This is a genomic window from Palleronia pelagia (assembly GCF_900110115.1).
GTDB classification, from domain to species: domain Bacteria; phylum Pseudomonadota; class Alphaproteobacteria; order Rhodobacterales; family Rhodobacteraceae; genus Palleronia; species Palleronia pelagia.
This window is the reverse complement of sequence record NZ_FOCM01000008.1, coordinates 55,774-111,943: the sequence shown is the minus strand read 5'-3', so window position 1 is coordinate 111,943 and position 56,170 is coordinate 55,774. Positions and strand designations below refer to the sequence as shown.

Annotated in this window: 54 protein-coding genes (2 of these 54 running past the window's edge); 18 read left to right on the top strand and 36 right to left on the bottom strand. The window is 68.3% G+C overall.

Annotated elements, in window-relative coordinates; translation table 11 throughout:
- Positions 1-120, bottom strand: partial view of an Lrp/AsnC family transcriptional regulator gene (locus BMX96_RS15900; protein ID WP_073129188.1) — the beginning only. The gene continues 336 nt to the left of window position 1, outside the view; 120 of the gene's 456 nt are visible here — the first part of the coding sequence; the start codon lies at positions 118-120; its stop codon lies off the left edge, out of view.
- A 140-nt stretch (positions 121-260) separates the two neighbouring features.
- On the opposite strand from BMX96_RS15900, the gene ilvC reads away from it, so the two are divergent.
- Positions 261-1,283: a ketol-acid reductoisomerase gene (gene ilvC / locus BMX96_RS15895; RefSeq protein ID WP_091846381.1), complete on the top strand. Its 1,023-nt coding sequence runs from the start codon at positions 261-263 to the stop codon at positions 1,281-1,283.
- A 72-nt stretch (positions 1,284-1,355) separates the two neighbouring features.
- Entirely contained in the window at positions 1,356-2,255 is a 900-nt protein-coding gene (locus BMX96_RS15890) for a DMT family transporter (protein ID WP_091846380.1), read from the top strand.
- 10 nt (positions 2,256-2,265) lie between these two features.
- Here the strand turns inward: BMX96_RS15890 and glmM are convergent, their stop codons facing one another.
- The 8 genes from glmM to BMX96_RS15850 form a co-directional block, all read right to left on the bottom strand.
- Positions 2,266-3,609: a phosphoglucosamine mutase gene (gene glmM / locus BMX96_RS15885; protein WP_091846379.1), complete on the bottom strand. Its 1,344-nt coding sequence runs from the start codon at positions 3,607-3,609 to the stop codon at positions 2,266-2,268.
- Entirely contained in the window at positions 3,606-4,613 is a 1,008-nt protein-coding gene (gene folP / locus BMX96_RS15880; protein ID WP_091846378.1) for a dihydropteroate synthase, read from the bottom strand. The genes glmM and folP overlap by 4 nt, the downstream gene beginning before the upstream one ends.
- Entirely contained in the window at positions 4,610-5,509 is a 900-nt protein-coding gene (locus tag BMX96_RS15875) for a dihydroneopterin aldolase (protein WP_091846377.1), read from the bottom strand. Before BMX96_RS15875 ends, folP begins: the two co-directional genes overlap by 4 nt.
- A 98-nt stretch (positions 5,510-5,607) precedes the next feature.
- Complete coding sequence (locus BMX96_RS15870) at positions 5,608-6,276, bottom strand: cell wall hydrolase (protein ID WP_091846376.1); 669 nt, start codon at positions 6,274-6,276, stop codon at positions 5,608-5,610.
- 180 nt (positions 6,277-6,456) lie between these two features.
- Complete coding sequence (locus BMX96_RS15865; protein ID WP_091846375.1) at positions 6,457-9,015, bottom strand: putative PEP-binding protein; 2,559 nt, start codon at positions 9,013-9,015, stop codon at positions 6,457-6,459.
- Positions 9,016-9,129: 114 nt separating this feature from the next.
- The gene (glyS, locus tag BMX96_RS15860; RefSeq protein WP_091846374.1) at positions 9,130-11,181 is read right to left on the bottom strand and encodes a glycine--tRNA ligase subunit beta; all 2,052 of its coding nucleotides are present in this window, start codon (positions 11,179-11,181) and stop codon (positions 9,130-9,132) included.
- A 139-nt stretch (positions 11,182-11,320) separates the two neighbouring features.
- A complete protein-coding gene (locus tag BMX96_RS15855; protein ID WP_091846373.1) occupies positions 11,321-11,842 on the bottom strand; it encodes a DUF6446 family protein in 522 nt (173 codons plus the stop codon).
- Positions 11,839-12,756, bottom strand: coding sequence for a glycine--tRNA ligase subunit alpha (locus tag BMX96_RS15850; RefSeq protein WP_073129179.1), 918 nt, complete (start codon positions 12,754-12,756; stop codon positions 11,839-11,841). Before BMX96_RS15850 ends, BMX96_RS15855 begins: the two co-directional genes overlap by 4 nt.
- A gap of 175 nt (positions 12,757-12,931) precedes the next feature.
- Here BMX96_RS15850 and BMX96_RS15845 point away from each other — a divergent pair, with 175 nt between their 5' ends.
- A complete protein-coding gene (locus BMX96_RS15845; protein ID WP_091846372.1) occupies positions 12,932-14,740 on the top strand; it encodes a serine protease in 1,809 nt (602 codons plus the stop codon).
- 29 nt (positions 14,741-14,769) lie between these two features.
- Here the strand turns inward: BMX96_RS15845 and BMX96_RS15840 are convergent, their stop codons facing one another.
- The 6 genes from BMX96_RS15840 to BMX96_RS15815 form a co-directional block, all read right to left on the bottom strand.
- Positions 14,770-15,573 (bottom strand): alpha/beta hydrolase, encoded by an 804-nt coding sequence (locus BMX96_RS15840; protein WP_091846371.1) that lies wholly within the window; start codon positions 15,571-15,573, stop codon positions 14,770-14,772.
- Between the two features lie 111 nt (positions 15,574-15,684).
- Positions 15,685-16,149 (bottom strand): Hsp20 family protein, encoded by a 465-nt coding sequence (locus BMX96_RS15835; RefSeq protein ID WP_073129178.1) that lies wholly within the window; start codon positions 16,147-16,149, stop codon positions 15,685-15,687.
- Positions 16,150-16,300: 151 nt separating this feature from the next.
- Entirely contained in the window at positions 16,301-17,170 is an 870-nt protein-coding gene (locus BMX96_RS15830) for a trypsin-like serine peptidase (RefSeq protein WP_236737098.1), read from the bottom strand.
- Positions 17,171-17,226: 56 nt separating this feature from the next.
- Positions 17,227-18,639: a glycolate oxidase subunit GlcF gene (gene glcF / locus BMX96_RS15825; protein WP_091846369.1), complete on the bottom strand. Its 1,413-nt coding sequence runs from the start codon at positions 18,637-18,639 to the stop codon at positions 17,227-17,229.
- A gap of 1 nt (position 18,640) precedes the next feature.
- Positions 18,641-19,756, bottom strand: a complete 1,116-nt coding sequence (locus BMX96_RS15820; protein WP_091846445.1) for an FAD-binding protein — start codon at positions 19,754-19,756, stop codon at positions 18,641-18,643.
- 247 nt (positions 19,757-20,003) lie between these two features.
- Positions 20,004-20,546, bottom strand: coding sequence for a hypothetical protein (locus tag BMX96_RS15815; RefSeq protein WP_175481767.1), 543 nt, complete (start codon positions 20,544-20,546; stop codon positions 20,004-20,006).
- A gap of 101 nt (positions 20,547-20,647) precedes the next feature.
- Here BMX96_RS15815 and BMX96_RS15810 point away from each other — a divergent pair, with 101 nt between their 5' ends.
- The 4 genes from BMX96_RS15810 (at position 20,648) to BMX96_RS15795 (ending at position 23,860) form a co-directional block, all read left to right on the top strand.
- Positions 20,648-20,881, top strand: coding sequence for a hypothetical protein (locus BMX96_RS15810; RefSeq protein WP_091846367.1), 234 nt, complete (start codon positions 20,648-20,650; stop codon positions 20,879-20,881).
- Positions 20,882-21,014: 133 nt separating this feature from the next.
- Entirely contained in the window at positions 21,015-22,217 is a 1,203-nt protein-coding gene (locus BMX96_RS15805) for a tyrosinase family protein (protein WP_175481766.1), read from the top strand.
- Positions 22,218-22,232: 15 nt separating this feature from the next.
- Positions 22,233-22,931 (top strand): hypothetical protein, encoded by a 699-nt coding sequence (locus BMX96_RS15800; protein ID WP_091846365.1) that lies wholly within the window; start codon positions 22,233-22,235, stop codon positions 22,929-22,931.
- Positions 22,928-23,860, top strand: coding sequence for an ATP-grasp domain-containing protein (locus BMX96_RS15795; protein WP_091846364.1), 933 nt, complete (start codon positions 22,928-22,930; stop codon positions 23,858-23,860). Before BMX96_RS15800 ends, BMX96_RS15795 begins: the two co-directional genes overlap by 4 nt.
- A 75-nt stretch (positions 23,861-23,935) precedes the next feature.
- On the opposite strand, the gene BMX96_RS15790 is transcribed toward BMX96_RS15795, so the two are convergent.
- Both BMX96_RS15790 and BMX96_RS15785 read right to left on the bottom strand, forming a co-directional pair.
- Positions 23,936-24,790 (bottom strand): oxygenase MpaB family protein, encoded by an 855-nt coding sequence (locus BMX96_RS15790; protein ID WP_091846444.1) that lies wholly within the window; start codon positions 24,788-24,790, stop codon positions 23,936-23,938.
- A gap of 134 nt (positions 24,791-24,924) precedes the next feature.
- Complete coding sequence (locus tag BMX96_RS15785) at positions 24,925-26,364, bottom strand: FAD-linked oxidase C-terminal domain-containing protein (RefSeq protein ID WP_091846363.1); 1,440 nt, start codon at positions 26,362-26,364, stop codon at positions 24,925-24,927.
- Positions 26,365-26,499: 135 nt separating this feature from the next.
- Here BMX96_RS15785 and BMX96_RS15780 point away from each other — a divergent pair, with 135 nt between their 5' ends.
- The gene (locus BMX96_RS15780) at positions 26,500-26,853 is read left to right on the top strand and encodes a hypothetical protein (RefSeq protein ID WP_091846362.1); all 354 of its coding nucleotides are present in this window, start codon (positions 26,500-26,502) and stop codon (positions 26,851-26,853) included.
- Between the two features lie 27 nt (positions 26,854-26,880).
- Here the strand turns inward: BMX96_RS15780 and BMX96_RS15775 are convergent, their stop codons facing one another.
- From BMX96_RS15775 to BMX96_RS15755, 5 genes are all read right to left on the bottom strand, one after another.
- Complete coding sequence (locus tag BMX96_RS15775) at positions 26,881-27,630, bottom strand: SDR family NAD(P)-dependent oxidoreductase (protein WP_091846361.1); 750 nt, start codon at positions 27,628-27,630, stop codon at positions 26,881-26,883.
- Positions 27,631-27,710: 80 nt separating this feature from the next.
- A complete protein-coding gene (locus BMX96_RS15770; protein ID WP_091846360.1) occupies positions 27,711-29,765 on the bottom strand; it encodes a hypothetical protein in 2,055 nt (684 codons plus the stop codon).
- Between the two features lie 69 nt (positions 29,766-29,834).
- Positions 29,835-32,612: a DUF4159 domain-containing protein gene (locus BMX96_RS15765; RefSeq protein WP_091846359.1), complete on the bottom strand. Its 2,778-nt coding sequence runs from the start codon at positions 32,610-32,612 to the stop codon at positions 29,835-29,837.
- On the bottom strand, positions 32,612-33,493 hold the full coding sequence (locus BMX96_RS15760) for a DUF58 domain-containing protein (protein ID WP_073129169.1): 882 nt from the start codon (positions 33,491-33,493) through the stop codon (positions 32,612-32,614). The genes BMX96_RS15765 and BMX96_RS15760 overlap by 1 nt, the downstream gene beginning before the upstream one ends.
- The gene (locus BMX96_RS15755) at positions 33,490-34,488 is read right to left on the bottom strand and encodes an AAA family ATPase (protein ID WP_073129168.1); all 999 of its coding nucleotides are present in this window, start codon (positions 34,486-34,488) and stop codon (positions 33,490-33,492) included. Before BMX96_RS15755 ends, BMX96_RS15760 begins: the two co-directional genes overlap by 4 nt.
- 61 nt (positions 34,489-34,549) lie before the next feature.
- On the opposite strand from BMX96_RS15755, the gene BMX96_RS15750 reads away from it, so the two are divergent.
- Entirely contained in the window at positions 34,550-35,134 is a 585-nt protein-coding gene (locus BMX96_RS15750) for a DUF1285 domain-containing protein (RefSeq protein ID WP_091846358.1), read from the top strand.
- A 9-nt stretch (positions 35,135-35,143) separates the two neighbouring features.
- Here BMX96_RS15750 and BMX96_RS15745 read toward each other — a convergent pair whose 3' ends face one another.
- The 9 genes from BMX96_RS15745 to BMX96_RS15705 form a co-directional block, all read right to left on the bottom strand.
- On the bottom strand, positions 35,144-35,788 hold the full coding sequence (locus BMX96_RS15745) for a hypothetical protein (RefSeq protein ID WP_091846357.1): 645 nt from the start codon (positions 35,786-35,788) through the stop codon (positions 35,144-35,146).
- A 48-nt stretch (positions 35,789-35,836) separates the two neighbouring features.
- A complete protein-coding gene (locus tag BMX96_RS15740; protein WP_091846356.1) occupies positions 35,837-36,700 on the bottom strand; it encodes a cation diffusion facilitator family transporter in 864 nt (287 codons plus the stop codon).
- Between the two features lie 53 nt (positions 36,701-36,753).
- Entirely contained in the window at positions 36,754-37,278 is a 525-nt protein-coding gene (locus BMX96_RS15735; protein ID WP_091846355.1) for a redoxin domain-containing protein, read from the bottom strand.
- 89 nt (positions 37,279-37,367) lie between these two features.
- Positions 37,368-37,955, bottom strand: coding sequence for a pseudouridine synthase (locus tag BMX96_RS15730; protein WP_091846354.1), 588 nt, complete (start codon positions 37,953-37,955; stop codon positions 37,368-37,370).
- Positions 37,956-38,044: 89 nt separating this feature from the next.
- The gene (locus tag BMX96_RS15725; protein WP_091846353.1) at positions 38,045-38,872 is read right to left on the bottom strand and encodes a manganese catalase family protein; all 828 of its coding nucleotides are present in this window, start codon (positions 38,870-38,872) and stop codon (positions 38,045-38,047) included.
- A 77-nt stretch (positions 38,873-38,949) separates the two neighbouring features.
- Positions 38,950-41,745, bottom strand: a complete 2,796-nt coding sequence (gene polA / locus BMX96_RS15720; protein WP_091846352.1) for a DNA polymerase I — start codon at positions 41,743-41,745, stop codon at positions 38,950-38,952.
- 58 nt (positions 41,746-41,803) lie between these two features.
- Positions 41,804-42,325: a hypothetical protein gene (locus tag BMX96_RS15715; RefSeq protein WP_091846351.1), complete on the bottom strand. Its 522-nt coding sequence runs from the start codon at positions 42,323-42,325 to the stop codon at positions 41,804-41,806.
- Positions 42,326-42,356: 31 nt separating this feature from the next.
- Entirely contained in the window at positions 42,357-42,908 is a 552-nt protein-coding gene (locus BMX96_RS15710) for a hypothetical protein (RefSeq protein ID WP_091846350.1), read from the bottom strand.
- The gene (locus tag BMX96_RS15705; protein WP_373280056.1) at positions 42,905-43,087 is read right to left on the bottom strand and encodes a zinc-finger domain-containing protein; all 183 of its coding nucleotides are present in this window, start codon (positions 43,085-43,087) and stop codon (positions 42,905-42,907) included. Before BMX96_RS15705 ends, BMX96_RS15710 begins: the two co-directional genes overlap by 4 nt.
- 134 nt (positions 43,088-43,221) lie before the next feature.
- On the opposite strand from BMX96_RS15705, the gene BMX96_RS15700 reads away from it, so the two are divergent.
- Positions 43,222-44,169 (top strand): ABC transporter ATP-binding protein, encoded by a 948-nt coding sequence (locus BMX96_RS15700; RefSeq protein ID WP_091846349.1) that lies wholly within the window; start codon positions 43,222-43,224, stop codon positions 44,167-44,169.
- A gap of 94 nt (positions 44,170-44,263) precedes the next feature.
- A complete protein-coding gene (locus BMX96_RS15695; protein ID WP_091846348.1) occupies positions 44,264-44,650 on the top strand; it encodes a SpoIIAA family protein in 387 nt (128 codons plus the stop codon).
- A gap of 59 nt (positions 44,651-44,709) precedes the next feature.
- Here BMX96_RS15695 and BMX96_RS15690 read toward each other — a convergent pair whose 3' ends face one another.
- Both BMX96_RS15690 and BMX96_RS15685 read right to left on the bottom strand, forming a co-directional pair.
- Positions 44,710-45,090 carry a histidine triad nucleotide-binding protein gene (locus BMX96_RS15690; RefSeq protein WP_091846347.1) on the bottom strand — a complete coding sequence of 127 codons (381 nt, stop codon included), beginning with the start codon at positions 45,088-45,090 and terminating at the stop codon, positions 44,710-44,712.
- Between the two features lie 55 nt (positions 45,091-45,145).
- A complete protein-coding gene (locus BMX96_RS15685; protein WP_091846346.1) occupies positions 45,146-46,723 on the bottom strand; it encodes a DUF5928 domain-containing protein in 1,578 nt (525 codons plus the stop codon).
- 139 nt (positions 46,724-46,862) lie between these two features.
- Here BMX96_RS15685 and BMX96_RS15680 point away from each other — a divergent pair, with 139 nt between their 5' ends.
- On the top strand, positions 46,863-47,681 hold the full coding sequence (locus BMX96_RS15680) for a sulfotransferase family protein (RefSeq protein WP_091846345.1): 819 nt from the start codon (positions 46,863-46,865) through the stop codon (positions 47,679-47,681).
- 95 nt (positions 47,682-47,776) lie between these two features.
- On the opposite strand, the gene BMX96_RS15675 is transcribed toward BMX96_RS15680, so the two are convergent.
- From BMX96_RS15675 to hemN, 3 genes are read right to left on the bottom strand one after another with little or no spacing between them, the layout of a single operon-like run.
- Positions 47,777-48,769 carry an adenosine kinase gene (locus BMX96_RS15675; protein ID WP_091846344.1) on the bottom strand — a complete coding sequence of 331 codons (993 nt, stop codon included), beginning with the start codon at positions 48,767-48,769 and terminating at the stop codon, positions 47,777-47,779.
- Positions 48,766-49,410 (bottom strand): endonuclease III, encoded by a 645-nt coding sequence (gene nth, locus BMX96_RS15670; RefSeq protein WP_091846343.1) that lies wholly within the window; start codon positions 49,408-49,410, stop codon positions 48,766-48,768. The genes BMX96_RS15675 and nth overlap by 4 nt, the downstream gene beginning before the upstream one ends.
- A gap of 54 nt (positions 49,411-49,464) precedes the next feature.
- Positions 49,465-50,805, bottom strand: a complete 1,341-nt coding sequence (hemN, locus tag BMX96_RS15665) for an oxygen-independent coproporphyrinogen III oxidase (RefSeq protein WP_091846342.1) — start codon at positions 50,803-50,805, stop codon at positions 49,465-49,467.
- A 70-nt stretch (positions 50,806-50,875) separates the two neighbouring features.
- Between hemN and fnrL the strand changes: the two genes are divergently transcribed.
- The 6 genes from fnrL to ccoG all read left to right on the top strand — a co-directional run.
- Positions 50,876-51,616 carry a transcriptional regulator FnrL gene (fnrL, locus tag BMX96_RS15660; RefSeq protein WP_091846341.1) on the top strand — a complete coding sequence of 247 codons (741 nt, stop codon included), beginning with the start codon at positions 50,876-50,878 and terminating at the stop codon, positions 51,614-51,616.
- A 266-nt stretch (positions 51,617-51,882) separates the two neighbouring features.
- Entirely contained in the window at positions 51,883-53,478 is a 1,596-nt protein-coding gene (gene ccoN / locus BMX96_RS15655) for a cytochrome-c oxidase, cbb3-type subunit I (protein ID WP_091846340.1), read from the top strand.
- Positions 53,479-53,482: 4 nt separating this feature from the next.
- The gene (gene ccoO, locus BMX96_RS15650; RefSeq protein WP_091846339.1) at positions 53,483-54,304 is read left to right on the top strand and encodes a cytochrome-c oxidase, cbb3-type subunit II; all 822 of its coding nucleotides are present in this window, start codon (positions 53,483-53,485) and stop codon (positions 54,302-54,304) included.
- 10 nt (positions 54,305-54,314) lie between these two features.
- Positions 54,315-54,584: a cbb3-type cytochrome c oxidase subunit 3 gene (locus tag BMX96_RS15645; RefSeq protein ID WP_091846338.1), complete on the top strand. Its 270-nt coding sequence runs from the start codon at positions 54,315-54,317 to the stop codon at positions 54,582-54,584.
- Entirely contained in the window at positions 54,581-55,459 is an 879-nt protein-coding gene (gene ccoP / locus BMX96_RS15640; protein ID WP_091846337.1) for a cytochrome-c oxidase, cbb3-type subunit III, read from the top strand. Before BMX96_RS15645 ends, ccoP begins: the two co-directional genes overlap by 4 nt.
- 253 nt (positions 55,460-55,712) lie before the next feature.
- Positions 55,713-56,170 carry the 5' portion of a cytochrome c oxidase accessory protein CcoG gene (ccoG, locus tag BMX96_RS15635; RefSeq protein WP_091846336.1) on the top strand. 1,081 nt of this gene lie beyond the right edge of the window, so only the first 458 of its 1,539 coding nucleotides appear in the window; its start codon is at positions 55,713-55,715; its stop codon lies off the right edge, out of view.

Sequence of the window (56,170 nt, the reverse complement as noted above, 5' to 3'; positions counted from 1 at the left end):
GTCCAGCCGCCGCGTGGCCAGTTGCGCGCTGACCCCCGACCGCGCCGCCAGCGCGGCGGTCGACGCCGTGGGGTCGTTCTGCAACTGCCGCAGCAGCCGACGGTCGGTATCGTCTAGCATGAAAATCCCCAAATCCGGATTTTAGACGAATTGAAACCATCATCTATCCGCGATTTCCGACCAACGCCACGGGTTTCGAGCCCCGAGGTCCGCCCCTATGGTGCCGCCATCGAACGCACCACCAACCAGGGGACGAGACCATGCGCGTTTATTACGACCGCGATTGCGACATCAATCTGATCAAGGACAAGAAGGTGGCCATCCTGGGCTACGGCTCGCAGGGTCACGCCCACGCGCTGAACCTGCGCGACTCGGGCGCAAAGAACCTTGTCGTCGCGCTTCGCGACGGGTCGCCCTCGCGCCGCAAGGCCGAGGCCGAGGGGCTCGAGGTCATGGGCATCTCCGAGGCCGCGGCCTGGTGTGACCTGATCATGTTCACCATGCCCGACGAGCTGCAGGCCGAGACCTACAAGAAATACGTCCACGACCACCTGAAGGAAGGCAGCGCCATTGCCTTCGCCCACGGCCTGAACGTGCATTTCGGCCTGATCGAGCCCAAGCCCGGCATCGACGTGCTGATGATGGCCCCGAAAGGTCCCGGCCACACCGTGCGCGGCGAATTCACCAAGGGCGGCGGCGTGCCCTGCCTGGTCGCGGTCCACAACGACGCGTCGGGCAAGGCGATGGAAATCGGCCTGTCTTATTGCTCGGCCATCGGCGGCGGCCGCTCGGGCATCATCGAGACCAACTTCCGCCAGGAATGCGAAACCGACCTGTTCGGCGAGCAGGCGGTCCTGTGCGGCGGCCTGGTCGAGCTGATCCGCATGGGCTTCGAGACGCTGGTCGAGGCCGGCTACGAGCCCGAGATGGCCTATTTCGAGTGCCTGCACGAGGTGAAGCTGATCGTGGACCTGATCTACGAAGGCGGCATCGCCAACATGAACTACTCGATCTCGAACACCGCCGAGTATGGCGAGTACGTCTCGGGCCCGCGCATCCTGCCCTACGAGGAGACCAAGAAGCGCATGAAGGACGTGCTGACCGACATCCAGACCGGCAAGTTCGTGCGTGACTTCATGCAGGAAAACGCCGTGGGCCAGCCCATGTTCAAGGCCACCCGCCGCCTGAACGACGAGCACCAGATCGAGCAGGTGGGCGAGAAGCTGCGCGGCATGATGCCGTGGATCTCGGACGGCCGCATGGTCGACAAGGACAAGAACTGAGCCATATACGTGCTTGCAACGAAGGCCCCGGTGACCGCCGGGGCCTTTTTCCGTCAGACATGAAGGACCGTCATGACCGCCCGGCCCACGCTTGAGAACTGGATGTCGATCCTCGCGCTGGGGTTCATCTGGGGCGGCACCTTCATGGTCGTAAGCGTCGCGCTGCGGGGATACGGGCCCGTCACGGTGGCCGCCGCGCGGACCGGGCTGGGCGCGCTCGCCATGCTGTCGCTGATGCTGCTGCTGCGCCGCCGCTGGCCGCGCGACCGGATGGTGTGGGTCTATGGCGTGCTGACGGGGATCACCACGTCCGCCCTGCCCTTCTTCCTGCTGAGCTGGGGCCAGCAATACGTGCCATCGGCCTTCGCCGGCATCTCGATGGCCGCACTGCCGCTTTTCGTGCTGCCGCTGGCGCACCTTTTCTCGGACGAGCCGCTGTCGGCGCGCAAGGCGCTGGGTGTCACGCTGGGTTTCATTGGCGCGCTGGTGCTCATCGGGCCGGGCGTGCTCCAGATCGCCGAGGACCGGTTCGAGGCGCTGGGACAGATCGCCTGCGTGCTGGCCGCGTTCTCCTACGCCACGGGGTCGATCCTGACCCGCCGCTGCCCGCCGGTGGATGCCATCACGCTGGCCACCATCACCCTGGGCGTCGGGGCCGTGATCCTGGTGCCGCTGATGCTGATCTTCGAGGGCCTTCCCCGCCCGGTGGGCGGGCTGCCGGACCTGTCGATCATCTTCCTGGGCCTGATCCCCACGGCGCTGGCCGCGCTGATCCGCGTGCGCGTGGTGCAGACGGCCGGATCGGTCTTCATGACGCTGGTGAATTACCAGGTACCGGTCTGGTCCATGGTCTTCGGCGCCGCCCTGCTGGGCGAGGAGCTTCCGCTGCGGTTCTTCGCGGCGCTGGCGCTGATCCTGCTGGGGCTGGCGATAAGCCAGGTCCGGCAGGTGGGCGCGTTGCTCCGGGCCTGAGCTTCGGGCGTCAGGCCTCGGCGCGGATGCGCGCGGCGATGCTGTCCACGACCTCGTCCAGCAGGCCCTCGTCCTCGCATTCGGCCATGACGCGGATCAGCGGCTCGGTCCCCGATTTGCGGATCAGCACGCGCCCGCTGTCGCCCATGCGCTTCTCGGCCGCCGCGATCTCGGACTTGACCGCCTCCTGCCCCAACGGGTCCGAGCCGTTGGTGTAGCGCACGTTCTCCAGCTTCTGCGGCACCGGCTCGAACTGCCGGGTCAGCTGCGAAGCGCGCTTGCCCGTGGCGGCCATGGCCGACAGGAACTGCAGGCCTGCCAGCAGGCCGTCGCCGGTCGTCGCGTGGTCGGACATGACGATATGGCCGGACTGTTCGCCACCCAGGTTGAAGCCGCCCTTGCGCATGGCCTCGACCACGTAGCGGTCGCCGACCGAGGTTCTGTGCAGCTTGAGGCCCCCGACGGCAAGGTAGCGCTCCAGCCCCAGGTTACTCATGACCGTGGCGACCAGCGTGCCCCCGATCAACCGATCCTCCGCCGCCCAGCGCGTGGCGAAAAGCGCCATCAGCTGGTCGCCGTCCGCGATCTGGCCGTTCTCGTCGATGATGACCACGCGGTCGGCGTCTCCGTCGAGGCAAATGCCCAGATCCGCGCCTTCCTCGATCACGCGGGCGGCGGCGGCGCGGGGCTTGGTTGAACCGCAACCATCGTTGATGTTGCGACCGTCGGGCTGGTTGCCCATCGCCACGACCTCGGCCCCCAGTTCCCAAAGCACCTCGGGCGCGACCCGGTGCGCGGCGCCATTTGCGCAGTCGATCACGACCTTCAGCCCGTCCAGCGTGGTGCCCGCGGGAAGGCTGGCCTTCACGCGCTCGGCATAGCGAAACCGACCGTCGTCGATCCGCTTGGCCCGCCCGATATTGGCCGGCCGCGCCAGCTCGACACCGCTCTCGACCAGGGCCTCGATCTCGGCCTCGGCCGTATCGCTCAGCTTGAAGCCGTCGGGTCCGAAAAACTTGATGCCGTTGTCCTGGTGGGCGTTGTGGCTGGCCGAGATCATCACGCCCGCATCGGCGCGCATGGACGGGGTCAGCATCCCCACGGCAGGTGTCGGCACCGGGCCCAGCAGCAGCACGTTCATGCCGACGCTGGTGAAGCCCGCGGTCATCGCGGTCTCGAACATGTAGCCCGACAGCCGCGTGTCCTTGCCGATCACCACGCGTTGCACGCCACGCCCCTCGCGCCGGAAGTACCGGCCCGCCGCCGCGCCCAGCCGCATGGCCATCTCGGCCGTCATCGGGGGCGTGTTGGCGGTGCCGCGCACGCCGTCGGTGCCAAACAGGGATCGGGTCATCTGTGTCCTTTCTCGACGGCGCGCCAGACGGTCAGCGCCTGCCGCGTCTCGGCCATGTCATGCACCCGCAAGATCTGCACGCCCTGCGCCACGGCTGCAAGGGCCACGGCCAGCGACCCCGGCATCCGCGCCGCGGCGTCATCCACGCCCGAGAGGGTACCGATGAAACGCTTGCGCGATGCGCCAAGCAGGATCGGGCAGCCCAGACCGTGGAACAGCGACAGCCCGTTCAGCAGCGCAAGGTTGTGCTCCAGCGTCTTGCCGAAGCCGATTCCGGGATCCAGCACGATGCGATCCGCCGCGATGCCGGCGGCAATGGCCGCGTCGCGCCTGGCCGCGAGGGTGTCGTAGACATCCAGCAGCACGTCGTCGTAACGCGGGTCGGCCTGCATGGTCTCTGGCCCGCCTTGCGCGTGCATCAGGCAGATAGGCAGGCCGGTCTCGGCGGCCAGCGGTGCCATGGCCGGGTCGAAATCCAGGGCCGAGACATCGTTCAGCAGGGTCGCGCCCGCCTCGACAGCCGCGCGCGCCACGGGCGCCTTGCGGGTGTCGATGGAAATCGCGCCGCCCCACTCCGCCCGCGCCGCGCGGATGGCGGGGGCCACGCGGGCGATCTCGTCATCGATCGGCACCTCGGCCGCACCGGGCCGGGTGCTTTCGCCGCCCACGTCCAGGACGTCGGCGCCCGCTGCGATCAGACGAGTAGCGCCCTCCCGAGCGGCCGCCCCGGTGGCGTGGAGACCACCGTCCGAAAAGCTGTCGGGCGTCACGTTCAGGATCGCCATGATGCGGGGCGTGTCCATCGACAGGCCCGCGACGGCCGCACGCGGTGCGGTCAGGGGTGCCCGTTCGTCGTCGGACAATTCGGCAACTGGCACGATCTCGGGCGCGGAGTCGCGTGACAGGCGTTCCACATGGGTAAACCAAGACCACCCGCCAGCCAGTGGCAACGCCTCGGCCGGGCGCATCGGCCCTGTCTGCGCCAGTGGCCGCAGGTAGCTCATGGCAGGTCGTCCGCGTCCAGCCCCACCGCGCTGGGCCGTTCGGTTCCAAGCTCCAGCACCTGGCGCGCGCGCATGAGCTCGGCGAACCAGCGGCTGAGCGCCGGGCCGTCCGTCAGCGGCGCCGTGGGCGGGTGGGTGGCGTCGAGCACCAGCTTGGAGGGCGCCCAGACCGTAAGCTGGTCGTGCCGCATGGCCCAGTCCAGCTCGGTCCGCGTGTCGACCACCACGCAGCGCGGATCGCGCCCGGCCAGCGCCCAGGCGTTCTGCTCGATGGACAGAAGGTCGATGCGGCGCTGCACGGCGGGGTTCGCCGCCTGGATCGGCCGCTCATCCGGCAGCCCCACGGTCAGGACCGCAGGCCCCCGGGCGGCGATATGGTCGATCCAGGCGGTGAGTTCCGGCGCCCCGAGCGCCGTATTGGACAGGTGCACGACCAGCGGGCGCGGGGCCGACGACTCCTCGGCCAGGCGCGGCACGCCCTCGGAAGAGCGGACGATCTCGACACCCAGCGCGCCCGGCCCGCGATCGAGCTTCTCGATCCGCACGAAGCAGCGCAGCGCCAGCGGCTCGGTCAGGATACGCTCGGCCACCCGCTCGGCCAGGGTTTCCAGGAGGTTCAGGCGTTCGGCATCCAGCTCGGACGCGATCGCCTCGGTGATGCGGTCGTAGGACAGGATCCGGTCCACGTCATCGCCCAGGTCGGCCGCGTGGGGCCGCACCTCGACCACCACGTTGAAACACAGCCGCTGGGTGGTGCCGCGCTCGGGCTGGAAGGCACCGATCTCGACCTCGACCACGTGGTCGCGCAGCGAGATGCGATCGTGGGGCCGGTCCGGTCCGGTGGCCGCCGCGCGGGCCTCGGGATGCTCGAAAGCCAGTCTCAGGTCGCTGGTCATGGTCCGCAACACCGCTGCGCCCCGCCGGGGCTGTTTCGATTTCGCGATAGCGGTTTCGCGATGCGGGGGAAACCCCCGCCCGCGACCGGCGGCCCGGCTCAGCCCTGGGCGTAGAAGTGGTGCGCGCCGATGGTCGTGGTGCGGTCGAAGATCCGCGACCAGCGGGGGCTGACGGCCTTGGTGTGATAGAACTCGGCCCCGTCGGTCAGCGTCCGCTCGGCCCCGTCCAGCATCAGCCGGGCGACCTTGCCCACGCGCTCGTAGGCCCGCGGCTCGTGAACGACCTCGCTCAGCCCGTCGCAGGTGTAGGTGAACTGGCACTGGTACTTGCGGCCCGTGCCCTGATTCACAACACCGCAGACCGTGCCCGGAAAGGCCGAGCTGTCGACGCGGTTCAGGATCACTTCGGCCACCGCGAAAAGACCGCGCACCGATTCGCCCCGCGCTTCGAAATACAGCGCCTCGGTCAGGCATTGCCACTGCTCGTCACCCTTGACCGCCGGAAGCTGCGCCAGGAAGGCATCGGAATATTCAATGCTCGGAACCGCCGCCGCGGGTTTGCGTTTGCTGAACAGACCATCCAGTGCCGACGCACGCGCGGTGGTAACCTGCGGCGCATCGGTGCCCAGCAAGGTGCTGAGGTTCTGGCCCAAATCGGCCGGGACTTCGCTTTTGGACGACAGCGTGATCTCGGCGTCGGCGTTCGGCGCGGAAAAGATGGTGGCGGCGGCCGCGATGGCCAGCGCCCCGAAGGTTTTGATAGTCATGTCGTAACCCCTTGTTGCGACCGCGTGCCTTCCGAGTCCCCACTCGGCCCGCGGTGCTTACCCTTGGTTCGCGCGGTTCCTAACAAAATGCCGCGACGCGGCAACACCCGTCATCCTGTCGCAGCGGAAACCTGCCGATTATGTTAATTCATGATTAATGCCGACCGGCGCACGCGTCCGCTATCGCAGCAGCGGCGACGCCCCCAGATCGCTGCTTTCTCGGATCGCCAGATGCGCCGCGGCCATGCGCGCCACGGGCACGCGGAAGGGCGAGCACGAGACGTAGCTGAAGCCCAGCTTGCGGCAGAAGGCGATCGATTCGGGGTCGCCGCCATGCTCGCCACACAGCGACAGCACCATGTCGGGTGAGGCCGTGCGCCCGCGTTCTGCCCCGATTTCAAGAAGTTCGCCGACCCCCGTGGTGTCGAGTTGCAGGAACGGGTCCTCCTCGAACACGCCTTGCGACACGTAGGTCGACATGAACCGTCCCGCGTCGTCGCGGCTGAGCCCGTAGGTCATCTGCGTCAGGTCGTTCGTCCCGAAGCTGAGAAAGCTCGCATGCTCCCCGATCTCGTGCGCGCGCAGGGCGGCGCGCGGGGTCTCGACCATGACGCCCAACCGGTATTCCAGCGTCTCGCCCGTTTCAGCCTGGACCGCGTCGGCGACGGCGGCGATTCGGGCGCGGACCAATTCGACTTCGCGCCGGGCCGAGACCAGCGGAATCATGATCTCGGGCGTCACGCGCGGTTCGGTCGCCAGCGCGGCCTCGAAAATGGCGCGGGCCTGCATCTCGTAGATTTCGGGCACCGACAGCCCCAGCCGCACGCCACGCATGCCCAGCATGGGGTTCACCTCGCTCAGCGACTGGATGCGGTCCTGAACGTCGCTCAGCGGCAGGTCCAGCGCGGTGGCCAGCTGTGCCATGCCCGCCCTGTCGGTCGGCAGGAATTCGTGCAGCGGCGGGTCCAGCAGGCGGATGCAGACCGGGCGGCCCGCCATGATCTGGAAGATCTCGCGGAAATCGCCCCGCTGCACCGGCAGCAACCGGTCCAGCGCCGCCCGCCTGTCCTGCTCGCGCTCGGCGAAGATCATCTCGCGCATGAGGGTCAGGCGGTCGTCCTCGAAGAACATGTGCTCGGTCCGGCAGAGCCCGATGCCCTCGGCTTCGAACCGGTCGGCCAGTCGCGCCTCGGCGGGCGTGTCGCAATTCGCGCGGATGCCGATATCCCGCCGCTCGTCCGCCCAGGCCAGCAGCGTGCCCAGCGCCGGATCCAGCGATGGCTGCAACAGCGGCACTGCGCCCGCGATCAGCTGCCCGGTCGAGCCGTCGAGCGTCACCTCCTCGCCCTCGCGCAGGACCACGCCGGTCGGCGCGGTCAGGGTGCCGGCCTTGCGGTCCATCACGAGGTCGCTGGCCCCGACGACGCAGGGCAGCCCCAAGCCGCGCGCGATGACGGCGGCGTGGCTGGTGACCCCGCCCCGCTTGGTCAGGATGCCGACCGAGGCATGCATGCCAAGCACATCGCCCGGCGTCGTCTCGCGCCGCACGAGGATGCAAGGCTCGTCCCGCGCGGCGGCGGCTTGCGCGGCGGCCGCGGTGAAGACCAGCCGCCCGGTGGCCGCGCCGGGGGACGCGGGGATCGCGGTCGTCACGGGCGTGACCCGTGCCTCGGGATCGATCTGCCGGTGCAGCACGTCCAGCAGGCTGCGCGGCGTGACGCGCAGCACGGCCTCGGGTTCGGGGATGATGCCGTCGGTGGCCAGCGCCACGGCAATGCGCACGGCGGCCCGGGCGCTGCGTTTCACACGCACCGCATCGAGGATGTTCAGACGTCCGTGCGACACCGTGAACTCGATCTGCATCTCCTCGCGCAGGCGGGCCCGGCAGAGCGCCCCGTGGTCCTGCAGGGCGGCGAAGATTTCCGGTGCGCGATCTTCCAGCGACGGGCCGCGCGGATCGCGGGTGAGGTAAAGCGCGGGCACGTTTTCCAGCAGCGCCTCGCGCCCCTGGCTCTGGTTCAGGTAGCGGCCGGTGACTTGCGGCTGCCCTTCGGACGAGCTGACGAACTGGATGACGCCCGAACCGGATTCGCCCCGCTCGCAATCGCCCACGCCCAGCACCATCTGCTGCACGACAAGCCCCAGCCCCGCGTCGGCGGGCGCGCCCCGCGCCTCGCGCAGAAGCCGCGCGGTCGCCCCGTCCCACGCCAGCGCCATGGCGCCCAGCACCGCGCGCAGCTGGGTGCCCGGATCCTGCGGGAACGGCTCGTCCATGGCGTCTTCGTAGGCGCGCAGCAGATCCGCGACGCTGGCCCGCCCGGTGAAGATACCGGGGTCGAGCCGGGCGACGTGCAGCGCGTAGGACTGGATGAACCGGGCGTAGACCGCGTCCGCCGCCGCCGCGCCGATGCTGCCGCGCAGCATTGCGTGGACACGGTCGGTCATCCCGATGTTCAGGACGGTGCTGGGGCCGCCCCAATCGGGCTGCGCCGTCGAGGGCCGCACGGACACCAGCGGCAAGTCCGGGTCCATCCGGTCGAAAATCGCATCGAAATCGAGGGTTTGACCGGATTTCAGGGCCGAGACGCTGCGGAAGTCGATGGCCTCGGTCCGCGGCACCGGCAGGCCCAGCCGCACCAGGCGCTGCAAGCATTTGGCCCGCCCCCCGTGGGCATTCACGCGAATATTCGCGGTGGGCGTGATCTCGGTCACGCCCGGGAAGCGGTGATCTTGCTGCACTGCGGCACTCCTTGAAGCCTGAACCTAGGCCGGTGCCCGCACCCGATCAAGCCGCCGATCACGACTGTAACAGTTTTTGGACAGTGCCTGTCGGCCAGGCGCGACGGTGCCGCCCTACCCCTCGATCCGGGTCAGGTCGGCCACGTCGAGGCAGAGGCGCCGGATCCGGCTGAGCAGGTTCAGCCGGTTGCGCCGGACCACCTGCGCGTCGGCATTGACCTGCACCGCCTCGAAAAACGCGTCGATGGGCGCGCGCAGCTGGGCCAGCGCCCCCATGGCCGCGCCGAAATCCTCGGCCTGCATCGCCGCCTCGATCCGCGGGCCTTCCGCGTCCAGCGCGGCGAACAGGGCGCGCTCCTCGTCGGTCTCGGCGAATTTCACGTCCGCGCCGAAGCTGTACTCGACGCCGTCCTTCTCCTCGGCCTGGGTCAGGATGTTGTTGGCCCGTTTGAACCCCTGCAACAGGTTCTCGCCGTCGTCGGTCTTCAGGAAGTCCGCCAGCGCCCGGGCCCGCTTGACCAGCAGCGTCAGGTCGTCATTGCCCGGCATGGCGAGGCAGGCGTCGATCACGTCGTGGCGGATCCCCTCGTCGCGCAGGTGGACCTTCAGACGGTCGTGGAAGAAGGCGAGGAGGTCGGACGCTTCCGCGGGTTCGGCAAAATATCGTGACAGCGGCAACCGAAGATCATTGCTCAGCACCAAGCGGATCACCCCCAGCGCGGCGCGGCGCAGGGCGAAGGGGTCCTTCGACCCGGTGGGCTTCTCGTCGATGGCCCAGAACCCCGTCAGCTTGTCGATCTTCTCGGCCAGCGACACGGCGACCGACACGGGCGCCGTGGGCACGGTGTCGGACGGGCCCAGGGGGGCATAGTGCTCGGCCACCGCATCGGCGATGGCGGCGGAGAACCCCGCCTCGAGCGCGTAGTAGCGGCCCATCACGCCCTGCAATTCGGGGAACTCGTAGACCATCTCGGACACGAGGTCGGCCTTGGCGATGCGCGCCGCCTGCTCGGCCGCGTCCGGATCGGCGCCGACGCTGGGCGCCAGTTCGCGCGCCAGCGCGGCGATGCGCGCCACGCGGTCTGCCTCGGTCCCCAGCTTCGCGTGGAAGGTCACGTCGGCCAGCGCGTCGATCCAGGGCTGCATCTTCGCATCGCGCGCCACGCGCAGGTCGTTCTGCCAGAAGAACGCCCCGTCGGCGAGCCGCGCGGACAGCACCCGGCGGTTGCCCGACAGGATCGTCGCGCCGTCATCGGCGGTCTCGCGGTTGGCCACGGTGATGAACCGGGTGATCTGCCCGGACTTCGGATCGCGGACCGAGAAGAACTTCTGATGCTCGCGCATCGAGGTCTGGAGCACCTCGGGCGGCAGGTCCAGGTAGGCCTCGTCGATCTTGCCCATGAGCACGACGGGCCATTCCACCAACCCCGCGACCTCGGACAGAAGGCCCCGGTCCTCGACCACCTCGAGCCCGGCGGCGAAGGCCATGTTGGTGGCGTCGTTCCAGATCGCGTCCGCGCGCTCTTCCGGGTCCAGCACGACCTTGGCGCGCTTCAGCTTGGCGGCGTAGTCCTCGAACCCGGTGACGCGGATCTCGCCCGGCGCCATGAAGCGGTGGCCCTCGGTCACGTCGCCGGCGGTGATGCCGTCGACGGTGAGCGGCACGACCTCGGCCCCGTCCTCACGCGGCAGGATGCACAGGATCCGGTGCAGCGGCCGCACCCAGCGCAGGGTCCCCGCGCCCCAGCGCATGGACTTGGGCCAGGGGAAGTTGCGGATCGTGTCTTCCAGCACCTCGGCCACGATCTCGGCCGCCGGGCGGCCCGGCCGGTCGATCACGGCGAAATAGACCTGTCCCTTCTTGTCGTCGCGCACTTCCAGATCCTCGCGCGCCACGCCCGCGCCGCGCAGGAAGCCCTCGATCGCCTTGTCGGGCGCGCCCACCTTGGGGCCCTTCCGCTCTTCGCGGGTGTCGGGCGAGCGGTCCAGCACGCCTTCCAGGGCCAGGGTCAGGCGGCGCGGCGTCGCGAAGGCGCCCGCATGGGAATAGGTCAGCCCCGCCTCGACCAGCCCGTCGGTGACGCGCTGGCGCAGATCCTGGGCCGCACGGGCCTGCATCCGGGCGGGGATCTCTTCGGAGAAGAGTTCGATCAGAAGGTCGGGCATGGGGACTCTTGCTTGCAAGTTTGGATCGGCCGGGGCGTGCGTCGGGCCCGGCGGGAAAGGTGCGAAACGGCCGCCCCGAGGGGGGCGGGTCGGGCGCGGCCCGGACGCGGCGCAAGTGAGGGTTGGACGGCTGCGTCCATCACTGGAACTGCTCCAGCGGCGGGCATTCCTCGCCGATCACCGTGCCGTCATAGGCCTTTTCGCCGCAATTGTTCAGCTGGTGCCAGACGAAGCCGCGCCCGTCCGGCAGGATCGCCACGACCCGGTCGGCGCCGTAGGCGATGTTCTTCTGCGCCAGGAACGTGTCGCCCTGCCCGTCCGCCAGGGCCGCGCCGATGGCGTCGGCGTCGAAGCAATCGAACCAGCCGGGCGCGTTCAGCGGCGGGGCATCCACGCGCTCGAACCGGGCGCGCGCCTCATCCACCGACAGGGTGGTATCGAAGCACGCGCGGAACCGGATGGGCGAGGAATTGGCGTCGATGGCCTGGATTCCGTCGGCCGGGATCGGCTCGGCGCTGTCGCCGCCCCGGGGGACCAGCGCGATCTGCGACGCAGGCAGGTCGACCTCGTCGTAGAAATGATAGACCTGCAAGTAATAGACCGACGCGGCCACCACGATGCCGGTCAGCACGATGGCCACGGTCAGGATCTTTCCGATCATGCCGCGTGACCACCCGCCGCCGTTTGCAGGAAGGCATCGGCGCACATCTTGGTCAGCGCGCGCACCCGGCCGATATAGGCCTGCCGCTCGGTGACCGAGATCACGCCGCGCGCATCCAGCAGGTTGAAGACGTGGCTGGCCTTGATCGCCTGGTCGTAGGCGGGCTGCGCCATGACGATGTGGCGGCCCGTCTTGGGGTCATCGGCGGGCGCGGCCAGGATGCGGGCGCACTCGGCCTCGGCATCCTTAAAATGCTGCAACAGCGTCTCGGTGTCGGCCACGTCGAAGTTCCAGCGGGCGTATTGCGCCTCGGCCTCGCGGAAGACGTCGCCATAGGTCAGCGGGATCGGGCTGTCGGGCGGGTTGAACGGCATGGCGTTGCCGTCATCGTAGCCCAGCACGTACATCGCCAGACGCTCCAGCCCGTAGGTCAGCTCGCCAGAGACGGGGTGGCAGTCGTGGCCGCCCACCTGCTGGAAGTAGGTGAACTGGCTGACTTCCATGCCATCGCACCAGACTTCCCAGCCCAGGCCCCAGGCGCCCAGGGTCGGGCTTTCCCAGTCATCCTCGACGAAACGGATGTCGTGCAGGTCGGTGTCGATGCCGATGGCCTTCAGCGAACCGAGGTACAATTCCTGCAGGTCGGGGGGCGACGGTTTGATGATCACCTGGAATTGATAATAGTGCTGCCAGCGGTTGGGGCTGTCGCCATAGCGTCCGTCGGTGGGACGGCGCGACGGCTGCACGTAGGCCGCCGACCACCGCGTCGGCCCCAGCGCGCGCAGGGTGGTCGCCGGGTGGAAGGTGCCCGCGCCGACCTCCATGTCGTAAGGCTGAAGCACGGCACAGCCGGCCTCGGCCCAGTAGGATTGCAGGGCCAGGATGATGTCCTGAAAGCAGCGCGGCTGGCTCATCTTCGCGGTCCTTCGCGGATGGGGTCGGAAAGCGCGCCTTGCATAGGCAGATGGGCAACAAGGGTCAATCACGCCCCTTGACGCGTCTCCGTTTTCTTGACCTTCCGCACGCAATCGCAATTGCTATCAACAACCGTCCCCGGCCGCGGGGCCAGACCAGAAATTTGGAAGACCGATGACGTTCTTGACCCGTGCCAGCTGGGCCGCCGCCCTGTCCATCATCCTGACCCATGGAACCGCCGCCCAGGCCCAGGACGCCTGGATCCAGATCGAGGCGCAGTCGGGCCCGACCGCCGCCGAACGCGCCGCGGCGGGATACGCGCAGGAGCTGGACCAGGTCGCGGGATACCGGCTGGGCGCGACCAACTGGTACGCCATCGTGCTGGGCCCCTTCTCCGAGCAGCGGGCCGACAGTCTGCGGCGGGAACTGCGGGCCGCCCGCGCCATCCCCGCCGACAGTTTCGTGACCGACGGCGCCGCCTTCCGGGCGCAATACTGGCCGCCCGAGGCCGAGGACCAGGCCGGGACCGGCACGCCCGAGCCCGCCTTCCCCGAGCCCGTCACGACCGAAGATCTCGCCGCCGCGCCCGAAGCTGTCCCGGACCCCCGGGCCGAGCCCGAGAGCCTCGAGATCACCGCCCCGCCCGAGCCGGACGAGACGCGGGCCGAGGCCCTGCAATCCGAGCGTGATCTGGACGGACAGGCCCGGCGTGACCTGCAAATCGCCCTGCAATGGGCCGGGTTCTACGATGCGGGCATCGACGGCGCCTTCGGGCGCGGCACCCGCAGCGCCATGGCCGAATGGCAGGCGGCGCGCGGCTATCCCGACACGGGCGTGCTGACCACGCGCCAGCGCGCCGCGCTGATCGCCGAATACAACGCCGTGCTGGACGGGCTCGACTTCCGCGCGGTGACCGATGGCACCGCCGGGATCACCGTGAAGATGCCGACCGCGCTGGTGGAGTTCGACAGCTACGAACCGCCCTTCGCCCATTACGGCCCGACGGATCCGGACGGCACCCACAAGGTCCTGCTGATCAGCCAGCGCGGCGACCGCGCCGAGTTGCACGGCCTGTTCGACATCATGCAGACGCTCGAGATCGTGCCCACCGACGGCCCTCGCGAGAAGCGCGATCGCGGCTTCAGCCTGACCGGCGAGGGCGACGATTTCATCTCGCAGACCGAGGCGCGGCTGGAGAACGGCAACGTGAAGGGCTTCACCCTGATCTGGCCCACCGGCGACGAGGAACGCCGCCGCCGCGTGCTGGACGAGATGATCGACAGCTTCGAGACCAACGCCGCCGTGGTCATGGACGACATCGTGGGCGAGCCGGGCGAGAACCAGAGCGTCGACCTGCTGGCCGGCCTGGAAATCCGCCGCCCCGAAATCGTGCGCTCGGGCTTCTACGTCAGCCGCCGGGGCGAGGTCCTGACCACGTCAGACGTGGCGCAGGGCTGTAGCGAGATCACGCTGAACAACGACGTGGGCGCGACCCCCGTGGCGGTGGACGAGGAACTGGGCCTGGCGCTGCTGGAGCCGTCGCAGCCCCTCGCCCCCCGCGCCCACGCCGCGCTTCAATCCTCGGTCCCGCGGCTAAACTCGCGCGCCGTGCTTGCCGGCTACAGCTTCGACGGCGCGCTGGGCGCGCCCTCGATCAGCTATGGCGAGCTGGCCGATATGCGCGGCCTGGACGGCGAAGAGGACGTGAAGCGATTCCGCCTGCCCAACCGGCCCGGCGACGCGGGCGGCCCGGTCATGGACGAAAGCGGCGCGGTGCTGGGCCTGCTGCGCGCCAGTGCCGGCGCCGAGGACCGGTCGCTGCCCGACGACGTGGCGCTGGCCGCCGACGTGGACACGATCCTGGCCTTCCTCGAGGGCGCGGATGTCACGCCGACATCCGCCACGTCCACGGCCACCCTGCCCCGCGGCCAGCTCGAGCGGCGCGCGACCGACATGACGGTGCTGGTGGGCTGCTGGAAATGACGCGCGCGGCGGGCTGATCCCCGCCGCGGTCACTCGTCCGACGGATCGCCCAGAATGGCACGCATGAGCGGGCTTTCAGCGTCGCGCAGCCCGTCGATCACGTCGAAATGGTGCCGCCCCTCGTCGACATGCAGCCCGACGCCCCAGGCCGCGGCCAGCCACCGCGCCTGGTCGAGGAAGGCCGGGCGTTCGTCGCCGCCGACCCAGACGGTCATCGGCACGTCCAGCCCCCGCGACAGCAGGGCCGGGCTTTCGCTATGCGCTTCGCGCTCGGTCAGGCCGAGATCGTCGTTCATGGTGGTGTCGATCAGCGGCCGCAGGTCCGACACGGGCGAGATCGGCACGCAGCCCTCGATCCGATCGGCGATGGCGCTGGGCAGCATGGCGTCGCCGCACAGCATCCGCGACACCAGGTGCCCCCCCGCCGAGTGGCCCACCAGCCGCAGGGGTCCGGGCACCGCGTCCCCGATCACGCCCAACGCCTGGGCGATCTCGCGGGTGATCTGCGAAATCCGTGCCTCGGGCGCAAGGGTGTAGCCGGGCATCGCAACGGCCCAGCCCGCGTCCAGCCCGCCCGAGGCGAAGGCAGACCAGGTCCGCGGATCGAAGCGGCGCCAGTAGCCCCCGTGCACGAACACGATGCAGCCCTTGGGCGGATCCTCGGGCATGAACAGGTCGAAGACCTGCCGCGTGTTGTCCCCGTACGAGAAATTGACCAAGGCCCGGGCCCCCAGCGCAAGGCGGAACGCCTCGGCCTCGGCCGCCCAACGTGGGGGATAGGCCTCGGCGCCCGGGATGTGTCCGCTGTTGTCGTAGGCATCGTCGTTGGTCATGCGCGCTCCGCTGGGATGGTTCGCCCCACCCTGCGCGCATCATGTGTCACTTGCCAATGCGAAAAGGCCGCCCGGGTGGGGCGGCCTTCAGTCTCGGCGATATTGCCGCGATCAGACCTCGGTAGTCTCGACCGCGCGGCCGTTCACGGTGTCGCCGCGCGAGATCTCGATCTGGCGGGGCTTCAGCGCCTCGGGTACTTCGCGCACCAGGTCGATATGCAGCATGCCGTTCACGTGGGTCGCGCCGGTGACGCGGACGTGGTCGGCCAGGGCGAAGCGACGCTCGAACGCACGGGTGGCGATGCCACGGTGCAGGTAGGTGCGGCCAGCGTCTTCCTGGGCCTTCTTGGCCGACACGATCAGGGCGTTCTCACGCTGCTCGACCGACAGTTCGGCATCGGTGAACCCGGCCACGGCGATCTGGATCTGCCAGGCGTCGTCGGCGGTCTTCTCGATGTTGTAGGGGGGATAGGTCTGCGGGCCGCTGGTGTCGGACATGACACGGTTCATCAGGTCGGCCATCTGGTCGAAGCCGACGGTGGCGCGGTGCAGCGGGGCAAGGTCGAAGTTACGCATCTGGGTCATCCTTTTCTCAAGCGATAACAATTGAATGCCATCCCATTGCGGCGGGACTGGCGGAAGATCCGGACCCGTTTTCGGCATCCGGTACCGCATATTTGGGAAGCGGATTCGGCCCGTTCAAGACCTCTCGATGCGCAAGGACGCGCTAGTTCGACAGGCCCGATCCGGGCTTGAGGAACTTGGCCGAGCCCATCGACCGCGCCTCGGCCGCGCCCATGCGCAGCACCTTCGGCGCGGGCTTGTGGAACACGCCGTCGCCGCGTTCGAGCTCGGCCTGCATGACGCGGAAGGGCTGGGCCAGGTCGGTGCCGATCGAGACCTTCTGCTCGCCCAGCTCGGCCTTGGCGCTGACGACCGAGACAAGCGCGGGCCGCGCCTGGTCGTCGAAGGTCAGGATCGGCGCGCCGGAGGCGCCGAAATCCACGTTGCAGCTGGTGATGAGCGCCCCGTCCTGCCGGTTCAGCACGTGGCAGACCTCTTGCAGGCTGGGCCGTTCCGAGCGGTCGAACTGGTAGCTCACCACCCCGATACGTCCGCCCATGCGCGGATCCTGACCAAGGGGCAGCGGGACCACGACCTCGGGCGCCACGGCGTGATCCAGCTCGACAAGGGCCAGGTCGTGGGCCAAGTCAACAAGGGATGTTTCACCGTAGGCATACTTGGGATGCACAACCGCCCGGCGGGCCCGGCGATGCGCCTCGGGCCGACCGTCGCGCAGGCCGGCCTGGAACACGATATCGGCGATGTCGTGGCGGGCCCCCGTATGGACGTCGTAGAGACAATGTCCCGCCGTCAGCACGATCTGCGGCGTCACCAGCGTGGCGGTGCAGAACTTGCCGTTGCCCAGCTCCAGCCGACCGATGGCGGCGAAGGCCCCGGCATCGTCGCGGCTGGCCAGCTCGCGCAGCGCGTCATCGTCCAGCGCCAGGGCCCCCTGCCCGGCAAGGCAGATCGCGGCGGCGGCAAGGGCGGATTTCAGAAGGCGGCGCATGGGGGCGGCTCCGGCTGGGGTCATACCAGCCCGAAGCTAGGCCGCCGCGGCGGCGCCATTATGGTTGAACCGCACCCGTTTCAGGGCAGCGCCGCCGCGCTTTCGCCCGATTTCGCCTGGGCCGGCAGCCCGTCGCCCAGCTTGGCGGGGCGCGGACCACCCAGCGCCCAGTCGATCAACTCGACCGTGTGCACCACCGGCACATCGGCCCCACCCGCCAGCTGCATCATGCAACCGATATTGCCCGCCGCGATGACCTGCGGATCCTTGTCGTGCAGTGTCTTCAGCTTCCGGGTCTTCAGCTCTTTCGAGATCTCGGGCTGCATCAGGTTGTAGGTGCCGGCCGAGCCGCAGCACAGGTGGCTGTCGCGCGGCTCGACCACCTCGAACCCGGCGCGCTTCAACAGGGTCTTCGGGTGGGTCTTGATCTGCTGGCCGTGCTGGAGCGAACAAGCCGCGTGATAGGCCACGCGGATCGGACCATTGCCAGCCGGGCGCGGGTCCGTCGCATCGGTGCCGGCGATGTCCATGCGCGCCTCGTTGACCGAGAACGCGGCGTCGAAGGCGGCCTCGTCCGGCAGCAGCTTCATCAGGATCTCGCTCACATCCATGGCCTTGGCGCTGATCTCGGCGGCCTCTTCGGCCACGGGATCATTGCGCAGCATGTGGCCGTAATCCTTCACCGTGGTGCCGCAGCCCGAGGTGTTGATCACCACCGCGTCCAGGCCGCCCGCGTCTTTCACGTCCATCCAGGCCGCGATGTTGCGCTTGGCGGCGGCGTGGCTGTCGTGCTCGCGGCCCATGTGGTGAACCAGCGCGCCGCAGCAGCCCATGCCCTTGGCCACCACGACCTCGCAGCCCAGGCGGGTCAGCAGGCGGATGGTCGCGTCGTTGATGTCGGTGTCCAGCGCCTTCTGCGCGCAGCCGGTCAGCAGCGCCACGCGCATCTTCGTCTCGCCCTTCGCCGGGAACGTCTGCGGATCGTCGTTGCGGCTGGGCGACGGGATGCGCTTCGGCGCCATGTCCAGCATGGCACGCAGCCGCACATCCGGCATCCACCGCGCGAACGGCCGCCCGATTTTCGCACCCAGCAGCGCCAGACGGAACCGGCCCGGATAGGGCAGCACCGCCGCCAGCAGCCGCCGCAACGCCCGATCGCGCCAGGGCCTCTTGTAGGTTTCCTCGATATGGGCGCGGGCGTGGTCGACCAGGTGCATGTAGTGCACGCCCGACGGGCAGGTGGTCATGCAGGCCAGGCAGGACAGGCAGCGGTCAATATGCTTCACGGTCTTCTCGTCCGCGGGGCGGCCCGACTCCAGCATGTCCTTGATCAGGTAGATCCGCCCGCGCGGGGAATCGAGCTCGTCTCCCAGCACCTGGTAGGTCGGGCACGTCGCCGTGCAGAACCCGCAATGCACGCAGGCGCGCAGGATCTCGTTGCTGCGCGCGGTGGCGGGGTCGGCCAGTTGTTCGGGGGTGAAGGTGGTCTGCATTTCAGCTCGTCGATTGGGTCATGAGGCCGGGATTGAGGATCCCGCGCGGGTCGAACTTGGCGCGCAGCCCGGCGGCGATGGCGGCCAGCGGCGCGGGTTCGGGCGCGAAACGGCCCAGCCGGGCGTGGGTCTCGGGCGCGGCGCGCAGCAGGGTGGCGTGGCCGGGGATGTCCTTTAGCGCCGCGCGCAGGTCGGTGCCGGGCGCGACGGCAGCCCAGACCAGCCCGCCGGCCCAGTCCATGACCAGCCGCGCGTCGGGCAGCGCGGCGGCGACCCGCGCGCCGTCCGAAGGTTTGACCGACACGCGCCAGACATCGCCCGGCGCGTCGGCCAGCGCGCGCGCGTCGCGGATATCGGCCCAGGGGCCGGGTCCCTCGTCCACCACGATATCGCCATAGGACGCCAGCAGATCGCGCAGGCGTCCGGCGCGATACGCGACCGAGGCCGCGAAGCCTTCCACGCGCAGGTGGGTCTTCGGCGTCTCGCCCGGCAGGTGCGCGGCGGCCGAGACCTCGAAGGGCGATCCCATCGCGGCGGCCATGGCCTTGATGGCGGTGTCGACGTCGAGCCCCTCCAGCGTCAGCGTCGTCGTCGCCTCGACCCCCGGCAGGACCTTGAAGCTGACCTCGCTCAGCACGCCCAGCGTGCCGTGGCTGCCCGCGAGCAGCTTGACCAGGTCGTAGCCGGTGACGTTCTTCATCACCCGGCCGCCGTTCTTGATGATCGTGCCGCTGCCGTCGACGAAGCGCACGCCGATCAGGCTGTCGCGGCAGGCACCGGCGACCACGCGGCGCGGACCAGAGGCGTTGACCGCAACCGCGCCGCCGATGGTCGGCGTGCCCTCGGTGCCCAGCAGCGCACGGTGATCCATGGGCTCGAAAGCCAGCCGCTGGTTCTCGCCGGCCAGCGCCTCTTCGATGTCGGACAGCGGCGTGCCGGCACGGGCGACCAGGGTCAGCGCGCCCGGCTCATAGAGCGTGATGCCGGTCAGCCCGGTTGTTTCCAGCACCTCGCCCGTTGCCGGCCCCGCCGCACGGGTACCGCCGCCCCGCAGGTGCAGAGCGCCTGTCGCGGCGCGCACGGCTTCGGCCAGGTCGGCCTCGCTTTCGGGTCGTATCACCAACGGCTCCTCCCTCGTCACTCTCCCCCAATGCCACAGAGGCGCGTGGGATGCCACGCCCCCCGCGGTGCGCTGCGCGTGTAGCCGCTGCGCCGATCAGGGGATGGCAGACCTTCATATGTCGACGATGAAAGACCCGTGGCCTGTCGAAGAGCTGACTCGTCCTGCTTGGGGAAGTCGCGGCAACAGGCGGACGGCTCGACCGCGAAAAGTGCAGTGATCAGAAGATCATTCCCAAGGGGTGTTACCGCTCTGCGAAATCAGCGGACGTGATGATCATTTGCGATACACGCGCGCCGCCGTTCAGGGCTTCCCGCGCGTCATCGGCACTCAGGTAAGTCGCTGGCCCGGTGGACAGATCCGTGCTCAGCAATTCGCCCCACTCGTAAGTCGCGCTGACGGTCCCATGGGTATTGGCGGCGAGGCCCTCAATCATCGGGATGTCCAGAAACGCGACATAGATCGACGGGGTCTGGACCACGGCGACCATTCCCAGGGTGGCCAACGTGTTTTCATCCACGTCACCGGACCATTCGAGCGTGAGCTCGATCACAGGCCTGTCATCCTCGACGGACAGCGCCCAATTTCCAATCAGCGACGTCATCGGGCCGGGTAAATCATCCGCCTGGGGCAGGATCGCCTCGAGGTTTCCGGAGAGCATCGGGCGATCCTCCTGGGCCATGGCGGGAGTCACGACCAGCGCGATGGACAGCGCGGCGGCACACCGCTCCAGCACATGCCGGCGGTGGAACATCGCACGCCTCTCATTCATCTCGCCCCGTGTCATATTGGGACAATCGTAGACGAATCGCGATCTCTTCGCTATACTTATGCTTGTTTTTATTTCGAAAGATTTGTTCCGCAGAATTTTCCACGGGAGGCGCCATTATGGCCAAACAACTCGATTACATGGGGAAAACGGCGAAGATCGACATCGACAAGTCCGGTGACAAGGCGACCATCACCATCGACGGGAAGAAGTTCGATATTCATGTCCATTCCGTCGGCAAGCCGGAAGACAACTTCATCAAGCTGTGGATGTGTCACGACGCCTACACGATGACCGAAACCCCCGAAAAGATGGCCAAGCATATCATTCGATACTGGCACCAGTTCGCCTGAGTCCGGGCGGACGACCTCGCATTTCAAGCACTCAATTCTATAGACAGGAGGACGCGACATGGGTTGTCGTAAGAATCTGACCACTCTCACGGCGTCTGAGCGCAGCGCTTTCGTAAACGCTTTTCTGACGCTCATGGACGACGGAACTGCCCAAGGCTACGCCGACATCCACGCCGGCGCCGGCGCGCACGGACATGGCGGACCGGCTTTCGTGGCGTGGCACCGGGAATTCGTGCGCCGCTTCGAACTGGATCTCCAGAATATCGACCCGAACGTTTCCCTGCCCTACTGGGACTGGACGCAGGCCAATCTGAATTCCAGCGGGACCCAGTCTCTGATCTGGCGCGACGACTTCCTCGGCGGCCCGGGTGACAACTCATCCGGCTCGGCCGGCAGTTTCGGCGGCTTTCCCGTTACCACGGGCCCCTTCGCCGGTCGGTTCACCCGCAAGCCCTTCGATATCTTCACGTTCCCCGGCACGGGCGGGGACATCGCAGCCGACATGGCAAGCCCGGATTTCAACGTGTTTCGCGGGATCGAGGGGCCGCACGGCTCGGCGCACGTGTTCTGCGGCGGCGACGTGCAGGCATTCACCGAGACCTGCCGCACCCCGGACTTCTGGCTGATCCACTGCAACGTCGACCGGCTTTGGGCCCAATGGATCAAGGACCACGAAGGGGCGCCGGGCTTCGAGCCCTACAAGCCGGTAAGCGGCGGGCCGACCGGGCACAGCCTGAACGATTCCATGTGGCCCTGGAACGGCACGCAGGTGCCTTTTGGGGTTCAACCTTGGGTCAATTCGCCCGAGATCGTCACCCCGGCCGACATGATCGACCACCTCGCTCTCGGCTATCGCTACGACACCGTGGACGGCTGCATCGACATCAAGCCGCTGAAAGAGCGTATTCCCAAGGAATTCCTGCCAAAGGAACGGATCCCGAAGGAGTTGAAAGAACGCCTTCCAAAGGAGCTGTCACCGAAGGAACGCCTTCCAAAGGAGCTTGGCCCGAAAGAACTGAAGGAGCGCGGCCCCAAGGAGTTCAAGGAACGGCTGCCAAAGGAACTGAAGGAGGGGGGACCGAAGGAATTCAAGGAAGGCGGCCCCAAGGAAATCAAGGAGGGCGGCCCGAAAGAGTTCAAGGAAGGTGGGCCCAAGGAGATCTTCGAGAACGACACGAAGAGCTTCACCGAAGGCGGCGTGTTCATCGATCCCGGCTTGCGGCCCGACCTGACCGGCGCGGATCTTGCCTTCGAACCGGGGGTATCCACCGGAGACGTGTCGCGGCTTCGCAACGATCTGCTGGCGCGCCGTGCCGACCTTCTGCGGCGGCGGTAAGCGGCGGAGACCGAGGTGATCCACATCTTCTGTGAACCGGACGACGGCCCGGCGCTCTGGCTGGCCGGGGCGTTGTCCGAGCGCGACGTTCCGGTCGAGGTATCGCTGCCGGAAGAATTGCTCGTCGGATCGCGTTTCGCGTTGGAACTCGGCGGCGATGCTCCCGAGCCAAGGCTGACGACCGCGTCGGGCGTTTCGCTCTCGACCGGAAACGTGAACGCCATCGTCGCGCGCCTCACCTCCTTCCCGGTGCCGCCCTTGGAGAACGGCAGCGATGCCGACCTCGTCTATGCCGCCGAGGAATGCCGCGCGTCCCTCGTCGGCTGGTTTGCCGCATGGGCGTGCCCCATGATCGGCCGTCCCGCCCCTTACACGCCTTGGGGCGACGACGCCTCGCCCCGGGAATGGCGGGTCATGGCGGCCAGCTTGGGCCTGCCGGTCGCGGCAGATCACCTGGCCGAGACGCCGGACAACGCTCGAACGGACGTCTTGGCTACGTCCGGCGGCTGTTTCGTCGCCGGAGGAGAGGCAGCCCCGTCCGAACTTGCCGATCCGGCAAGCCGTCTCCTCCCGCTCCAGAATGACATTGCGGCGGTGTTCCGCTTTGTCGAGGGACCGGACGGGCCTCTTTTCGATGGCCCGGTCCCGATGGTCGATTTCGGCGCATTCGGACCGGTCGTGCCGGACATGCTGGCCGATCTGACATCGCCATGACCGCGCTGCTGTTCGGATACGCCCATGATCCGATGGTAAAGGCGGTCTCGACCGCGCTGGACACCATGGGCGCTGACGTGGCGCTCTGGTCTCCGCGCGACCTGATGAACGATTGCGACCTTCGCGTCGGACCCGGGGGCGTCGATGGGGCGGCCATGATCGGCGACCGGATAATCGGGATCGACGAGATCAGCGGGATCTTCAACCGCCAGTCCAATGTCGAGCTGACGCCGGAATTCCGCGCGCTCGACGCCGACGACCGCCTGGCCGACCATGCGCTTGCCGCCTCGGGACGGGCCAGCGAGTTCTGCGACCTCGCCCCCTGTCTGGTCATGAACCGCAGCGCGCCCAACGCATCCAACTCCAGCAAGCCGTTGCAGTCGCTGCTGATCGCCGAGCATTTTTTCGTGCCGCGCACCTGTATCACCAACGACTACGACATCGCGGCCGAGTTCTGCGCTCGCATGGGGCGCGTGATCTACAAGTCCTGCAGCGGCGAGCGATCGATCGTGACCGAGCTTGAACCCGGTCAGCTCGAAGCGCGGCGCGAGATGCTGACCGCCTGCCCCGTGCAATTCCAGGAACGTGTCGAGGGTCGCGACATGCGGGTTCACGTGGTGGGAGAGTCGATCTTCGCGACCGAGGTGCGCTCGGACAAGGCGGACTATCGCTATGATGGCGAGGCCGACTGGCGTGCTGCCACTGTAAGTGACGAGGTCGCCGCCGCAGCAATCGCCCTGACCCGGAAGCTTGGGTTGGTGTTGGCCGGAATCGATCTGCGGTACTGCGACGACGGGCGGGTCTTCTGCTTCGAGGTCAACCCCAGCCCTGCCTTCTCCGCGTATCAGGAGGCGACGGGCCAGCCCATCTCCGACGAGGTTGCCGCGCAGCTTGCAGCCGGCGGCCAAGGCGCGGGCGGACAGGGATGATCACGGGCGGAAGGTGAGATCGGCGTCCCGTCCCCCGACCTCACTCGGTCGGATTCGGGTCGCTGTCTCCCGCCCTCAATCCGACCTTGATCCTTTCGGGAATGTCCCGAGCTCGGAAATGCGATACCCGCCCGGATAGGTCGGGCGCTTGCGGGCCGTGATGAGGCGCGGTCGCCTGCGGCCGGGCAACCGGCGCAGAAGCGTCGCCCGCGCACCAAGTCCCGCGATGACCAGCCGCTGAAGCCACGGCGGCGGGCTTGGGAAGCCCATGGCAGCCCGCAGCGGCGGATCGCACATCGCGTGGACCGCCGGACGCCCCAGCGGCACCAGCCATCTGGGCAGGTAGAAGGAAAGCAGAAGATCCCGGGTGGCCTTACCGATCTCGGCGTTGCTGTCGGCGTAGCGGAACTGCGCATTTTCGTAGGCGCGGCCGTAGGTGTCGAACGCTTCGAAATCCTCTGGGATGTCCTCGATCCCCATCTGCCGCCCGAGTGCGCGATGATAGGCCGCCCAGGCCTCGCGCTCCTTTGGCGTCATCGACCGGCGCCCGAAGCGGTCGAGCCATCTGGGCGGCTCGACCACGAAGGTCGTCAGCACGTACAGCATATCGGCGTTTGAGATGCGGTAGTGCCCGTGCATCTCGTTGATCCGGTCCAGCGCCGCCCGTCCACGCGCGCTGTGCTGGCCGTTTTCGCTGATTTCCGACAGCAGAAGCTCGGTGTCGTCGTAGCGTTTCCGGGTGTCCCGGCGGAAGGCGCCCGTGCGGGACAGCAGGCCGGAAATCGAGGGCACGGCGTAGGTCCGGAACAGCGCGAATTCGAGCGCCTTCTCGATATCCCAGGCGAACTCGCAGGTTCCCAGCAGGAAGACGATTCGCTCGAAGTCCCGCGTGGGATCCAGCCACTCGATCTCGTCGGACCAGCGCGACATGGGCATACCTCGGACGAACGGACAGGCTCAACCCAGCATGGGGTCAGCCCCGCGGGAAAATCAATGCGCCGCGTCTTCGCGTTTCACCGCCTGGCGCCGACAACCACCCCGGGCCGTGGCTTCTGAGCCCAGCCCTACTCGGCCGCCACGCGCCGCGACGCGGTCACCGACAGCGGGAACACCTTGGCGGGGTTCAGCAGCCAGGCGGGGTCGAACACGTCCTTCACGCGCAACTGCGCCTCGAGATCCTCGGGGGCGAACTGCGCTTCCATCAGGTCGCGCTTTTCCACGCCCACGCCATGTTCGCCGGTCAGGCAGCCGCCCACCTCAACGCACAGGCGCAGGATGTCGGCGCCCAGCGCCTCGGCCTTGTCCAGGTCGCCCGGCTTGTTCGCATCGAACAGAATCAGCGGGTGCATGTTGCCGTCGCCCGCGTGGAACACGTTTGCCACGTCCAGGCCGTATCCCTGCGACAGTTCGCGGATCTTGCCCAGGACCTTGGGAAGCTCGCTGACCGGGATGGTGCCGTCGAGGCAGATGTAATCGTTGATCTGCCCCATCGCCCCGAAGGCCGACTTGCGGCCCAGCCAGATGCGCGCCGATTCCTCGCCCGACTTGCTTTCGCGCAGCTCGACGGGGTCATGGCCGCGCGCGATCTGGCCGATGAGCCCCAGCTGGTTGTCGATCTCGGCGTCCGAGCCCTCGACCTCGACGATGAGCAGCGCCTCGCAATCGGGGTAACCCGCGCCGGCGAAGGCCTCGGTCGCGCGAATGCAGGGCCGGTCCATGAACTCGATCGCCACGGGCAGCACGCCCGCCTTGATGATGTCGCTGACGCACTGGCCCGCGACCTCGTTCGAATCGAACCCGATCAGAACGGGGCGCGCGCCCTCGGGCTTGGGCAGGATGCGCAGGGTCGCCTCGGTCACCACGCCCAGCTGCCCCTCGCTGCCGCAGATCACGCCCAGCAGGTCATAGCCCGCCGCGTCCAGGTGCGCGCCGCCGATCTCGGTCACGGTGCCGTCCATCAGCACCATGGTCACGCCCAGCAGGTTGTTGGTGGTCACCCCGTATTTCAGGCAATGCGCCCCGCCCGAGTTCATGCCGATATTGCCCGCGATCGCGCAGGCCAGCTGCGATGACGGGTCGGGGGCATAGAACCAGCCGTCCTCTTCCACCGCGCCGGTGACGCTGAGATTGGTGCGCCCGGTCTGCACGCGGATGTAACGGTCGTCGTAATTGGTCTCGATCACCTCGTTCAGCCGCGCCACGCCAAGGATCACGCAATCGGCGGTGGGCAACGCCCCGCCCGCCAGCGACGTGCCGGATCCGCGCGGCACCACGGGGATCCCCTCCTCGTGGCAGACGCGCAGCACCGCGGCGACCTCGTCGGTCGAGGCAGGCAGCACGGCGGCCAGCGGCGGGCACTTGTAGGCGGTCAGCGCGTCGCATTCATAGGCGCGCGTCTCGTGCGGCTCGTGGATGACGGCGTCCTCGGGCAGAACCTGCAACAGGCGACGCACGATGCGGGCCTTGCGCGACACGATGGCGGCGTCGGGTGTGGGCATTTCCATGGCGGGTCCTCCTGATGCACTAAGATGGCGTGGTGCGGCCCGATCCGCAAGGCGACGTGGCCGCGCGGCATCCCTCGCGTCATTGTGTCACTTCGAACCGTGTCGCGTGTCACGGGGGGTGCTATCTTCCGGTTCATGCCAAGAATCCTTGCCGCCCTCGCCCTGCTTGCCCCGCTCGCCGCCACCGCAGATCCCGCCCGGATCGAAGGGGCAAAGGCCAAGCCCGGTAATGAAGGCTGGACAGTCTCGGTCACCCTGCGCCACGCCGACACGGGCTGGGAGGATTACGCCGACGGCTGGCGGGTCGAGCTGCCCGACGGCACTGTTCTGGCGACCCGCGTGCTGGCCCATCCCCACGTGACCGAACAGCCCTTCACCCGGTCGAAAACCGGCATCGCCGTGCCCGAGGGGACGGACCGTCTGATCATCCGCGCGCGCACCAAGACGGAAGGCTGGGGCGACAGCACCCACGAGATGACACTGGACTAGGCCCGGCGCGACCCCGCAGCGGTCGCGTCAGTGGAAGAACACCCCGCCATCCACCACCAGCGTCTGGCCGGTGACGCTGTCCGCGCGGCAGAACTGCACGACCTGCGCCGCGACATCGTCCAGCGACGTGGTCCGGCCCAGCACCGATTGCGACCTGAAACCGTCGACGAACGCGTCGGGTATGCCCTTGGTCAGCTCGGTTCCCTCCATCAGGCCCGGCGCCACGCAGTTCACGGTGACATCGGGCGCCATCGCCACGGCAAGGCAGCGGGTCAGCTGGATCACGCCGGCCTTGCCGACCGACTGCGCGATGCTGGCGCCCATGGGTCTCATCCCGGCCATGGCCGACACGTTGACGATTCGCCCGCGCCCCGACGCCTTCAGGTGCCGCGCGGCGGCACGAGAGACCAACCAGGGCCCGCGCAGGTTGATCGCCATGGTGCGGTCCCAAAGCTCGGTCGACAGCGCGTCGAGATCGGGGAACGGCACGGCCTTCGCCATCGCGGCGTTGTTAACCAGGATGTCCAGCTCGCCGAACGACCCGACCACCGTTCCCAAAGCGTCATCGATCGAGGCCTGGTCGCCCTGGTCCAGCCGCACGGCGATCGCCCGACCGCCCTGTCCCGCAATGTCGTCGCACACCCTCTCGGCCCGGTCGCGACCCTCGAGATAGCCCACGGCCACCCGGGCCCCCGCGCCCGCCAGCGCGCTGCACACAAGGCGGCCCAACCCGCCGCTGCCGCCCGTCACCAGGGCGCTCGTTCCGGTCAGATCCATCCTGCTCTCCTGTCCGTCCAGCTCCGACAGGAAGACTAGCAGATTTCTGGCGATCGCGCGCGGGATGCGGGCCGGGCGCGCTAGCGGCGTCCCTCGCGCAGCCAGGCCCCGAGGCTCAGCATCGCGGCCAGCAGCAGCCAGGCCCAGGCCGGAAGGACCGGCCGCGTCGTGACGTCGGCGGTCAGGTAGGCGCCGCGCGGCGTGATACCCAGCCAGCCGCGCCCGGCCGCCGGCCGCCCCTCGCGCACCTGGCGCAGGTCCGGCACGCCCTCGGCGATGTTGCGGATCCCGCCGCGCCGCGCGGCCACCGCCTCTTCGAGCGCGGCGCCGGTGGCGACGGTCTGCTCGAACTCGCGCGGGGCCGAGGGGCCCAGCGCGATCACCGCCTCCTGGTCCCCTTCGGCGAGGCGATACAGCCCCATCTCGGGCCCGGTGACATCGGCCTGGAACCGGCCCGGTGCGACCTCTTCCATGGGCAGGGTGGTCACGGTCCCGTCCGGCGCCGTCACCTCCAGGTCGCCCACGCTGTCGCCCAGGGTGCGCCGTGTCACCGTCATCGACAGCCCTTCGGCGGTGGCGTCCAGCGCCTCCTCGTCCAGCTCGGGCTCCTTCATCATCCAGTGCGCCAGCCGCCGCAGCAGCTCCAGCTGGGGGCCGCCGCCGTCGAAGCCGCGCGACCAGAGCCACGCGTGGTCCGAACCCAGAAGCGCCACGCGCCCCTCGCCCACGCGGTCGAGCACCAGGAGCGGCCCGCCATCCATGCCGGTCATGGCCACCTGCCCGCCCGTGGGATCCAGCTCGATCTGGCGCAGCCAGCGGCCCCATTCGGGCTCGGCCCCGCCGCCGGTCAGGCCCTGGGTCACCGGGTGACGGCGGCCCAGCTCGGTCAGTTCGGGCAGGAACGGCTCCTCGATCACGCGCGAGGTCGGCGCGGCGGGCAGGATCTCGCCCAGCGGCGAACGATAGAGCGACGCGGCGGTGGCGAAGTCCGGCCCCGCCGCGATCAGCACGGCGCCCCCGTCCTCGACATAGCGGCGGATGTTGTCGAGGTAGAGCGCGGGCAGGATCCCGCGCCGCTGGTAGCGGTCGAAGATGATCAGGTCGAACTCGTCCACCTTGTCCAGGAACAGCTCGCGGGTCGGGAAGGCGATCAGCGACAGCTCGTCCACCGGCACGCCGTCCTGCTTCTCGGGCGGGCGCAGGATGGTGAAATGCACGAGGTCCACGCTGCTGTCGGATTTCAGCAGGTTGCGCCAGGTCCGCTCGCCCGGATGCGGCTCGCCCGACACCAAGAGCACGCGCAGCCGGTCACGCACGCCGTTGATCTGCACCACCGCTTCGTTGTTGCGGTCGGTGAGCTCGCCGTCCCCGGTGGCCACGCGGAACTGGATCACGTTGCGCCCGCCATGGGGCAGCGTCACCGGCAGCTCCAGGTCCTCGCCGGTGGGCACGGTGAATTCCACCGGCTCGCCCCCGTCGATCGCGATCTCGAGCGGGACGAGACCCTCTTCGCCGGCGGGCACCGCGCCCTGGTTCTCGACCCGAAGGCGCAGCAGGACCTCTTCGTCGAGGATGGCGAAGGCCGGCGCCGACAGCACGGCCAGCCGCCGGTCCCAGTCGTCCTCCTGCCCCGTCAGCAGCAGGTGCAGCGGCGCGGGCAGGTCCGGCGCGCGGTCGATGTCGTGCAGCCGTCCGTCGCTGATCAGGATGGCGCCCGCCAGCCGCGCGCGCGGCTCCTCGGCCACGGCCTCGGACAGCGCGGTCATGAGCAGCGTGCCGCTGTCGCCCGGCCCGTCGCCCAGCCGCACCACGCGCAGCTCGGTATCGGGCAGCGCGGCGACCTCGGCCTCGATCCGGTCCAGCGCCGCGGCTCTCTGGTCGGGGCGGTCCGACAAGTCCTGCGACGCGCTTTCATCCACCACGGCCACGATGATGTCGCTCAGCGGCCGGCGATCCTCGCGTTGAAACGACGGGCCCGCCAGCGCGGCCAGCACGGCAAGACCGGCCAGCCCGCGCAGCCACCAGCCCGACAGCCCGCGCCACAGCGACAGGGCCACCAGCACCGCGACCAGCCCGCCCAGCACCGCCAGCACCACCCAGGGCACCATGGGGTCGAATACGATCTCTCCGCTCAATTCCGCCTGCCCTTCATCTTTCCAAAAATACCTTTCGGGGGTCCGGGGGCAGACAGCCCCCGGGCGTGACTACTGACCCAGCCGGTCCAGCAGCGCGGGCACGTGGACCTGGTCGGATTTATAGTTGCCGGTCAGCACGTGCATGATCAGGTTCACGCCGAAGCGCAGGGCGATCTCGCGCTGGCGTTCGCCGGCAAAGCCACGGCCCACCGGGAACAGGCGCTGGCCGCTGTCGTCGATGGCCCAGGCCGCCGCCCAGTCGTTCCCGCCGATCACCACCGGTGTCACGTTGTCGTTTAGGTTGCGGAACGGCATCCCCTCGACCGCCTGCGCGTCGGGCGGCGATGCCTCGACCCAGATGTCGCGCCCGGCGTAGCGGCCCGGGAAATCCTGCAGCAGGTAGAAGGTGCGCGTCAGCACGTGGTCGTCCGGCACCGGCTCCAGCGGCGGGATATCCAGCGGCCGGGCCAGTTCCTGCAGCTTGCGGCCCGCCGGCGTCGCCGCGCCGAAGCCCGCCACGTTAGCGTCGCGCGTGTCGAACAGGATCAGCCCGCCGCCCCGCAGGTAAGTGTTCAGCTTGGCATAGGCCGCGTCCGAGGGCTGCGGCTGGTCGGCCGTCACCGGCCAGTAGAGGAACGGGAAGAAGGCCAGCTCGTCGGTCTCGAGGTTCACGCCCATGGGCTCCGCCGGCTCGATCGAGGTGCGGGCGAACAGCGTGCGCGACAGACCCGTCAGGCCCGCGCGCGCCAGTTCGTCCAGGTCGGAATTGCCGGTCAGCACGTGGGCCAGCACGACTTCGGAGGTCGCTTCGATGGCAAAGTCCCCCAGCGGTTCGCGCTCGGGGGCCGTGCCGTCTTGCGCGCGCGCCTCGCCCACGGGTAGCAACAGCGCCAGGACCACGGCCGCGGCGCTCGCCCGCGGGCCGACCAGCCGTCCGGCCAGCCACAGCGCGGCCAGGACGTCCAGCGCCAACAGGCCCAGCGCGGCGGCCAGCAACCAGCCCGACAGGTCCCGCTCCTGCGCCACGGCCAGCCCTTCCACGGGCACGTTCGCGGGCCAGCTGGCGGCGGCCAGTTCGGTCTCGGGGCCGATGACGTTCAGCGCGACACGGCGATCCTCGCCCGCGTAAAGGCCGGGCGGCGTCGCGGGCCCCGGCACGCCGCGGGCCAGGTCGGCGCCGGCGACGCCCGGCATCGTGCCCGCCTCGTCCACCTGTCCGAAGGCGGTGACCGCTTCGCTCAGGCTCCAGACCGTGCCCTCCAGCGCGCTGGCATCGGGCCGCGCGGCGCGGGTGCTGACGGCCAGACGCTCCAGCATCGAGACGAACAGCCCGGACAGAGGCAGGCTCGACCACTCGGCATTGGCGGTGACGTGGAACAGCACGACCTGCCCGTCGCCCACCCGCTTGCGGGTGACCAGCGGCGTGCCGTCGGTCAGCGACGCGATGGTGCGTTCGCTCAGGTCCGGGTCGGGCTGGGCCACGACCTGCGCCGTCACGGTGACGTCCCCGGGGATCTCGAGCCCGTTGAAGGGCGAGTCCTCGCCGAAGGGGCGCAGGGATTTGGGCTCGCCCCAGCTCATGGCGCCGCCGACGCTGCGCCCGCCCGCGCGCAGGCGCACCGGCATCAGGGGATCCTCGGTTTCGCGGCTCAGGTCGCTGCCGGCCACGCGCGGCCCGGCGAACCGCAGCAGCAGCCCGCCGCCCTCGACCCAGTCACGCATCTCGTCGGCCTGCGCCTGCGGCAGGGTGGCCACGTCGGCCAGCACGATCACGTCGGGATTGGCCAGCAGGATATCCGACAGGGTGCCATCCACCAGGTCGGCCACCGGCTCCAGCGCCTGTTCGAGGTAGTGGGTCGGCGACAGCAATTGCAGCCCCTCGCGGTCGTCGCCCCCGGCGATCAGCGCCACCTCGCGCCGTTTCAGGCTGTCATCGGTCAGCGCCACCGCCCCGGCCGAGCGCACGCCGTCGATGGCGAATTGCGTCACGCGGTTGCGCAGCTCGGGCGGCAGGCTCAGCGCCAGGGTGGCCTCGTCCTCGCCCGGGCCGAAGGCCAGCGGTTCGCGCGCCAGCTCGCGCTCGATCCCGCTGGGATCCAGCCCGCGCGCGGTGATCGTCACCTCGGCCCCGCGACCGGTGGCCGCCCGGCGCGCCGTGACGGCGATGGCGCCATCCTCGAAGGCCGGCGGCGCCAGCCCGTAGATCGGGGACGGCGATTCGAAGACGCGGACATCCCCGCGATCCTGCAACGCCTCCAGAACGTCGCCCCGCCACGGCTGCGCGGTCCCGTCCGACAGCCAGATGGCGTCAAACGCACCGTCGAGTGTCGCGGCCCAGTCGGCGGCGCCCTCGGCCTGCCACGGTTGCGGCGCGAGCCCCGGAAGGGTCTGCGCCCAGTCCGATGCCGCGCGGAACGGCAGGTCGCCCTCGGGCCGGTCGGTCAGCGTGACCAGTGCCACGGGGCGGTTGTCGCGTCCGGCCTCGTCCAGCGCGCGTTCGACCCGCGCCACCCGGCGCGGCCAGTCGCGCGCGTCGGCCCAGCTCCCGTCCATCAGCACCAGAAGCGGGCCACTGCCGCCGCTGCGATCCTCGGGGTTCAGCACGGGGCCGGCGAAGCCGACGATCAGGGCGGCCACCGCGAGCGCGCGCAGCAGAAGCAGCCACCACGGCGTCTTGTCGGCCTGGTGTTTGTCGTCGCGCAGGCCCAGCAGCAGCGCGACCCCCGGGAACCGCCGGCGCACCGGCGCGGGCGGCACCGCGCGCAGCAGCAGCCACAGGATCGGCAGCGCCACCAGCCCCAGCAGCAGCCAGGGCGCGTTGAACCCTATGGGCCCCACGATCCACATCAGTGATCACGCTCCAGCGCGCCGTAGATCCACAGAAGGGCGGATTGCGGCGGCGTGTCCGTGTGATGGACCGTGTATTGCCAGCCCGTGGTCCGGCACAGCTGCAAAAGGCGGTCCTTCCGCTCGGCCAGCCGGTCGAGGTAGCGATTGCGCAGCTCGCCCGCCTTCAGGGTCTCGTGGCTGAGCGTGCCGCCCATGGATTCGAAGATCGTGCGTCCGTCGAACGGGAACGCCTCTTCCTGCGGGTCGAGCACCTGCACCAGCACGCCCGAGATCCCGCGATCCGCGGCCTCGAGCAGCGCGCCCTCGACCGGGGTCACGTCGCCCAGGAAGTCCGACAGGAACAGCGCGCGCGACCGCGACGGCATCTCGCGCGCCAGCGGCGCACCGTAATCGGGCGGTTGGGCCGCCGCGTCGCCCGCGCCCAGCGCCTGGGCCAGCCGCAGCAGTTGCAGCGACCCAGTGCGCGGCGGCAGGTCGTGGTCGCAGAGCCCCACCCGCTCGCCCCCGTGGCCCAGCAGGATCGCGGTGGCCAGCGCCAGTTCGGCCGCGCGGTCGGACTTGGGGGCCTGGCCCTTCGAGGCGAAGCTCATGGACGCCGACTGGTCCACCCACAGCATCACCGACTGCGCGGCCTGCCATTCCTTCTCGCGCACGAAATGCCCGTCCGACCGGGCCGAGCGGCGCCAGTCCACGCTGCGCGCCGCGTCGCCGGGAATGGCGGGGCGGTATTGCCAGAACTCGTCGCCCTGCCCCGGGCGCCGCCGCCCGTGGCTGCCCAGCATGACCGTCCGTGCCAGGTGCTGGGCACCCGCAAGCAGCGCCGGCAGCGGGCCGGCCAGCGTCTCGGCGCGGGATCTGAGGGCGGCGGGATCGCTCACGCGGCCTGGGCCCGGGTCTTGGCGTCCACGACTTGCGCGATAATATGCGGCAGCGTCTCGCCGCGCGCCCGGGCGGCAAAGCTCAGCGCCATGCGGTGGGTCAGGACCGGGACGGCCATGTCGGCCACATCCTCGGCATTGGGCGCAAGGCGCCCGTCCAGCAGCGCGGCCGCGCGGACCGTGAGCATCAGCGCCTGCGCGGCGCGGGGTCCGGGGCCCCAGCCCACGTGGTCGCGGACCGGCTGCGGCGCGCTGTCGTCGCCGGGGCGGCAGGCGCGGACGAGGTCGAGGATCATCTCGACCACCGCGTCGCCCACGGGCATCCGGCGCAGCAGTTTCTGTGCGGCGATCAGCTCCTCGGCGGTGAAGACGCCGTGGGCCACGTCCTCTTCGGCGCCGGTGGTGGCGATCAGGATGTCACGCTCGGTATCGCGGTCGGGATAGGGCACGTCGATCTGCACCAGGAAGCGGTCCAGCTGCGCCTCGGGCAGCGGATAGGTGCCCTCCTGCTCGATGGGGTTCTGGGTCGCCAGCACGTGGAAGGGCTTGTCCAGCGGATGCGCCTGACCGGCCACCGTCACCGCCTTTTCCTGCATCGCCTGCAGCAGCGCCGACTGGGTCCGCGGGCTCGCGCGGTTGATCTCGTCGGCCATGAGCAGCTGGCAGAAGATCGGGCCCTCGATGAACTTGAAGGCGCGGCTGCCGTCGGCGCCGGTCTCCAGCACTTCCGAGCCCAGGATGTCGGCGGGCATCAGATCGGGCGTGAACTGGACGCGCGACCCGTTGAGCCCCATCACGGTGCTGAGCGTGTCCACCAGGCGCGTCTTGCCCAGCCCCGGCAGACCGATCAGCAGGCCGTGGCCACCGCAAAGCAGCGTGGTCAGCACAAGGTCGACGACCCGGGTCTGTCCGATGAACCGCCGGGTGATGCTGCTGCGCGCCTCGGCCAGCTTCCCGCCCAATGCGTCGATTTCGTCCAGAATGGGATCCGCCATGACAATCCTACCTCGCCCGCTATGCTCACCCCATGATGTAGATCGAACGCGGCAGGCACAAATGTCAAAAGGCTCCCCTGATGGAAATGTGAGTGCGGATACCGGCGCGCTGGCCGACGCTGCCCGAAAAGCGGGCGCGCGTGGCTTACCGCCGGTCGACAAGTGGGATCCGCCCTATTGCGGCGAAATGGACCTGGTGATCCAGCGCGACGGCACATGGATGCACGAAGGCACGCCGATCGGGCGGTCAAAACTGGTGCGGCTCTTCTCGACCATCCTCAAGCGCGAGGGCGACGACTATTTCCTTGTCACGCCGGTGGAAAAACTGGGCATCAAGGTCGAGGACGCGCCCTTCGTCGCAGTCGACGTGGCCGAGGTCGACGGCGGGCTGCACTTCACGACCAACGTGGGCGACACGGTGTGCGCGGACGCCGATCATCCGATCCGCGTGACCCGCGACCCCGACACGGGCGAGCCTTCGCCCTATGTGCTGATCCGTCGCAACCTCGAGGCGCTGATCGACCGCAAGAGCTTCTACCGACTGGTCGACATGGGCGAGACCGCCACGCACGAGGGCGAGGAATGGTTCGGCGTGCATTCGGCCGGTGTGTTCTTCCCGATCATCCCGGCGGCCGAGCTGCCCTGAGCCGCACGTTCAGCTGTCGTGGCCGGTCAGCCGCGCGGCCTCGTCGTCGATGGCCTGCTGAAGCACCCGGTGATAGTGCAGCCGCCTGAAATACGACGACGCCTGGTCGGTCTGCGGGCGACGCGGGATGAACATGCGCGTGCCGTCGGCCCAGCCCACGCGGAAGGACCGGCTGGCCGCCACCAGAAGGTTCGAATGGCCCGAGTTGCACAGGACCGTCAGGCGCAACTCCGAGACCTGTTCGTCGTGGTCGGACAGGTCCAGGTGATCCAGCGCCCGCTTCAGGATCGTCCCGAAATTGCCCGCATCCAGGTAGCTGCCCGAACTCAGCGGTCCCTGGTTCGTCGCATCCCCCGGACTGTCGATGTCGTCGGCACCCAGCTCATCGCGGTCGGTCACGAAGCTGCGGTTCAGGGTATCGCCGATGCACACGTCGGCGATCAGCGCCGTCAGGTAGATCGGCTCGGCGCCCATGTTCGACACGAAGCACCGCGCGCTGTCCCCCGTACCCGCCGTGCGGCTGATCAGGACGATGGGCCGCCGCTGGCGCAGGTAGCCCATGGCGAAGATCTGCAGGTAGACGATCCAGATAAGCGCCATGAGCGCCGAGAGCGCCAGGCTCAGGATCTCGCTGTTTTCGGATATCCAGTTCATGCCGCCCAACTCGGGCGGGGGCGCGACGGTTTCACGCAGGTCGCGGCGTCAGTCCTGCTGCGGCTCGACCGTGGCGTGGGCAATGCCGAACCGGTCGTTCAGCGCCGCCTTCACCGCCCGCGCGGTCGCGACCGGATCGGATCCCGCGATCAGCACGACGCGGGCCTCGACGCTCGTCTTGCCCTCGTCGATCTGCCACAGGTGCAGGTGACTGATCCGCGCCACCCCCTCGACCCCGTCGATGGCCTCGCGCACCGCGCCGGTCTCGACCTCGGGCGGCGTGCCCAGCATCAGCAGGCGAATGGCCGGGCCGATCTCGGCCACGCCGTGCCACAGGATGTAGGCGGCGATGCCCAGCGTCACGATCGGGTCCACCAGCCGCCAATCGTAAAGCAGCACGAGCGTGCCCGCGACGATCACCCCGACCGACCCCAGCGCGTCGGCCAGGTTGTGCAGGAACGCCGCGCGGATATTCATCGACCCTTTCGCCATGGCGTAGGTCAGGAAGGCCGTGACCAGGTCGACCACCAGCGCGATCGCCGCGAGGATCACCACGATCCAGCCATCGATGGGCTGCGGGTCGAACAGGCGTCCGATCCCCTCGTAGATCAGGAAAAGACCCAGCACGATCAGCGTGGTCAGGTTGACCAGCGCCGCGACCACCTCGGCCCGGCCATAGCCGAAGGTCATCTGGTCGTCGGCGGGCCTTTGGGCGATGCGGCGCGCCACCAGCGCGATGATCAGGCTCAGCGCGTCCGACAGGTTGTGCAGCGCGTCCGCGATCAGCGCGAGCGACCCGGACAAAAGCCCCCCGACTACCTGCGCGACCGTCAGGACGATGTTGACCCCGACGGCCAGCGCGACGCGCCGGTCGCCCTCGGGTCCCGCGTGATGGACGTGGTCATGGGGCATGGCACAGGCCTAGCAGGAAATGCGCGGCGAGCGCCACCAGCCGCGCGCCAGGATCAGGCCGCCTTGGTGCCGCGCGCCGGGTAGTCCTCGTCCCGGATGAAATCGACCTTGTCGAGCAACTCGGCCAGGTCGGGCCGCGCGAAGGGCGAATTCGACACCGAGGCGAGGTATAGCTCGCCGTCCGGGCGCACCCAGAAGACGGCCGGCTCGGCGAAGACGTCGGCCTCGGCGTCCTTGATGGCCCTGGAGACATACAGCCCCCAGTCAGCCGCCTGCGCCTCGGTCAGGCCATAGCCCATGGGGATCGGGTCGAGGCCCCAGTTCTCGTGCGCCTCGCGCGCGCGGTCTTCCGTGTCCATCGAGACGTGGATCGTCTCGACGCCCTTGGCGAGGAAGTCGTCGTAAAGCTCGCGCACCTGCGACAGGTACTTCTTGCACATGGGGCAATGCAGCCCGCGATAGACGATGATCTGGGTGAACGCCCTGGGCGACTGGTCTTCCAGCTTCCAGCGGGTGCCGATGATCAGCGGAATGTCGAGCGCGGGGGCCTTCTGTGCGGCTTCGGGTGTCTGGGGCATGGGGTGTCCTTTCGGTCGTCTCTGTGTTTGTGCGACCAAGGCCCGCGCCCGAGATGCGGTTCCTGCGGTGTTTCCGCCCACCGTGCCGCTCAGCGCCGCGGGGGTCGCGGACCCGCTCTATTGCCTCCCTGTCCCGAGAGGCCAAGTTCGGCCGGGTCGACCTCGCGCCATTGGCCCGGCTCGAGACCGTCCACCGAGACATTCCCGATGCGCCAGCGCACCAGCCGCAGACAGGGAAAGCCCACCGCGGCGCACATCCGGCGCACCTGACGGTTGCGCCCCTCGCGCAGTTCAAGCCGCAGCCAGCTGTCGGGGACCGTCTTGCGCACGCGCACCGGCGGGTCGCGCTCCCACAGGTCGGGCGGGTCGATGGCCTCGGCCCCCGCGGGGCGCGTCGGCCCGTCCTTCAGCTGCACACCGACGCGCAGCTGGGCCAGCGCGCCGGCGCTGATGCGCCCCTCGACAAGCGCGAGATAGCTTTTCTCGACCCGGGCCGAGGTGATGCGCGCCTGCAGCCGCCCGTCATCGGTCAGCAGAAGCAGCCCCTCGCTATCGCGGTCCAGCCGCCCGGCGGCATAGACGCCCTTGGGCAGGTCCAGACCCGACAGCCCCTGCCAGCGTCCCTCGTCGGTGAACTGGCTCAGGCGGTTCATGGGCTTGTTGAGCGCGATCAGCATGGGGCGAACAGGGGCGCGGGCATGGACCGAACCATAGGGTGAAACGGGCCGGGGCGACAGCGCGGTCGTGCCGCCCCGGTCCCCGCGGGTCACATCTGTTCGGTCTGCGCCGCGGATTTCTCACGCGCCTTGCCGAGATCGGGCACTTGGCCCTCGGGTTCGGCCTTGTCGCGCGCGGTATAGGTGCCGCGCCCGTCCATGGACGGACCGCCATTGGTCCAGACGCCCTGCGGCGTCTCCTCGTCGAGCGACGTGTTGAGGAAATAGTAGCTGTGTTTCATCGCCTCGTGTTCCTCGGGCGTGGAATTCGGAACCGGCATGCATTTCTCGATGCCGCCCAGTTCCTCGATCGCGGCGAGCCATTGCTGCTGATGCATCGTGTCGCGGGCGATGAGGAAAGACAGCATGTCCTTCATGCCGGCATCGTCGGTCATGTTGTAAAGCCGCGAGGCCAGGACCCGGCCGGACGACTCGGCCATCGCGTTGGCCAGCATGTCGGCCCCGATATTGCCCGTCGCGTAGATATGGCTCATGTCGAAGGGGACGCCGTTGGCATTGACCGGCATCGCCGACAGGCCGGAGGACAGAACGTGGCGCGGGTTCATACCGCCCATGATCGCACCGACCACCGAGTCGGCGGCCCCGGCTTCCTGGGCGTCGAGCGGCGCCTTCTCGAGGTTGAGCGCGACGGCATGGCCCAGGAACTCGATATGGCTGAGTTCCTCGGTGGCCGTCATCATCAGCATGTCGCGAAAGCGCTTGTCGCCTCGCGCACCCATGGCCTGAAAGAAATACTGCATCGCGACGCGGATTTCGCCTTCGACGCCGCCAATCGCCTGTTGAAGATATTTCGCGAAGACCGGGTCAGGCGTGTCGACGCGCACTTCGTATTGCAGCTTGCTTGAATGATGGAACATGAAAGGTCCTTCGGTTGGGTTGCCCGTACCCAACCGGAGGCTCCTGCGACAGTTCCACGCTTTGACAATCGGGGAAATTAGTGGGCGGCGGCCCAGGTGGCGCCCTGCCCCGCGTCGACCTCCAGCGGCACGGACAGGTCCACGGCGGGCAGAGACGCGCCCTCCATCACCTCGCGCGCGGCCTTCACCAGGTCGTCCTCGGCGCCCTGGTCCACCTCGAACAGCAGTTCATCGTGGACCTGCAGCAGCATGGTCGCCGGAAGGTCCGCGATCGCGTCCTCCATGCGGATCATGGCGCGGCGGATCACGTCGGCGGCCGTGCCCTGGATCGGCGCGTTGATGGCCGCGCGCTTGGCGAAGCCCGCGCCGGGGCCCTTGGCGTTGATCTCGGGCGTGTTGATCCGGCGACCGAACAGCGTCTGGACGAAGCCGTGTTCCTTGGCGAACTTCACCGTCTCGTCCATGTAGTCGCGGATGCCGGGGAACCGCTCGAAATAGCGGTCGATGAAGCCCTGCGCCTCGTCACGCGGGATGCGCAGATTGCGTGCCAGGCCGAAGCCCGAAATGCCGTAGATCACGCCGAAATTGATCGCCTTGGCCTGGCGGCGGATCTCGGGCGTCATCTGGTCCAGCGGCACGTTGAACATCTCGGACGCGGTCAGCGCGTGAATATCCTGCCCATCCTTGAAGGCCTGCTTCAGTTCGCCGATCCCGGCGATGTGGGCCAGGATGCGCAGCTCGATCTGGCTGTAGTCCAGCGCCACCAGCGTGCGCCCCTCGGGCGCGACGAAGGCCTCGCGGATGCGGCGGCCTTCCTCGGTGCGGATGGGAATGTTCTGCAGGTTCGGCTCGGTCGAGGCGAGACGCCCGGTATTCGCCCCCGCGATGGAATAGGACGTGTGTACCCGGCCCGTTTCCGGGTCGATATGGTCCTGCAGCGCGTCGGTGTAGGTGCTTTTCAGCTTGCTCACCTGCCGCCAGTCCAGCACCAGCCCGGGCAGCTCGTGCTCGGTCGCCAGGTCTTCCAGGATATCGGCGCCGGTCTGGTAGGCGCCGGTCTTGGTCTTCTTGCCGCCCGGCAACCCCAGCTTGTCGAACAGGATCTCGCCCAGCTGCTTGGGGCTCGACACCTTGAAGTCCTCGCCCGCCAGCTCGCGGATCTGGTCCTCGAGCCCGGCCATCTTCTGCTCGAACGCGCCCGACATGCGGCTCAGCACGTTGCGGTCGACCTTCACGCCGGCCATTTCCATCCGCGCCAGAACGGGGATCAGCGGCCGCTCGAGCGTCTCGTAGACCGTGGTCACGTGACTGCGGTGCAGCTGCGGCTTGAACAGGTGCCACAGCCTCAGCGTGACATCGGCGTCCTCGGCGGCGTAATTCACCGCCTTGGCGATCTCGACCTTGTCGAAGGTGACCTGGCTCTTGCCCGTGCCGATCAGTTCCTTGATCGGGATCGGGCTGTGGCCGAGGTAGCGTTCGCTCAGCGTGTCCATGCCGTGGCCGTGCAGGCCGGCGTTCATGGCGTAGGACATGAGCATGGTGTCATCCACCGGCGCCACCTGCACCCCCAGCCGCGCCAGCACCTTGCAGTCGTACTTGGCGTTCTGGAGGATCTTCAGGACCGACGGATCCTCGAACAGCGGCTTCAGCAGCCCCATGGCCTCGTCGAAGGGGATCTGTCCGTCCGACAGCGCGTCGGTCGCGAAGAGGTCGGCTTCGGCGTTTTCCTTGTGGCCGAGGGGGATGTAGCACGCCTCGCCCGGCTTGATGCACAGCGACACGCCCACCAGCAGCGCCTGCATCTCGTTCAGGGACGTGGTCTCGGTGTCGATGGCGACGTAGCCGCGGGCATGGGCGCGCGCGATCCAGTCCTTCAGCGCGTCGGTGTCCTTCACCCAGGAATAGCTTTCGGGAAAGGCGACCTGCTCGGCCTCCTCGCGCGGGGCCGCGCCATCGTCGGTCTGGTCGCGGATCACGGGCGCCTCGATGCCCAGCGCGTCGGACACGCGCTTGGTCATGGTCCGGAATTCCATCTGCGTCAGGAAATCGAGAAGCTCCTGCGTCACCGGCTCGCGCACCTCGAGACTGTCGAGATCGTAATCCAGCGCCATGTCGCAATCGAGCTGGACCAGCTGTTTCGACAGGCGGATCTGGTCGGCCTTCTCGATCAGCGTCTGGCGCCGCTTGGGCTGCGGCACTTCATGCGCCCGTTCAAGAAGTTCGTCCAGGCTACCGAATTCATTGATCAAAGTGGCAGCCGTCTTGATGCCGATCCCGGGTGCGCCGGGCACGTTGTCGGTGCTGTCACCGGCCAGCGCCTGCACGTCGACCACCCGGTCCGGGCCGACGCCGAACTTGGCGCGCACGCCCTCGTCGTCGATGCGGGTGTTCTTCATGGCGTCGAACATCTCGACCCCGCCGCCCACCAGCTGCATCAGATCCTTGTCCGAGCTGATGATGGTGCAGCGCCCCCCGGCCTCGCGCGCACGGCAAGCCAGGGTCGCGATGATGTCGTCGGCCTCGAATCCCTCCTGCTCGAGACAGGCGAGGTTGAAGGCGCGCGTGGCCTCGCGCGTCAGCGGGATCTGCGGGCGCAGGTCTTCGGGCATCTCGTCCCGGTTGGCCTTGTAGGCGTCGTAAAGGTCGTTGCGGAAGGTGTGGCTGCCCTTGTCGAACACCACCGCCGCGTGGGTGGGCGCGTCGGGACCCTTGTTGTCCTCGATCATCTTCCAGATCATGTTCACGAAGCCCGATACGGCCCCGATGGGCATCCCGTCCGACTTGCGCGTCAGCGGCGGCAGCGCGTGGTAGGCGCGGAAGATGAAGGCCGAGCCGTCGACCAGATGCAGATGATGTCCCTTGCCGAAGGCCATGGCGTTCTCCGTCGCTGCTGGCCCGTGTCATCGCGCGGGCGCGCGGCGGAGTCCAGCGTCAGCCGCCGAAGAGACCGTCGAACAGCCCCGAGAAGAACCCGCCGATCCCCGTGAGAAGATCGCCGACCGGTCCGAAGATGTCGCCCACCGCCTCGACGATCGAGATCAGCAGCGCCACGCAGGCCATGAGCACCGCCAGCCACCAGATGAACTGGAAGGTGATGGCCGACAGGCCCAGCCCCGTCGCCATGGCGGCCAGCCGCGTCGACCCTCTGCGCGAGACCGAGATAGCCGCAAGCCCGACGGCCAGCGCCCCGATCACCGGCCCGGCCAGCCCCAGCACCCGGTCGATGTCCCAGCCGCGCGGGACGGGCGCGGGCTGCGGCGCACCGGTCACGGCCCGCCAGGCCGACGCGCGGATATCGCCCGCGATTTCACCGATGCTCACACCCACCGGCTGCTGCGGGGCGAATGGTCCGCCGAAGATGTGGATCATCGCGACCAGCAACGCCGTGGCGCCCATCAAGACCGCCAGCATCCCCAGGCGCATGTCGCCCGCCGGCCTGAAACCCTGTGCCATGCGCACATCCTCCGAAAATCCGGAGGCGAAATTACCCGTCGATTGGGTCGAAACTGCGGCGCGCATCGGTGCCGTCGCACAGGCGTTCGCGCAACTGTGGCCCGGGGACACGGTCGGGCCGTTCGGGGTCCCCAGGGGGCAGCCGCCAGTAGTCGCGCAGATCCCGCCAGTCGTCGGGATCGATCCGGCGCGACTGGCAGAAGGCGATCGGCTCGGGCGCGCCCAGGTCGCCGCCGCGCAGGTCGATGCTGTGCCCGACCTTGCGGCTCAACCCCTCGATCCGGAAGGTCAGCGGCTGCGGGTAAAGGTACGGCGCCCCGCCCTCGGGCGTGATTTCGAGAACGTAGGTGCCGACCGGAACCAGCACGCGGAAGAAGGCGCCGCCCTCGACCCGCGCGGTATAGGCCACGTCCCAGCTGTCGGGTTCGCGCAGCGCGATCATCAGGTCACGCCCCGGGTCAGACTTGATCGCCAGCGGAAAAACCAGCGGCAGGCCGCTGTAGTTGCGCAGGATCCCGTATTTCGGCTCGGCCGCCACCGCCGGTGCCAGCAGGCACAGGCACAGCAGGGCCAGACGGATCAATGGTCGTCCGCGCCCTCGGCCAGCACGAAGCGCTTGTCGCAATAGCCGCACTCGACCCAGCCGCGTTCCTCGGGGATCTGGAGCCAGACCCGGGGATGGGTCATCTCGCCGTCGCAGCTGACGCGGCGCGTGGTCACGGTTTCGGTCTCGGGCGCGTCGAATGCGCCGGTGGGCGGCAGGTCGCCTTCGAGGTCGACGGGTTTCTCGGACATGGGTCCCCTTGCGCAAGCAGCTTGCCCCGCCGTGTCGCGGGGCCTAGGTCTGTGCCGATGATAAACATCGCGCCACCGCCGACAAGGGGAGCCGGACTGCAATGACCGACAACGCCATCGAGATTTCGGGGCTGTCCAAGACCTATGCCGGTGCGGGCTCCGAGCCGCCGAAGCAGGCGCTGAAGAACATCGACCTGACGATCCCGCGCGGATCCATCTTCGGGCTGCTGGGGCCGAACGGCGCTGGCAAGTCGACCCTGATCAACATCCTTGCCGGTCTTGTCGTGAAATCGGAAGGCAGCGTGAAGATCTGGGGCTTCGACCAGGACGTGAACCCCCGTCAGAGCCGCGCCGCCATCGGCGTCATGCCGCAGGAGCTGAACCTCGACCCGTTCTTCACCCCGCGCGCCTCACTCGATGTGCAGGCGGGCCTTTACGGCGTGCCCCGATCCGAACGCCGGACCGACGAGATCCTCGACATGATCGGGCTTGCCGACAAGGGCGAAGCCTATGCCCGCAACCTGTCGGGGGGCATGCGCCGCCGGCTGCTGCTGGGCAAGGCGCTGGTCCACTCGCCGCGCATCCTGGTGCTGGATGAACCCACGGCCGGCGTCGATATCGAGCTGCGCCAGATGCTGTGGCGCAACGTGCGCAAGCTGAACGAGGACGGGATGACGATCATCCTGACCACCCATTACCTCGAAGAGGCCGAGGAGATGTGCGACGAGATCGCCATCATCAATCAGGGCGAGATGCTGATCCGCGACACCACCGCCCGGCTCATCAGCCTCATCGACACCAAGACCCTGGTCATCAAGCCCGACGACACGCCGCCCGCGGACATCCCCCTGCCTCCGGACGCCGAGCTCGAACGGCGCAGTGGCGGGATCCTGGCCATCAACTACGCCAAGACCAAGACATCGCCGGGCGACATCCTGGCCGCGCTGCGCGACGCGGGCGTGACCATCGCCGACGTGTCGATCGAGGAGCCGCATCTCGAGGACGTGTTCCTGGACCTTACGCGAAACGCGCAGACCCGCGCGGCCTGAGCACGAGGACCGGGCGACGGAACATCGGCCCGCCCTTCGCAGTTTGGATCAGCCAAGGGCCGGAAAGGCCCACCACTGCCGCAGGAATTGTCCGATGTTCGTCACCCCCTCGATCCGCCAGGCCCCCTCCACCGAAGATCACGTCTTCGCCTTCCACATCATGGGCGAAATCACGTCCGACGAGATGGAGGCCATGGGTGCCTACATGAACGAACAGTTCGAGCACCACGACAACGTTTCGATGCTGCTGATCTTCGACCGCTTCGAAGGGTCCGAGGCCGGCGCGGGCCTGAACTGGGAAAGCCTGAAGGCGCAGCTCAAATCCGTGGCCAAGGTCGACCGCTATGCCGTTGTCGGCGCGCCCTCGACCCCGTCGCGCCTGGTCGAGGTCTTCGGCAAGGTGCTGCCCCTGAAGGCGCAAAGCTTCGACCGGGGCGACGAGGACGCGGCGTGGCAGTTCGTGGGCGCTCGCCCGGCCTGACAGGCTGAACCGCGCCCGCGCCTTCCGCCCGGCAGTTCTCGCGGGCGCATGACCGGCCGTCAGGCCTTTGCCAGCATCCGGCCCAACGGCCGCCCCGCCAGGATGTGCAGGTGATAGTGCGGCACCTCCTGCACCCCGTGCGCGCCCGCGTTCGAGATGGTGCGATACCCCTCGCCCGCTCCGCCCGGGCTGATCCCCGCCTCGGCCACGATGCGCGCCGAGACCCGCATGAAATCGACCAATTCGGCGTCGCTGGCATTGGCGGCGAAGTCATCATGGCAGACATAGGCGCCCTTGGGGATCACCAGCACGTGCACCGGTGCCTGGGGCTGGATGTCGTTGAAGGCCAGCGTGTGCTCGGTTTCGAGCACGGTGTCGTTGGGGATCTCGCCGCGCAGGATCTTGGCGAAGATGTTCTGGTCGTCGTAGGCGAAGGGCATCTGCGGCTCCGTTGTTAATAGCTTTCACCCAGCTTTCCGGATCCTCGGGCGGGGATCAATCGGCAAACAGGTGTTCGGACTCGGCCAGTGCGCAGGCCGTATCCTCGTCCACCGACAGAAAACCGGCTAGCGCAGCCGCGTTCGACGTGGTCGGATGATCCTCCCGCAGGCGCGAAAGGTGTCCGAAGCCGGCGCCTTTTATAGCGTCGCTTTCGAACTGGAAATCGGCGCGGATCGTCGGCAGGAGGCGCGCCAATGTGGCTTCGGGGCTGGAGGGTCCGGCCAGCCCGACGCGGCGGGCGTGCCCCACAAGGTATTCATCGGAGAAGTCGCATTCGATCTCGAGGATGCGGGTCCGGGCGCTGTCGCTTTCGAAGTCGCGCATGAGGTCAAGCGCCGAGGGATCGAGACAGATCAGCAACCGGTCGGACTTATGATAATCGAACAATAGCCGGATCAGCGCACGGCGGTGCCGCGTGCGCTTCTGCATGCTGTTCTCGATCCCGCCCAAGTCGGGAAGCGGGCAGCTGTCCTCGTGGAACAGATACTCGATGCAGGGAATTTCGGTCCGTTCGCGGATCGCGACCAGAAGGTGTTTCGCCACGTGCCATTTCTTGCACACGACGATCAGCAATTCCCGGTCGCGCCCCATGGATGCCTCGCGCTCCCAGAACCGCGGGGCGAAGCGGCGCCCGTGCCTGCCCCGGTTCGTCAGGAAATGGAACAGGCTCCGCCCTTCGTTCGAGATATGGAATTCAGTCCCGCGACTGATATAGAGCTTTCCCAACAAGGATTTCAGATCGGTCGCGCCGGGGCTGATCTTGCGCGCGAACAGGTAATCCTGCGCGCAGAGCAAGTCGAAATGGTCGTTGTAGAACGACACCGGCATCCCGTAATCGGTAAAGATCAGGAAGGTCGGCGTGCGGTTGCGCAGCTCGACCCGGGGCACCAGATGGCAGACCAGGGTCTGGAAGAAGGTCTCGTCCGGGATCCAGGTGGTCCGGAAAAACCGCACGATATCCGGGCGTTGTCCGATAAAGTCCAGCACGCATTCCAGGCTCGACCGGCGCAGGCACCACCATTGCGACCCGATCATGATCCGAAGATCCTCGGGGATCCGCCGTGTCAGGCGCAGCCTTTGCTGCGCGGCAAGCGACGCGTAAAACAGCCGCTTCTGGGTGCGTTCGTTGAAGAGGTGGCGATAGACCAGTCTTTCATCCTTGAAGCCCGTCTTGATCCAGTCCGAGCTGAAGAAGTCGTTATGCTCGATGTAGTCGCAATCCTCGCGGTCGAGAAAGGCGCGGCAATACTCGGCTGACTTGATCGGCATGCAGTCGCCCGACAGCATGTAGAAATGCGTGGCCCGGGGAAACGCCTCAAGCGCGCTCCGCGCCGCCAGGATCGTTGCCGCCACAAGGCTCCATTCGCCCCAGCCGCATTTGATCCGCCGCGGTGTCAGCGTGACGCGGGGATTGTCCGCCAAGTCGGCGGCGATGACGGCGTGATCCGCATCATTGGCGCGACCGTCGAAATGGATGGCGACGAAATCGCCCGCGGCGGTGATCCGTCGCGCCTGGGCCACGATCGCGGGCGCATCCTTATGGCAAAGTAGCAGATATGCGATATTCGCCATCGGCCCGCCCCAATCTGGTCTCGGTCTTCCCTTTGGGTTTGATAGCCCGGTTGGGCGGTGCGATAACAGTCTTGAACGGCGCAATCGACAGCCGCGTTCGCGATTGAACGCGCGAGGCGCCCCGGGGGATGACGAAAGAATGGGATTTCCGGGAGTCTGGATGACCTCCAGTGAAAGCATGGTCTACCGGGTCGTGCCCAAATGCGCCTGCTCGACCATCGGCCAGATCATGTACTATTCCGATCACGGCGAATTCTACGACGGCGACATCCACGACGCGAAGTCTGGGATGCACAAGTGGGGCATCGACGAAAGCCAGCCCGAGATCACCCGAAACGTGAAGGCCCATGACAGCCTGAGCTTCACCTGCGTGCGGAACCCCTATACCCGCGTGCTGTCCAGCTTCTTCGACAAGATCTGCGGCATCCAGCGCAACGGCCGCCGCTATCGGGGCAACCTCGTGCCGCTCCTGATCCAGAAATACGGGATCGAGGTCGGCGGCGACGACGGCAAGCAGGAGTTCGACCAGATCGCGTCGTTCCGGCGGTTCCTGCTGTTCGTGCGCGACACCATCCGGTTCCGCAAGCCAATGGATCCCGACATCCACTGGTCCGCCGTAGCGGGCCACGTGGGTACACTGGTCGCCAATGGCGGCCGCTACGACCAGATCTTCTGGACCGAGGATTTCAACACCGGCATGCAGCGGGTGCTGGACGCGGTCGAGACGCCGCATCCGGTCGAGCTTTCACAGATCCCGCGGTTCAACGAATCCGAAGGCCACGGCCCCAAGCGCGCGCACCCGGTCGAGGACTATTTCGACGACCTGTCGATGCACCTGATGTGGGAAATCTACCACCGTGACTTCAAGCTGTTCCGCTATGATTTCGACATCCCGGCCAACAAGATGCCGGTGGGCGAGATCGACCTGGACGAGGTCCACGCCAAGCTGGGCGACTGACCGCGGACGATCCCGGATCGCCGGGGCAGGTTCACCCGGGATAGTCTTCCGACAGCCCCCCGAATGACCTCGCCCGACGGCAACCGCGAGCGGTCTCAGACCAGCCCCGCCTCGCGGAACAGCGCCATGACATTGGCCTGCGGGCGCGGGCCCACGTGGCCGATCACCTCGGCCGCCGCGATCACGCCCATGCGACCGCAGGTTTCGGCCGGCAGGCCCAGCGCGTAGCCGTAGATGAACCCGGCGGCGAACTGGTCGCCCGCGCCCGTGGCGTCCACCGGCGTCACGCGATGCACCGGCACCTCGACCCGTTCGCCGTTCCGGATCACGACGACGGGATCGCCCGAGCGGGTGCAGACCACGGTATCGCAGGCCTCGGCGGCCTGCGCCAGCGCGTGCCCAAGGTCGCATTCGTAAAGCGTCGTCCACTCGGCCTCGTTGCCGATGACGTAGTCCAGCTCCCCCGAGATCAGCGCCTTGAAGTCCGACCGGTGGCGGTCGGCGCAGAACGGGTCGCTCAGGGTCAGGCCCGCGCGGCCGCCGGCGGCGCGGATCAGCTGCGCGGCGCGCCGGAAGGCCGTCTTCCCCTCGTCCTTGTCGAACAGGTAGCCCTCCAGGAACAGGATGCCGCCGCCGTCGAAGGTCGCCTCGGGCACGTCGTCCTGCGACAGGTCGGCGCCCGCGCCCAGGTAGGTATTCATCGACCGCTCGCCATCGGGCGACACGAAGATCATGCTGCGCGAGGTCGGCAGGTTGGCGTTCTCGACCGGCGCGTTCGGAAAGGCGATGCCATCGTCGCGCATGCCCTTCGCGTAGGACCGGCCCAGCCCGTCGTCGCGCACCTTGCCGATGAAGGCGGCCTCCATCCCCAGCCGCCCCAGCCCCGCGATGGTGTTCGCGACCGACCCGCCGGGCGTCTGGATGCGGTCGGACATGGCGGCATACAGCAGCTCGGCCCGCTCGCGCTCGACCAGCTGCATGATGCCCTTCTCGATTCCCATGTTCTCGAGGAACGAGTCGTCGGCGTGGCTGATGACGTCGACGATGGCGTTGCCGATGCCGATGATGCGGGGGGTGTCGGTGGTCATTCGGTCTTCTCCTCGAAGGGGCACAGGTCACGGATCAGGCAGGCGGGGCACTTGGGCTTGCGCGCCACGCAGACGTACCGGCCGTGCAGGATCATCCAGTGATGGGCGTGAAGTTGATAGGGCGCGGGCACGTTGTCCTCGATCGCGCGCTCGACGGCGACGACATCCTTGCCCGGCGCGATGCCGGTACGGTTGCCCACGCGGAAGATATGGGTGTCGACGGCCTGGGCGGGATGCTTCCACCACATGTTCAGCACCACGTTGGCGGTCTTGCGGCCCACGCCCGGAAGGCTTTCCAGCGCGGCGCGCGAACACGGCACCTCGCCGCCATACTCGTCCACGAGGATGCGGCTCATCTTCAGGACGTTCTTGGCCTTGTTGCGATAGAGGCCGATGGTCTTGATGTGCTCGATCAGGCCGTCCTCGCCCAGGTCCAGCATCTGCTGCGGCGTCGTCACCTTGGCGAACAGCGCGCGGGTGGCCTTGTTGACGCCCGCGTCGGTGGCCTGTGCGCTCAGCGCGACGGCCACGACGAGGGTATAGGCGTTCACGTGTTCCAACTCGCCCTCGGGCGTGGGTTCGGCCGCCTGGAAACGGGCGAAGATCTCGTCGATCACGTGATATGGCAGCGGCTTGCGCATGGCGGGTTTCATGCCCCACCCGCCCCGATGCCGCAACCGGCGATATGCGGCGCGTCAGCAGGCCTGGCTGTAGCGTCCCGGCCCGGTGTCGGCCGTACTGTCGATCCGGTGCGCCACCAGCCGGGCGAAACGGATGTCCTCCAGTTCCAGCACGCCGTCCTCGTCCAGCCGTCCGGCCCCGGGCAGCGCGTCCAGCGCCGCGTGCGCCCGCGCGATCATGTCCGGGGCCAGATCACCGGTCAGCGCGGGAAGATCGGCCCGGCCGTCGCACATCAGCGCCGCGATCACCCGCCCCATGGCGCGGGCGGCCGGGCCGACGACGATCCCGCGTGCGCCGGGAAGCTGCCCCTGTTCCACCATCTGCGCCCACAGCGCCGTTGCGGGCGCGTTCTGGACGAAGCCCTGCGGCAACTGCGAGATCGCCGAGGGCCCCAGCCCCACCAGCGGCAGGTCGGCATCCACGGTGTAGCCCTGGAAATTCCGCCGCAACGCGCCCTGCGCCGCGGCCACCGCCATCGAATCGCCCGGGCGGGCGAAATGGTCGATCCCGATCGGCACGTAGCCCGCCGCCATCAAGCGGCTGCGCGCCGTGTCGGCCAGCAAAAGCCTCTCGCGCGGCCCCGGCAGGGCGGTCGCGTCGATCAGCTTCTGACGCTTCGCGGCCCAGGGCACATGGGCATAGCCGTAGAGCGCGATCCGGTCCGGCATGAAGCCCAGCGTCGTATCCAGCGTCGCCAGAAGCCGCGCGGGCGTCTGGTGTGGCAGACCGTAAAGCAGGTCCACGTTCAGCGACCCGATGCCGCCCGCCCGGATCAGGTCGACCGCGCGCGCGGTCTCCTCGGCCGATTGCAGCCGCCCGATGGCGCGCTGCACGAGCGGATCGAAATCCTGCACCCCGATCGAGGCCCGGCTGAGACCCAGCCGCAGCAGGGCATCGCGTCGCGCTGGCCCGAAATCGCAGGGATCGATCTCGACCGAGACCTCGGCGCCCGAGGCAAAGAAGAATCCTTCCCCCAGCAATGCGCCAAGCCGGTCGAGCTGATCGGCCGACAGGATCGTCGGCGTGCCCCCCCCCAGGTGCAGGCTGGCGACCTCGACATCATGGGGCAGCTCGGCGCGGGTCAGCGCGATCTCGTCCGCAAGCGTGTCGAGATACCGTTCGAGCGGTGCCTCGGCCTGCGTCCCCTGTGACCGGCAGGCGCAGAACCAGCACAGCCTGCGGCAGAATGGCACGTGGAGATAGAGCGCGATCCGCGCGCCCGGTCGGATCTCGCCGAGCCAGCGCGTCTTCGCGGCGCTGCCCACTTCCGGTCCGAACCGGTCCGCGGGCGGGTACGAGGTATAGCGCGGAACGCGCGCCGTCAGGAGGGCGGTGGTGAGCGGATCATCTGTCATGTCGCGATCCTGACGCCCGCGACGTCGCGGCGGCATTGATCCAAGTCAAGTGGACGCATAATCTGGTGCCATGACAGCCCATGATCCCGTTATCGCCTGCGGCAATTGCCCGATCCGCCACAACGCCATCTGCGCCGAGTGCGAGGCGGACGAGCTTTCGATGCTGGAGCGCGCCAAAAGCTACAAGACCGTCCCTGTCGGGACGCCCCTCGCCCGCGCGGGCGAGCCGCTGTCGCATTTCTCGTCGCTGGTGAAGGGCTGCGCGGCCATGTCCCGCACGCTCGAGGACGGGCGCCGCCAGACCGTCGGGCTTCTGCTGCCGTCGGATTTCATCGGCCGCCCGGGGCGCGCGACGTCGCCCTTCGACGTCACCGCCCTGAGCGAGGTGACCCTGTGCCGGTTCGAGCGCACGGCCTTCGAGCGAATCGTCCGCGACACGCCCCACGTGGCCTCGCGGCTTCTGACCATGACCCTGGACGAGCTCGACGCCGCGCGCGACTGGGCCGTGGTGCTGGGCCGAATGACCGCGCGTGAGAAGCTGGCCGCCTTTCTTCTGAACCTGGCGCAGCGCCAGCGCTCGGTGCGCGGCATGGCGCGGCCCTCGGGCAAGATCCTGGTCGCGCTGCCCATGTCGCGCGAGCAGATGGGCGATCACCTGGGCCTGACGATCGAGACCATCAGCCGCCAGATCACCGCCCTGCGCAAGGACGGCCTGATCGAGGTGCCCAGTCGGCAGGATATCCGCATCCTGGACTACGACGCGCTGGCCTTCGAGGCCGGCGATGATGGGGACGGCGCGCCCATCGCCTGACATTTTGCCGCGGGCCGCCCCTGTCCCAAAGCCATACGCATGGCGCACGGCGCGCCCCACGGGTCCTTGCCGACGCGCCCGATAGCCTGATCTTTCAAGGAAAAATCTCCGGAATTTCGGCTCGAAATTCCTGACACCCCGTCGGGACGCGCACCGCCGGGGCCCGATCCATCCCTTGATCCATGTCAATGTTGCGCTGTCGCGGATGTGCGACGTCCCGCCTGAACGGTCCACTTTCGCGGGACGACCGGCATTCAGGGGACGCCATGCAGTATTTTCGCCTCACCGCCTACGCGCTTGTCGCCATCTTCGCCGCCGTCGCGGCCGACTGGGGGCGCGACCTGGCCTATTCCGTACATGCCGTGCTGATCATGCTGATCGCCGGCGGCCTGTTCCTGTGGGAACTGCGGTCGGTGGACGATCCGCCCCCTCTGGCCGACCAGGGCAGCTACATGGACGGTCCCATCCGCGCCGGCGTCATCGCAACCGCCTTCTGGGGCATAGCGGGGTTCCTGGTGGGGACCTTCATCGCGTTCCAGCTGGCCTTCCCGGTGCTGAATTTCGACTGGTCGGAAGGCTATGCCAATTTCGGTCGCCTGCGCCCGCTGCACACCTCGGCGGTGATCTTCGCCTTCGGGGGCAACGCGCTGATCGCCACCTCGTTCTACGTGGTCCAGCGTACCAGCGCAGCGCGGCTCTGGGGCGGAAACACGGCGTGGTTCGTCTTCTGGGGCTACCAGCTCTTCATCGTGCTGGCCGCCACCGGCTACCTGCTGGGATCCACGCAATCCAAGGAATACGCCGAGCCCGAGTGGTACGTGGACATCTGGCTGACCATCGTCTGGGTGGCCTACCTGGCGGTGTTCCTGGGCACGATCATCAAGCGGCGCGAGCGGCACATCTACGTCGCCAACTGGTTCTTCCTGGCCTTCATCGTGACCGTGGCCATGCTGCACGTGGTCAACAACCTCAGCATCCCGGTCAGCATCTGGGGCTCGAAATCCGTGCAGGTCTTCGCCGGCGTGCAGGACGCGATGGTGCAGTGGTGGTACGGCCATAACGCCGTGGGCTTCTTCCTGACCGCGGGCTTCCTGGGCATGATGTACTACTTCGTGCCCAAGCAGGCCGGACGCCCGATCTACAGCTACAAGCTGTCGATCATCCACTTCTGGGCCCTGATCTTCCTGTATATCTGGGCCGGTCCGCACCACCTGCACTATACCGCGCTGCCGGACTGGGCCTCGACGCTGGGCATGGTGTTCTCGATCATCCTGTGGATGCCCAGCTGGGGCGGCATGATCAACGGCCTGATGACGCTGGAAGGCGCCTGGGACAAGATCCGCACCGATCCGATCATCCGGATGTTCGTGGCCAGCCTCGCCTTCTACGGCATGTCCACCTTCGAAGGCCCGATGATGTCGATCCGCGCGGTCAACAGCCTCAGCCACTATACCGACTGGACCATCGGCCACGTGCATTCCGGCGCCCTGGGCTGGAACGGGCTGATCACCTTCGCCTGCATCTACTTCCTCACGCCCAAGCTCTGGGGCCGCAAGCAGATGCACTCGATGGCGGCGATCAACCTGCACTTCTGGCTCGCCACGATCGGCATCGTCTTCTACGCGGCGTCCATGTGGGTCACCGGGATCATGGAAGGCCTGATGTGGCGCGAGGTCGACGCGAACGGCTTCCTCGTGAACTCCTTCGCGGACACCGTGGCGGCCAAGTTTCCCATGTACCTGGTGCGGGGCCTGGGCGGCGTTCTCTACCTGACCGGCGCGCTGGTGATGGTGTGGAACATGTGGATGACCATCCGCCAGCCGCAAGCCACCCCCGTCACCACCACCGTTCCCGCGGAGTGATCCCATGACCGACGACAACAAGAAAATCCCGAACCCCGAGGACGACCCCAAGGTCACCCAGCCCGGCGATGGCGGTATCCCCAACGAGCTTCCGCATCACTCGAGCTTCATCCAGAAGCACGCGATCCTCGAACGCAACGCCACGCTGCTGCTGGTCGCCTCCTTCGCGGTGGTCACCGTCGGCGGCCTGGTCGAGATCGCGCCGCTCTTCTGGCTGGAGAATACCATCGAAGAGGTCGAGGGCGTGCGCCCCTACTCGCCGCTGGAGCTTGCGGGCCGCGACATCTACCTGCGTGAGGGCTGCTATGTCTGCCACAGCCAGATGATCCGCCCCATGCGCGACGAGGTCGAGCGCTATGGCCACTACTCGCTGGCCGCCGAATCCATGTTCGACCACCCGTTCCAGTGGGGCTCGAAACGCACCGGGCCGGACCTGGCCCGGGTGGGCGGGCGCTATTCCGACGCCTGGCACGTGGACCACTTCATCGACCCGCAAACGGTCGTGCCCGAAAGCGTGATGCCCAAGTACGACTACCTGCTGCGCACGCCCCTGGACGGCGCCCATATCGACGAGGTGATGGAGACGCACAGCATCGTGGGCGTGCCCTATACCGAGGAGATGATCGCCGAGGCCAAGGCCGACTTCCGCGTGCAGGTCGACCCGTTCGGCGACATCGACGGGTTGCTGGAACGCTATCCCGGCGCGCAGGTCCGAAACTTCGACGGCCAGGATCAGCTGACCGAGATGGATGCCCTCATCGCCTACCTGCAGATGCTGGGCACGCTGGTCGATTTCTCGACCTTCACCGCAGACGCCAGCCGGTAAGGAGACCGCCATGCAGGACACCTATTCCCTTCTGCGCGAATTCGCGGACAGCTGGGCGCTCCTGGCGCTGACGCTGATCTTCCTCGGGGTCATCGGCTGGGCCTTCCGGCCCGGCTCGCGCCCCCTTCACGACGACGCGGCGATGACGCCCTTCCGCAACGACGCCGCGACGGTGCCGGTTGCGCGCGCGCCCGCGGGCTCCGCCGCCCCGCGCATCGCGGGCTGCGCCAACGCCTGCCCCGACTGCACCTGCGCCAAGACCCTCGAGGCCCTGAAATGAGCAACAAACGCATAGATCCCGTCACCGGGACGGAAACCACCGGCCACCAGTGGGACGGTATCGAGGAACTGAACAACCCGCTGCCGCGGTGGTGGCTCTGGACCTTCTACGCCACCATCCTGTTCGGGGTGATCTACGTGATCCTGTTCCCCGCCTGGCCCATGGTGACGTCGGCCACCGGCGGCGTGCTGGGCTGGTCCACGCGCGGCGACGTCGCGGCCGAGATCCAGGCCGTCGATGACGCCCAGGCCCCCATGCGCAACCGCCTGGTCGAGACCGAACTGGCCGCGCTGGGCGACCACCCCGAGGTCCAGGGTTTTGCCCGGGACGCGGGCGCGGCGGTGTTCCGCACCAACTGTTCCCAGTGCCACGGCGCGGGCGCGGCGGGCGGGATCGGCTATCCCAACCTGCTGGACGACGCGTGGCTCTGGGGCGGCGACATCGACACCATCGCCACCACCATCCGCCACGGCATCCGCAACGAAGACGACCCCGACGCGCGCTGGTCGCAGATGCCCGCCTTCGGCGAGATCCTGAGCGAAGAGGAAATCGCCACGCTGACCGCCCACGTCATGTCCCTGCCCGACGGCACCGACCCGCTGGCCGGACCGGGGGGCGAGCTTTTCGACATGAACTGCACCTCGTGCCACGGGATGGACGGCAAGGGCGACCAGTCGCTGGGCGCGCCCAACCTGACCGACGCCATCTGGCTTTACGGCGGCAGCGAGGACCAGATCGCCCACTCGATCTCGCGCGGGCCGTTCGGGGTGATGCCCGCCTGGGGCAAGTTCCTGAGCGAGGCCGAGCTGAAGGCCGTGGCGGCCTATGTCCACGGGCTGGGCGGGGGCACCGAGGAGGACCCCGCGACGAACTAGGGGCTTGCGCGCACGTCCAGCGCAGGCGGGCGTGCCCCCTGGGGGCGGCGGGAAGTGGAGAGCCCGCCGCCCATCTTTTTGCCCGGCGCCGGCGCGCGCGGCCGCGGCGGGCCGTTCCTGGCGCATCCGGGCGACCCCGCGCGACAGGGCGCCGCAGGCGGATGCTCCGGTCGCGCCAATTCCTTTGATCCACATCAAGGCGAACGCCGGCGCGAGGCGCCAGTGAGAGGCCGAAATGAAGGACTCTCCACACATGTCCCACAAAGACACCTCGCTTTACGCTGCCCGCGTGCCGATCTTCCCGCGCCGGGTGAACGGCAAGTTCCGCCGCCTGAAATGGGCGATCATGGCGGTGACGCTGGCCATCTACTACATCACCCCCTGGCTGCGCTGGGACCGGGGGCCAAACCTGCCCGACCAGGCGGTGCTGATCGACCTGGCAAACCGCCGCTTCTATTTCTTCTGGATCGAGATCTGGCCCCACGAATTCTACTTCGTCGCGGGCCTGCTGGTCATGGCGGGGCTGGGGCTGTTCCTTTTCACCGCGGCCCTGGGGCGGGTCTGGTGCGGCTACGCCTGCCCGCAGACGGTGTGGACCGACCTGTTCCTGGTGGTCGAACGCTGGATCCAGGGCGACCGCAACGCCCGGATGAAGCTGCACAACGCCCCCTGGACCGGGCGCAAGCTGCGGCTGAAGGGCACGACCTGGGC

What these genes read in the sequence shown, in the direction of transcription:
- BMX96_RS15845 (WP_091846372.1), top strand. Translation starts at nt 12,932, where the DNA reads ATGACGTTCTTGACCCGTGCCAGCTGGGCCGCCGCCCTGTCCATCATC.
- ccoO (WP_091846339.1), top strand. Translation starts at nt 53,483, where the DNA reads ATGACCGACGACAACAAGAAAATCCCGAACCCCGAGGACGACCCCAAG.
- fnrL (WP_091846341.1), top strand. Translation starts at nt 50,876, where the DNA reads ATGACAGCCCATGATCCCGTTATCGCCTGCGGCAATTGCCCGATCCGC.
- BMX96_RS15745 (WP_091846357.1), bottom strand. Translation starts at nt 35,788, where the DNA reads ATGAACTGGATATCCGAAAACAGCGAGATCCTGAGCCTGGCGCTCTCG.
- BMX96_RS15750 (WP_091846358.1), top strand. Translation starts at nt 34,550, where the DNA reads ATGTCAAAAGGCTCCCCTGATGGAAATGTGAGTGCGGATACCGGCGCG.
- hemN (WP_091846342.1), bottom strand. Translation starts at nt 50,805, where the DNA reads ATGACAGATGATCCGCTCACCACCGCCCTCCTGACGGCGCGCGTTCCG.
- BMX96_RS15805 (WP_175481766.1), top strand. Translation starts at nt 21,015, where the DNA reads ATGGACGACGGAACTGCCCAAGGCTACGCCGACATCCACGCCGGCGCC.
- nth (WP_091846343.1), bottom strand. Translation starts at nt 49,410, where the DNA reads ATGCGCAAGCCGCTGCCATATCACGTGATCGACGAGATCTTCGCCCGT.
- BMX96_RS15830 (WP_236737098.1), bottom strand. Translation starts at nt 17,170, where the DNA reads ATGACCCCAGCCGGAGCCGCCCCCATGCGCCGCCTTCTGAAATCCGCC.
- BMX96_RS15785 (WP_091846363.1), bottom strand. Translation starts at nt 26,364, where the DNA reads ATGGAAATGCCCACACCCGACGCCGCCATCGTGTCGCGCAAGGCCCGC.
- BMX96_RS15685 (WP_091846346.1), bottom strand. Translation starts at nt 46,723, where the DNA reads ATGGCGAATATCGCATATCTGCTACTTTGCCATAAGGATGCGCCCGCG.
- BMX96_RS15855 (WP_091846373.1), bottom strand. Translation starts at nt 11,842, where the DNA reads ATGATCGGAAAGATCCTGACCGTGGCCATCGTGCTGACCGGCATCGTG.
- BMX96_RS15690 (WP_091846347.1), bottom strand. Translation starts at nt 45,090, where the DNA reads ATGCCCTTCGCCTACGACGACCAGAACATCTTCGCCAAGATCCTGCGC.
- BMX96_RS15795 (WP_091846364.1), top strand. Translation starts at nt 22,928, where the DNA reads ATGACCGCGCTGCTGTTCGGATACGCCCATGATCCGATGGTAAAGGCG.
- glmM (WP_091846379.1), bottom strand. Translation starts at nt 3,609, where the DNA reads ATGACCCGATCCCTGTTTGGCACCGACGGCGTGCGCGGCACCGCCAAC.
- BMX96_RS15725 (WP_091846353.1), bottom strand. Translation starts at nt 38,872, where the DNA reads ATGTTCCATCATTCAAGCAAGCTGCAATACGAAGTGCGCGTCGACACG.
- BMX96_RS15755 (WP_073129168.1), bottom strand. Translation starts at nt 34,488, where the DNA reads ATGGCGGATCCCATTCTGGACGAAATCGACGCATTGGGCGGGAAGCTG.
- glyS (WP_091846374.1), bottom strand. Translation starts at nt 11,181, where the DNA reads ATGCCCGACCTTCTGATCGAACTCTTCTCCGAAGAGATCCCCGCCCGG.
- ccoP (WP_091846337.1), top strand. Translation starts at nt 54,581, where the DNA reads ATGAGCAACAAACGCATAGATCCCGTCACCGGGACGGAAACCACCGGC.
- BMX96_RS15740 (WP_091846356.1), bottom strand. Translation starts at nt 36,700, where the DNA reads ATGCCCCATGACCACGTCCATCACGCGGGACCCGAGGGCGACCGGCGC.
- BMX96_RS15675 (WP_091846344.1), bottom strand. Translation starts at nt 48,769, where the DNA reads ATGACCACCGACACCCCCCGCATCATCGGCATCGGCAACGCCATCGTC.
- BMX96_RS15730 (WP_091846354.1), bottom strand. Translation starts at nt 37,955, where the DNA reads ATGCTGATCGCGCTCAACAAGCCCATGAACCGCCTGAGCCAGTTCACC.
- BMX96_RS15700 (WP_091846349.1), top strand. Translation starts at nt 43,222, where the DNA reads ATGACCGACAACGCCATCGAGATTTCGGGGCTGTCCAAGACCTATGCC.
- BMX96_RS15870 (WP_091846376.1), bottom strand. Translation starts at nt 6,276, where the DNA reads ATGACTATCAAAACCTTCGGGGCGCTGGCCATCGCGGCCGCCGCCACC.
- polA (WP_091846352.1), bottom strand. Translation starts at nt 41,745, where the DNA reads ATGGCCTTCGGCAAGGGACATCATCTGCATCTGGTCGACGGCTCGGCC.
- BMX96_RS15840 (WP_091846371.1), bottom strand. Translation starts at nt 15,573, where the DNA reads ATGACCAACGACGATGCCTACGACAACAGCGGACACATCCCGGGCGCC.
- BMX96_RS15810 (WP_091846367.1), top strand. Translation starts at nt 20,648, where the DNA reads ATGGCCAAACAACTCGATTACATGGGGAAAACGGCGAAGATCGACATC.
- BMX96_RS15875 (WP_091846377.1), bottom strand. Translation starts at nt 5,509, where the DNA reads ATGACCAGCGACCTGAGACTGGCTTTCGAGCATCCCGAGGCCCGCGCG.
- ccoN (WP_091846340.1), top strand. Translation starts at nt 51,883, where the DNA reads ATGCAGTATTTTCGCCTCACCGCCTACGCGCTTGTCGCCATCTTCGCC.
- BMX96_RS15790 (WP_091846444.1), bottom strand. Translation starts at nt 24,790, where the DNA reads ATGTCGCGCTGGTCCGACGAGATCGAGTGGCTGGATCCCACGCGGGAC.
- BMX96_RS15780 (WP_091846362.1), top strand. Translation starts at nt 26,500, where the DNA reads ATGCCAAGAATCCTTGCCGCCCTCGCCCTGCTTGCCCCGCTCGCCGCC.
- BMX96_RS15715 (WP_091846351.1), bottom strand. Translation starts at nt 42,325, where the DNA reads ATGGCACAGGGTTTCAGGCCGGCGGGCGACATGCGCCTGGGGATGCTG.
- BMX96_RS15890 (WP_091846380.1), top strand. Translation starts at nt 1,356, where the DNA reads ATGACCGCCCGGCCCACGCTTGAGAACTGGATGTCGATCCTCGCGCTG.
- BMX96_RS15835 (WP_073129178.1), bottom strand. Translation starts at nt 16,149, where the DNA reads ATGCGTAACTTCGACCTTGCCCCGCTGCACCGCGCCACCGTCGGCTTC.
- BMX96_RS15850 (WP_073129179.1), bottom strand. Translation starts at nt 12,756, where the DNA reads ATGAGCCAGCCGCGCTGCTTTCAGGACATCATCCTGGCCCTGCAATCC.
- BMX96_RS15645 (WP_091846338.1), top strand. Translation starts at nt 54,315, where the DNA reads ATGCAGGACACCTATTCCCTTCTGCGCGAATTCGCGGACAGCTGGGCG.
- folP (WP_091846378.1), bottom strand. Translation starts at nt 4,613, where the DNA reads ATGAGCTACCTGCGGCCACTGGCGCAGACAGGGCCGATGCGCCCGGCC.
- glcF (WP_091846369.1), bottom strand. Translation starts at nt 18,639, where the DNA reads ATGCAGACCACCTTCACCCCCGAACAACTGGCCGACCCCGCCACCGCG.
- BMX96_RS15765 (WP_091846359.1), bottom strand. Translation starts at nt 32,612, where the DNA reads ATGTGGATCGTGGGGCCCATAGGGTTCAACGCGCCCTGGCTGCTGCTG.
- BMX96_RS15695 (WP_091846348.1), top strand. Translation starts at nt 44,264, where the DNA reads ATGTTCGTCACCCCCTCGATCCGCCAGGCCCCCTCCACCGAAGATCAC.
- ilvC (WP_091846381.1), top strand. Translation starts at nt 261, where the DNA reads ATGCGCGTTTATTACGACCGCGATTGCGACATCAATCTGATCAAGGAC.
- BMX96_RS15775 (WP_091846361.1), bottom strand. Translation starts at nt 27,630, where the DNA reads ATGGATCTGACCGGAACGAGCGCCCTGGTGACGGGCGGCAGCGGCGGG.
- BMX96_RS15680 (WP_091846345.1), top strand. Translation starts at nt 46,863, where the DNA reads ATGGGATTTCCGGGAGTCTGGATGACCTCCAGTGAAAGCATGGTCTAC.
- BMX96_RS15735 (WP_091846355.1), bottom strand. Translation starts at nt 37,278, where the DNA reads ATGCCCCAGACACCCGAAGCCGCACAGAAGGCCCCCGCGCTCGACATT.
- BMX96_RS15815 (WP_175481767.1), bottom strand. Translation starts at nt 20,546, where the DNA reads ATGACACGGGGCGAGATGAATGAGAGGCGTGCGATGTTCCACCGCCGG.